The organism is Flavobacterium urumqiense, assembly GCF_900108015.1.
Classification (GTDB): Bacteria; Bacteroidota; Bacteroidia; order Flavobacteriales; family Flavobacteriaceae; genus Flavobacterium; species Flavobacterium urumqiense.
Genome location: NZ_FNVP01000009.1, coordinates 96019 through 153689, shown reverse-complemented (window position 1 = coordinate 153689; position 57671 = coordinate 96019). Strand labels below are relative to the sequence as shown.

The 57671-nt window shown below is 33.5% G+C and carries 54 protein-coding genes, 1 tRNA gene, 1 other RNA gene and 2 pseudogenes; 16 read left to right on the top strand and 42 right to left on the bottom strand.

The features are described from left to right. The first annotated feature begins 328 nt into the window (after nt 1–328). Complete coding sequence (locus C4S35_RS11920) at nt 329–1990, top strand: MFS transporter (protein WP_104000380.1); 1662 nt, start codon at nt 329–331, stop codon at nt 1988–1990. Nucleotides 1991–2097: 107 nt separating this feature from the next. Here C4S35_RS11920 and fsa read toward each other — a convergent pair whose 3' ends face one another. From fsa to ffs, 3 genes are all read right to left on the bottom strand, one after another. After that, the gene (fsa, locus tag C4S35_RS11915; RefSeq protein WP_104000379.1) at nt 2098–2754 is read right to left on the bottom strand and encodes a fructose-6-phosphate aldolase; all 657 of its coding nucleotides are present in this window, start codon (nt 2752–2754) and stop codon (nt 2098–2100) included. A gap of 138 nt (nt 2755–2892) precedes the next feature. Next, nucleotides 2893–3696 (bottom strand): SDR family oxidoreductase, encoded by an 804-nt coding sequence (locus tag C4S35_RS11910; RefSeq protein WP_104000378.1) that lies wholly within the window; start codon nt 3694–3696, stop codon nt 2893–2895. A 161-nt stretch (nt 3697–3857) separates the two neighbouring features. Beyond that, an RNA gene (ffs, locus tag C4S35_RS11905) (signal recognition particle sRNA small type) lies at nt 3858–3955 on the bottom strand. Between the two features lie 88 nt (nt 3956–4043). Here ffs and C4S35_RS11900 point away from each other — a divergent pair. After that, nucleotides 4044–5093, top strand: coding sequence for a glutaminyl-peptide cyclotransferase (locus tag C4S35_RS11900; RefSeq protein WP_104000377.1), 1050 nt, complete (start codon nt 4044–4046; stop codon nt 5091–5093). 10 nt (nt 5094–5103) lie between these two features. Next, nucleotides 5104–6342 carry an imidazolonepropionase gene (gene hutI, locus C4S35_RS11895; protein WP_104000376.1) on the top strand — a complete coding sequence of 413 codons (1239 nt, stop codon included), beginning with the start codon at nt 5104–5106 and terminating at the stop codon, nt 6340–6342. A 49-nt stretch (nt 6343–6391) separates the two neighbouring features. Here the strand turns inward: hutI and C4S35_RS11890 are convergent, their stop codons facing one another. Continuing rightward, nucleotides 6392–7276, bottom strand: coding sequence for a hypothetical protein (locus tag C4S35_RS11890; protein WP_104000375.1), 885 nt, complete (start codon nt 7274–7276; stop codon nt 6392–6394). A 99-nt stretch (nt 7277–7375) separates the two neighbouring features. Between C4S35_RS11890 and C4S35_RS11885 the strand changes: the two genes are divergently transcribed. Continuing rightward, a complete protein-coding gene (locus tag C4S35_RS11885) occupies nt 7376–8407 on the top strand; it encodes a formimidoylglutamase (protein ID WP_104000374.1) in 1032 nt (343 codons plus the stop codon). A gap of 138 nt (nt 8408–8545) precedes the next feature. Then, a complete protein-coding gene (locus tag C4S35_RS11880; protein WP_104000373.1) occupies nt 8546–9799 on the top strand; it encodes a DEAD/DEAH box helicase in 1254 nt (417 codons plus the stop codon). A 152-nt stretch (nt 9800–9951) separates the two neighbouring features. On the opposite strand, the gene C4S35_RS11875 is transcribed toward C4S35_RS11880, so the two are convergent. The 3 genes from C4S35_RS11875 to aroC form a co-directional block, all read right to left on the bottom strand. Beyond that, entirely contained in the window at nt 9952–11919 is a 1968-nt protein-coding gene (locus C4S35_RS11875; RefSeq protein ID WP_104000372.1) for a response regulator, read from the bottom strand. 235 nt (nt 11920–12154) lie between these two features. Continuing rightward, the gene (locus tag C4S35_RS11870; RefSeq protein ID WP_104000371.1) at nt 12155–13441 is read right to left on the bottom strand and encodes a dicarboxylate/amino acid:cation symporter; all 1287 of its coding nucleotides are present in this window, start codon (nt 13439–13441) and stop codon (nt 12155–12157) included. Between the two features lie 68 nt (nt 13442–13509). Further along, nucleotides 13510–14574: a chorismate synthase gene (gene aroC, locus C4S35_RS11865; RefSeq protein WP_104000370.1), complete on the bottom strand. Its 1065-nt coding sequence runs from the start codon at nt 14572–14574 to the stop codon at nt 13510–13512. Between the two features lie 194 nt (nt 14575–14768). Between aroC and C4S35_RS11860 the strand changes: the two are divergent. The 5 genes and pseudogenes from C4S35_RS11860 (at nt 14769) to C4S35_RS11840 (ending at nt 21468) form a co-directional block, all read left to right on the top strand. Further along, nucleotides 14769–15594 (top strand): annotated as a pseudogene (locus C4S35_RS11860) (UDP-2,3-diacylglucosamine diphosphatase). Between the two features lie 131 nt (nt 15595–15725). Beyond that, nucleotides 15726–16229, top strand: a complete 504-nt coding sequence (locus tag C4S35_RS11855) for a hypothetical protein (protein WP_104000369.1) — start codon at nt 15726–15728, stop codon at nt 16227–16229. 164 nt (nt 16230–16393) lie between these two features. Further along, the gene (locus C4S35_RS11850) at nt 16394–16924 is read left to right on the top strand and encodes a hypothetical protein (protein WP_104000368.1); all 531 of its coding nucleotides are present in this window, start codon (nt 16394–16396) and stop codon (nt 16922–16924) included. Nucleotides 16925–17092: 168 nt separating this feature from the next. Continuing rightward, on the top strand, nt 17093–19624 hold the full coding sequence (locus C4S35_RS11845) for a PIG-L family deacetylase (RefSeq protein ID WP_104000367.1): 2532 nt from the start codon (nt 17093–17095) through the stop codon (nt 19622–19624). A gap of 122 nt (nt 19625–19746) precedes the next feature. Next, on the top strand, nt 19747–21468 hold the full coding sequence (locus C4S35_RS11840; protein ID WP_104000366.1) for a sodium:solute symporter family protein: 1722 nt from the start codon (nt 19747–19749) through the stop codon (nt 21466–21468). A 116-nt stretch (nt 21469–21584) separates the two neighbouring features. Here the strand turns inward: C4S35_RS11840 and C4S35_RS11835 are convergent, their stop codons facing one another. From C4S35_RS11835 to C4S35_RS11815, 5 genes are all read right to left on the bottom strand, one after another. Continuing rightward, a complete protein-coding gene (locus C4S35_RS11835; protein WP_104000365.1) occupies nt 21585–22430 on the bottom strand; it encodes a DUF2911 domain-containing protein in 846 nt (281 codons plus the stop codon). Between the two features lie 51 nt (nt 22431–22481). Next, the gene (locus C4S35_RS11830) at nt 22482–23156 is read right to left on the bottom strand and encodes an HAD family hydrolase (RefSeq protein WP_104000364.1); all 675 of its coding nucleotides are present in this window, start codon (nt 23154–23156) and stop codon (nt 22482–22484) included. Nucleotides 23157–23256: 100 nt separating this feature from the next. Then, nucleotides 23257–23973: a tRNA threonylcarbamoyladenosine dehydratase gene (locus tag C4S35_RS11825; protein WP_104000363.1), complete on the bottom strand. Its 717-nt coding sequence runs from the start codon at nt 23971–23973 to the stop codon at nt 23257–23259. 109 nt (nt 23974–24082) lie between these two features. After that, complete coding sequence (locus C4S35_RS11820) at nt 24083–24736, bottom strand: TatD family hydrolase (protein ID WP_104000362.1); 654 nt, start codon at nt 24734–24736, stop codon at nt 24083–24085. Further along, nucleotides 24736–25338, bottom strand: a complete 603-nt coding sequence (locus C4S35_RS11815; RefSeq protein WP_104000361.1) for a DUF1684 domain-containing protein — start codon at nt 25336–25338, stop codon at nt 24736–24738. Before C4S35_RS11815 ends, C4S35_RS11820 begins: the two co-directional genes overlap by 1 nt. Before the next feature lie 96 nt (nt 25339–25434). Between C4S35_RS11815 and C4S35_RS11810 the strand changes: the two genes are divergently transcribed. The 4 genes from C4S35_RS11810 (at nt 25435) to C4S35_RS11795 (ending at nt 29464) form a co-directional block, all read left to right on the top strand. Beyond that, nucleotides 25435–26652 (top strand): MFS transporter, encoded by a 1218-nt coding sequence (locus tag C4S35_RS11810; RefSeq protein WP_104000360.1) that lies wholly within the window; start codon nt 25435–25437, stop codon nt 26650–26652. 331 nt (nt 26653–26983) lie between these two features. Beyond that, nucleotides 26984–27352 carry a BlaI/MecI/CopY family transcriptional regulator gene (locus tag C4S35_RS11805; protein WP_104000359.1) on the top strand — a complete coding sequence of 123 codons (369 nt, stop codon included), beginning with the start codon at nt 26984–26986 and terminating at the stop codon, nt 27350–27352. 23 nt (nt 27353–27375) lie between these two features. After that, nucleotides 27376–29055, top strand: a complete 1680-nt coding sequence (locus C4S35_RS11800) for a M56 family metallopeptidase (RefSeq protein ID WP_104000358.1) — start codon at nt 27376–27378, stop codon at nt 29053–29055. A gap of 262 nt (nt 29056–29317) precedes the next feature. Next, nucleotides 29318–29464, top strand: a complete 147-nt coding sequence (locus C4S35_RS11795) for an SsrA-binding protein (RefSeq protein WP_104000357.1) — start codon at nt 29318–29320, stop codon at nt 29462–29464. Here the strand turns inward: C4S35_RS11795 and C4S35_RS11790 are convergent. After that, nucleotides 29454–29852: pseudogene (locus C4S35_RS11790) on the bottom strand (adenine phosphoribosyltransferase). The gene C4S35_RS11795 and the pseudogene C4S35_RS11790 overlap by 11 nt on opposite strands. Before the next feature lie 214 nt (nt 29853–30066). Between C4S35_RS11790 and C4S35_RS11785 the strand changes: the two are divergent. Further along, nucleotides 30067–30140: transfer RNA gene (locus tag C4S35_RS11785), tRNA-Arg, on the top strand. 94 nt (nt 30141–30234) lie between these two features. Then, nucleotides 30235–31446: a site-specific integrase gene (locus C4S35_RS11780; RefSeq protein WP_104000356.1), complete on the top strand. Its 1212-nt coding sequence runs from the start codon at nt 30235–30237 to the stop codon at nt 31444–31446. Nucleotides 31447–31457: 11 nt separating this feature from the next. On the opposite strand, the gene C4S35_RS11775 is transcribed toward C4S35_RS11780, so the two are convergent. The 29 genes from C4S35_RS11775 to C4S35_RS11625 all read right to left on the bottom strand — a co-directional run bounded on the left by C4S35_RS11775 (nt 31458) and on the right by C4S35_RS11625 (nt 57417). Then, entirely contained in the window at nt 31458–33362 is a 1905-nt protein-coding gene (locus tag C4S35_RS11775) for a hypothetical protein (protein WP_104000355.1), read from the bottom strand. Further along, nucleotides 33359–34414: a hypothetical protein gene (locus C4S35_RS11770; protein WP_104000354.1), complete on the bottom strand. Its 1056-nt coding sequence runs from the start codon at nt 34412–34414 to the stop codon at nt 33359–33361. The genes C4S35_RS11775 and C4S35_RS11770 overlap by 4 nt, the downstream gene beginning before the upstream one ends. Next, entirely contained in the window at nt 34411–37461 is a 3051-nt protein-coding gene (locus C4S35_RS11765; RefSeq protein ID WP_104000353.1) for a phage tail family protein, read from the bottom strand. The genes C4S35_RS11770 and C4S35_RS11765 overlap by 4 nt, the downstream gene beginning before the upstream one ends. Then, nucleotides 37461–37838: a hypothetical protein gene (locus C4S35_RS11760; RefSeq protein WP_104000352.1), complete on the bottom strand. Its 378-nt coding sequence runs from the start codon at nt 37836–37838 to the stop codon at nt 37461–37463. Before C4S35_RS11760 ends, C4S35_RS11765 begins: the two co-directional genes overlap by 1 nt. A 508-nt stretch (nt 37839–38346) precedes the next feature. Then, nucleotides 38347–38835: a hypothetical protein gene (locus tag C4S35_RS11750; protein ID WP_104000350.1), complete on the bottom strand. Its 489-nt coding sequence runs from the start codon at nt 38833–38835 to the stop codon at nt 38347–38349. Continuing rightward, a complete protein-coding gene (locus C4S35_RS11745; protein WP_104000349.1) occupies nt 38832–39569 on the bottom strand; it encodes a hypothetical protein in 738 nt (245 codons plus the stop codon). The genes C4S35_RS11750 and C4S35_RS11745 overlap by 4 nt, the downstream gene beginning before the upstream one ends. Beyond that, on the bottom strand, nt 39556–39735 hold the full coding sequence (locus tag C4S35_RS11740; RefSeq protein ID WP_104000348.1) for a hypothetical protein: 180 nt from the start codon (nt 39733–39735) through the stop codon (nt 39556–39558). Before C4S35_RS11740 ends, C4S35_RS11745 begins: the two co-directional genes overlap by 14 nt. Then, on the bottom strand, nt 39735–40268 hold the full coding sequence (locus C4S35_RS11735) for a hypothetical protein (protein ID WP_104000347.1): 534 nt from the start codon (nt 40266–40268) through the stop codon (nt 39735–39737). The genes C4S35_RS11740 and C4S35_RS11735 overlap by 1 nt, the downstream gene beginning before the upstream one ends. Next, nucleotides 40265–40807: an N-acetylmuramidase domain-containing protein gene (locus C4S35_RS11730; RefSeq protein WP_104000346.1), complete on the bottom strand. Its 543-nt coding sequence runs from the start codon at nt 40805–40807 to the stop codon at nt 40265–40267. The genes C4S35_RS11735 and C4S35_RS11730 overlap by 4 nt, the downstream gene beginning before the upstream one ends. A 1-nt stretch (nt 40808) precedes the next feature. Further along, complete coding sequence (locus C4S35_RS11725) at nt 40809–41249, bottom strand: phage holin family protein (RefSeq protein ID WP_159916730.1); 441 nt, start codon at nt 41247–41249, stop codon at nt 40809–40811. Between the two features lie 30 nt (nt 41250–41279). Further along, nucleotides 41280–43661: an SGNH/GDSL hydrolase family protein gene (locus tag C4S35_RS11720; protein ID WP_104000344.1), complete on the bottom strand. Its 2382-nt coding sequence runs from the start codon at nt 43659–43661 to the stop codon at nt 41280–41282. A gap of 66 nt (nt 43662–43727) precedes the next feature. Further along, on the bottom strand, nt 43728–44693 hold the full coding sequence (locus C4S35_RS11715; protein ID WP_104000343.1) for a DUF6712 family protein: 966 nt from the start codon (nt 44691–44693) through the stop codon (nt 43728–43730). Next, nucleotides 44690–46057, bottom strand: a complete 1368-nt coding sequence (locus C4S35_RS11710) for a hypothetical protein (RefSeq protein ID WP_104000342.1) — start codon at nt 46055–46057, stop codon at nt 44690–44692. The genes C4S35_RS11715 and C4S35_RS11710 overlap by 4 nt, the downstream gene beginning before the upstream one ends. Next, nucleotides 46057–46401 (bottom strand): hypothetical protein, encoded by a 345-nt coding sequence (locus tag C4S35_RS11705; protein ID WP_104000341.1) that lies wholly within the window; start codon nt 46399–46401, stop codon nt 46057–46059. Before C4S35_RS11705 ends, C4S35_RS11710 begins: the two co-directional genes overlap by 1 nt. A 234-nt stretch (nt 46402–46635) precedes the next feature. Next, nucleotides 46636–48078, bottom strand: coding sequence for a hypothetical protein (locus tag C4S35_RS11695; RefSeq protein ID WP_244175265.1), 1443 nt, complete (start codon nt 48076–48078; stop codon nt 46636–46638). 43 nt (nt 48079–48121) lie between these two features. Next, nucleotides 48122–48694, bottom strand: coding sequence for a hypothetical protein (locus C4S35_RS11690; protein ID WP_146059540.1), 573 nt, complete (start codon nt 48692–48694; stop codon nt 48122–48124). Nucleotides 48695–48704: 10 nt separating this feature from the next. Beyond that, entirely contained in the window at nt 48705–49436 is a 732-nt protein-coding gene (locus C4S35_RS11685) for a hypothetical protein (RefSeq protein WP_104000338.1), read from the bottom strand. Nucleotides 49437–49525: 89 nt separating this feature from the next. Then, nucleotides 49526–49738 carry a hypothetical protein gene (locus C4S35_RS11680; RefSeq protein ID WP_146059539.1) on the bottom strand — a complete coding sequence of 71 codons (213 nt, stop codon included), beginning with the start codon at nt 49736–49738 and terminating at the stop codon, nt 49526–49528. 28 nt (nt 49739–49766) lie between these two features. Further along, nucleotides 49767–50090 (bottom strand): hypothetical protein, encoded by a 324-nt coding sequence (locus tag C4S35_RS11675; RefSeq protein WP_104000336.1) that lies wholly within the window; start codon nt 50088–50090, stop codon nt 49767–49769. A 16-nt stretch (nt 50091–50106) separates the two neighbouring features. Beyond that, a complete protein-coding gene (locus C4S35_RS11670; RefSeq protein ID WP_104000335.1) occupies nt 50107–50664 on the bottom strand; it encodes a DUF4468 domain-containing protein in 558 nt (185 codons plus the stop codon). A gap of 104 nt (nt 50665–50768) precedes the next feature. Beyond that, nucleotides 50769–51335 (bottom strand): hypothetical protein, encoded by a 567-nt coding sequence (locus C4S35_RS11665; RefSeq protein WP_104000334.1) that lies wholly within the window; start codon nt 51333–51335, stop codon nt 50769–50771. Nucleotide 51336: 1 nt separating this feature from the next. Then, on the bottom strand, nt 51337–51732 hold the full coding sequence (locus tag C4S35_RS11660) for a hypothetical protein (protein WP_104000333.1): 396 nt from the start codon (nt 51730–51732) through the stop codon (nt 51337–51339). Between the two features lie 10 nt (nt 51733–51742). Continuing rightward, complete coding sequence (locus tag C4S35_RS11655) at nt 51743–52702, bottom strand: hypothetical protein (protein ID WP_104000332.1); 960 nt, start codon at nt 52700–52702, stop codon at nt 51743–51745. Between the two features lie 19 nt (nt 52703–52721). Then, nucleotides 52722–54041: a S49 family peptidase gene (locus C4S35_RS11650; protein WP_104000331.1), complete on the bottom strand. Its 1320-nt coding sequence runs from the start codon at nt 54039–54041 to the stop codon at nt 52722–52724. A 97-nt stretch (nt 54042–54138) separates the two neighbouring features. Beyond that, nucleotides 54139–54525 (bottom strand): hypothetical protein, encoded by a 387-nt coding sequence (locus C4S35_RS11645; protein ID WP_104000330.1) that lies wholly within the window; start codon nt 54523–54525, stop codon nt 54139–54141. 56 nt (nt 54526–54581) lie between these two features. Continuing rightward, the gene (locus C4S35_RS11640) at nt 54582–55046 is read right to left on the bottom strand and encodes a hypothetical protein (protein WP_104000329.1); all 465 of its coding nucleotides are present in this window, start codon (nt 55044–55046) and stop codon (nt 54582–54584) included. Between the two features lie 76 nt (nt 55047–55122). Beyond that, entirely contained in the window at nt 55123–55587 is a 465-nt protein-coding gene (locus tag C4S35_RS11635; protein WP_104000328.1) for a hypothetical protein, read from the bottom strand. A 661-nt stretch (nt 55588–56248) separates the two neighbouring features. Then, nucleotides 56249–57052: a tyrosine-type recombinase/integrase gene (locus tag C4S35_RS11630; protein WP_104000327.1), complete on the bottom strand. Its 804-nt coding sequence runs from the start codon at nt 57050–57052 to the stop codon at nt 56249–56251. A 65-nt stretch (nt 57053–57117) separates the two neighbouring features. Further along, complete coding sequence (locus tag C4S35_RS11625) at nt 57118–57417, bottom strand: hypothetical protein (protein ID WP_104000326.1); 300 nt, start codon at nt 57415–57417, stop codon at nt 57118–57120. Between the last annotated feature and the right edge of the window lie 254 nt (nt 57418–57671).

Below are 57671 nucleotides of genomic sequence, written 5' to 3'. Positions count from 1 at the left end.
TCAGAATAGACAATAGTGGCAATTATTGGTAAAAACATTATAAAAAAACAATTAACTTCTTTATCGAATGTATTGCAGGATACAATTTTCTAATGCATAAATATTTTACTATTACTAGTCCTATAGCAAAATTTCAAAATAAATCCTTTACAAATAATTTACTTAAAATTAGAAAAAGTTCAAAAAAAAGTCTTTTTCTTAATAAATAATGGGGATTTTATAATTCTCACAAAAATTAGTCAATTTTATTTTTTTTTAATTTACTTAACAAATATATTTACGCCGTTGTATTAAAATTAGCCAAAATAAATTTAAACATTTTAAAATTATGAATACAGAACAAACGAAGTCGAATAATTCGGCTCTTTATACACTGATAACGGTATTTTTCTTTTGGGGATTTATAGGAGCATCAAATGGTGTTTTTATCCCTTTTTGTAAAGCCAAATTTGGTTTAGATCAATTCCAAAGTCAACTAATTGATTTTGCTTTTTATGGTGCTTATTACATCGGAGCGTTACTCCTTTTTATATTTAGCAGTTTAGCAAAAAAAGATATTTTAAATGCTTGGGGATTTAAAAAAGGAATTGTAAACGGATTATTAGTGAGTACTTTTGGAGCTTTATTAATGATTTTAGCTGTTTCTCAAGGGAGTTACTTATTCATTCTGGGTGCTTTATTTATAGTAGCTTTAGGTTTTTCTTTACAACAAACTTCTGCACAACCATTTGCCGCTTCATTAGGAGAACCGCATACTGCATCAAATAGATTGAACTTAGCTGGAGGAATCAATTCACTTGGAACTACAATTGGGCCAATAGTTGTTTCTTTTGCTTTATTTGGTGTTATTTCTGGTGTAAGTATTGAAGAATTTGCTCAAAAAGAAAACTCATTAGATTCCATGCGAATACTTTATGTATTTGTTGGAGGTTTATTCTTGTTGGCTGCCGCTTTATTTTATTTTTCAAAAAAACTACCTTCTGGCAAAAGTGATTCTACTTTTGAACCTGCAAGCAAAGCAATGAAAACGCTTATAGCAATTACAGTAATTTTAGTAGCGATATTTGCTTATATTTTCTCTCGTTACGAAGATTCTGAATTTATTACTCGTTTTATCGAAAATAAAGAAAAGGATTATTTAGGTTTAGGATTGACAGTTGCAACTTTATTAGTTGTAATTATCGGGTTATTATTCGCTAATACTACCGCACAAAAAAATTCTGAGGGATGGGGAGCAATGAAATACCCGCAATTAGTTTTGGGGATGTTAGCACTGTTTACTTATGTAGGAGTTGAAGTAACCATTGGTAGTAATCTTGGATCATTATTAGAATCTGATGCTTTTGGTAAAATTGCAGGTCCTGCTTTAGCACCATACATGTCAATGTATTGGGGAAGTTTAATGATTGGTCGTTGGGCCGGAGCAATTTCTGTATTCAATCCATCTTCACAATTAAAGAAAATTTTACTTATCGTCATCCCTTACGTAGCTTTTGGAGTTGTTTTGAGCGCTAACGCTATATCAGGACAAGATATTACACCTTTGTACGGGTACGCATTCGTAATCTTGTTCCAAATCGCTGGTTTCTTTTTAGGAAAAGATCACCCATCAAGAACATTAATGATTTTTGGTTTAATGGGAATGACAGCCATGCTGATTGGTTTATTCACTACCGGAACAATAGCAATCTATGCTTTTATGAGTGGTGGTTTATTTTTAAGTATCATGTGGCCATCTATTTTCTCCTTGGCAATTGCAGGTTTAGGAAAATACACCTCACAAGGTTCTGCGTTTTTAGTAATGATGATTTTAGGAGGTGGAATTATCCCACCATTACAAGGAAAAATATCTGATATTATTGGGATTCACGATTCTTATTTCATTCCTGTTTTATGTTTCGCTTTTATAGCATTCTATGGTTGGAAAGTGATTGGAATACTAGAAAAACAAGGAATTGGACACGAAATAGAAGTTGGTGGAGGACACTAATTTTCAAATAGAATAACAAACCAAAAAACCAAACCAAATAAAAAATCCCATTTCAATTGAAATGGGATTTTTTTATACATTTTATTCACGGAAAACTGAAAACTTTTTTATTTATTTCCTTTTTCGAAATCAGCAACAAATTGAGCCAATCCAATATCAGTTAATGGATGTTTCAATAATCCGTAAATTGCAGAAAGAGGTCCGGTCATAACATCAGCACCAATTTTAGCACAATTTACAATATGCATGGTGTGACGAACTGAAGCAGCAAGAATTTGAGTTTCGTAACCGTAGTTATCATAAATCAATCTGATTTCTTCAATCAAAGCCAAACCATCAGTAGATACATCATCTAAACGACCAATAAACGGAGAAACATAAGTGGCGCCCGCTTTAGCAGCTAATAAAGCCTGGCCTGCCGAGAATACTAAAGTTACATTCGTTTTTATTCCTTTATCCGAAAAATATTTAGCAGCCATAACTCCTTCTTTAGTCATAGGTAATTTTACTACGATTTGATCGTGCAAATCAGCTAATTCTTCTCCCTCTTTAATCATTCCGTCGTAATCCAAAGCATTCACTTCAGCACTTACATCACCATCAACTACATTACAAATATCTACATAATGCTTCAAAATACTGTTTTTTCCAGTAATCCCTTCTTTTGCCATCAATGATGGATTTGTAGTAACTCCATCCAAAACGCCTAATGCTTGTGCTTCCTTAATTTGAGCTAAATTAGCCGTGTCAATAAAAAATTTCATAGTATTTATAATTTAATTGTGTGTTTCTAATTCTTTGGGCGTGACCCTTCGTAAAAACTTCGGGTCAGGCTTTCCGCTGTATCCTCGCTAAAAAGCGAGGGATGCCGCTTCAATCCTTCACGCAAATCCCGTGCAAAATTACAACTTATAATGGTTCATCAGCATTTTTTCATATACTTTATCGGGTAAAATTCTCTTCAAAACAATTGATATTTTTTGCATAAATACACCCACTTTGTAATGAATTTTAGGTTCCGGAGTTTGGATTATTTTATACACCGCTTCTGCCATTTCATTCGGATTACTTCCACTATCCACATGTTCATCCATTGTTTTTAATGTATTTCCATAAGGACCTTCGTAAGCAGAGCCTTTTATAACTGGAGCATGAAAACGTCCTGAAGCAATATTTGTGGCAAAATCACCTGGGGCTACATTCGTAATATGAACGCCAAAACACTTCACTTCCATTCGCAAAGCTTCTGTAATTATTTCAAGAGCCCCTTTTGAAGCTGAATAAATACTTCTGTAAGGCAAACCCATATATCCCGCAATAGAAGTTACATTAATGATTAAACCCGATTTTTGTGCACGCATTTGTGGCAGAACAGCTTTCATCACTTCAATTGGCCCAAAGAAATTGGTCTCAAAATTATTCTTGATTTCGTGCATTGGAATTTCTTCCAATGGTCCGGTAATTCCAACACCGGCATTATTTATTACAACATCCAGTCTTCCTGAAATCGCAATTACTTTGGCTACAGCCGCATGAATCGAATTCGTATCCCTAACATCTAAAGCGACCAAAGGAAAAACCGGATTTAAGATTCGTTCCGGATTTCTGCTGGTGCCATAAACAATAAAACCTTTATGATGCAAAAATTCACCAATAGATTTCCCTATTCCCGATGAACCTCCTGTAATTAGAACTACTTTACTCATTGTTTTTTGTATAAGGTTAAAAGTATATCCCAAAAAAATGTGTAATATCAAATATTTAACTTTTTTGGGAATGGTTCAAAAATAAAAAAATCCTCCCGAAGGAAGACTACTTTTTTACAAAATAATTCAAAAAAAAATCTTCCGAAATGGAAGATTATAAAAAATGGCAAGCGACCTACATCGCACCGCTCAACCACGTACCCTTGCTATGTTCCCATCCTGGGGGAGTCTGCAGGAGCTGGTCGTGTAGGACTTGCCGGTGCAAATATACAATACTTTTTATATTTTTGCAATACCTTTGCACCTATTAAATAACGTCGTATATTGGCTTATTAAAATTTTAAACTATGAAAAATTATAACTTCCTATCTATCATTTTATTAGGAATTTCGTTAGCAAGTTGCGGCGATACAAAAAAAGGCGAAAATTCTATATTTACCATCGATAATACTAATTTTAATGCACAATATCAGCCTCAAGAGTCGTTACAAATTGGAATTTTAAACCCAAATGACAAGGCTGTAGATAGTATTATTTATTATGTCAATGATAAAAAAATTTCTTCAAAAAAAGGTCTTGATAAAGTAGCTTTTGAATTGAAAGATCAAAAACTAGGCTATCAAAACCTAAAAGCTTTAGTTTATTTTGGAGGCGAAAACTCAGAAGCTACCGCCAGAATCGAATTAGTTTCCAATGTCGCACCAAAATTATTGAAGTACCAAATTGTAAATACTTTTCCGCACGATACAACCTCTTTCACAGAAGGATTAGAATTTTACAAAGATACTTTATACGAAAGCACCGGATTAAAAGGCAATTCATACTTTAGAAAATACGATTATAGAACAGGAAAAGTTTATAAACAAATTAATCTTGATGCAAAATATTTTGGAGAAGGAATTACTTTTATAAATGATAAAATGTACCAACTGACTTGGCAAGAAAAAACAGGTTTTATTTACAATGCAAAAACATTAAAACTAGAAAAAACCTTTACTTATGATAAAGATATTGAAGGTTGGGGAATGACAAATGACGGGAAATACATTTATCAAACAGACAAAACGGAGAAAATTTGGAAAATGGATCCAAACACTCAAAAAATGATTGATTACATCAACGTGTATTCTGGAGATTCTAAAATAAAATCTATCAATGAATTAGAGTGGATTAACGGAAAAATTTATACGAATGTTTGGCAAAAAGATGCAATTGCGGTTGTAAATCCTAACAATGGTGCAGTAGAAGGAATTTTAAACCTCTCAGGTTTGAGAAAATCAATCAATGCAACTGCAGATGATTATTTAAACGGTATCGCTTACAACCCAAAAACTAAAACCATTTTTGTTACTGGAAAAAACTGGGACAAAATGTTTGAAATAACTGTTTCCGAATAATTCTTTAGAAATGACAACACTAATCATCAATATCAAGGAATTACTTCAGGTTAGAGACTCTTCAATTTTGAAAGTTTCCGGTGCCGAAATGGCAATTCTTCCAACAATCAAAAATGCCTATTTAGTAATTGAAAATGGGCTTATTTCTGATTTTGGTTTAATGGATGTTTTACCTAATATAAATCCAGAAAAGTGTATCGATGCAAACGGAAAAATGGTTTTACCCTCGTGGTGCGACAGTCATACGCATATTGTATACGCAGGGAACAGGGAGCAGGAATTTGTTGATCGAATAAATGGTCTGACTTATGAAGAGGTTGCCAACCGTGGAGGTGGAATTTTAAATTCGGCAAAAAAACTGAATGAAGCCAGTGAAGACGAGATTTATGACCAATCTAAAAATCGACTGCAAGAAGTCATGCTTTTAGGAACTGGTGCTGTCGAAATAAAGTCAGGATATGGATTATCAGTTGATGGAGAGTTGAAAATGCTTCGCGTTATTCAACGTCTAGCACAAAACTATCCAATCACTATAAAAGCAACATTTTTGGGTGCTCATGCTTTCCCAGTAGAATACAAAGAAAACCATGACGGTTATATTGATCTAATTATCAATGAAATGCTACCTGAAATTGCCAAAAATAAATTGGCTCATTATATCGATGCTTTTTGCGAAACTGGTTATTTTACCGTTGCAGAAACGGAACAGATAATGGAAGCAGGGATTCTCTTTGGCTTAAAGCCAAAAATTCATGTCAATCAATTCAACTCTATTGGAGGAATTCAGGCTGCAGTAAAATACAATGCTCTTTCTGTAGATCATCTAGAAATCATGAAACCCGAAGATATTGAAGCTTTAAAAAACACAGAGATAATGCCGGTTGCGTTGCCTTCCTGTTCCTATTTTTTAAGTATTCCTTATACTCCAGCTCGGGAGATGATTGCTGCAGGACTTCCATTAGCGCTAGCAACAGATTATAATCCGGGTTCTACTCCATCAGGAAATATGAATTTTGTAGTGGCAACTGCTTGTATAAAAATGAAAATGACTCCGGAGGAAGCCATCAATGCGGCCACACTTAATGGTGCCTATGCAATGGGTATTTCTGAAACCAATGGTAGCATCACGGTTGGTAAAAAAGCCAATTTGATTATTACAAAACCTATTCCCTCCTATTATCAGTTACCTTACGCTTTTGGTAGTAATCTCATTGACACCGTAGTTCTAGAAGGAGAAGTATTCGCATAAAAAAAGAGGAATCGAAGTTCCTCTTTTTTTATGCGAATACTTTAGAATATTATTTTAAAGTAAAACTTGTTTTAGAAACCGATTGATCTTTATCAAAAATATTTACAAAATAAGTTCCTTTTGGAAAATCTTTTCCACGTAAATTTTCTGTAACATCAACTGTTTTATTTTCATAATTAACATTAGATACAAAACTATATGTCAAAGTATTATCGCCAAAAGTTTCTGTTTTCTTGTCTCCCAAAACATTATTTTTGCTGTCAATTACTTGAACATAATACGATTTAGAGCCTGATTGCGCTACTTGATTTTCAGCAATAGTAAAACTAATCTTAAGAACATCCGCTCTACTTGCTTTGTCTGTGGCAACTTCTTTTCCAGAACTTTTTAATTTATAAGCTGAACCTCTAGTGTTCAAAACTGTTAATTTTGCAGCTTTTTCAACTACTTTCGATAATTCTTCATTTTGTCCAGCTAATGCCTCATTGGATTTTTTAGCTTCACCTAATACCACCACTGTACTATCACGTTGCGTGGTTAAGGTTGTATTTTGTTTTTTCAACCCTTCATTTTCAGCCATCAAAACTTTCATTTTTGACTGTAAAGCAAGTGATTGTGTTTTGTATTTTGCTAATGAAGCTACATCACCTTTTGATTTACTCAGATCACTCATTAAGTTCACCACTTTATCTCTTTCTTGAGTCAACTCGTCAGACATTGAAGTGTTTTCTGAAATTGCAGCATCATAAGTAGATTTCAACTCCTGCAAATCTTTCATAACAGACTCTTTTTCAGTTAATGTTGTTTTTAATTCTGTCTTAACAACATCAGTATCAGAAGTCATTTTAAATATATATACTAAACTTCCCACTAATAAAACTGCTAAAACAATTATAACCGCTTTTAGACTTGAACTGCTTTTTTGATTTTCCATATTCTATTTAATTTATTTTTTACAAATTTAACAATATCTAAGTATGTTATAACGTAAGTTAACACAATTATAGTATTTTTGAAAAAAATATTTTCTTTAATGGAAAAGATTACCCCTTTTACAATCAATGATCTTGCTAAAATTACAAACCACAGAAGTGGTGAAATAAAATTTGGCGAGAAAATGATAACAGTACCAAAAGACATTGATACACTAGCATTTATTAAAACGTGCGAAGCCAAATATGTATTATTTGGAATTCCTGAAGATATTGGTATTCGAGCTAATTTTGGAAGGCCCGGAGCAGCATCTGCATGGGAAAGTGCCATTAAAAGTATAGCCAACATTCAGCACAACCGTTTTTGTAAAGGCAATCAACTAATTGTTTTGGGTCAATTAGAGGTTCATAAAGAAATGAAGGAAGTTGAAGATTTAGATTTCAATGACATCGACGATCGAGCTAAACTTAGTCAATTAGTAGAACAAATAGATAAAGATGTTTCTCATATTATTTTTAATATCGTGAAATTAGGGAAAATACCAATAATCATTGGTGGTGGACACAATAATTCTTATGGTAATATTAAAGGATCGGCTCTTGCCAAAGGAAAACCTGTAAATGCTATCAATTTTGATGCCCACTCCGATTTTAGAATTTTAGAAGGACGACACAGCGGTAATGGTTTTTCCTATGCCTTTGAAGAAGGCTTTCTTAAAAAATATTTCATTTTTGGTTTACACGAAAATTACACCTCTAAAAGTGTTTTGGACATAATTAAAAAAATTGAAGATCGTGTTCGTTACAATACTTATGACAGTATTAATATCAGAAAAGAAAAAGAGTTTAATCAAGAGATGGAACAAGCTTTAGAATTCATAAATGACGACTTCTATGGCATCGAAATTGACTTGGATGCTATTCCCAATATACCTTGCAGCGCAATGACGTTAAGTGGTTTTTCTGTGGAACAACTTCGCCAATTTATTTCCTTTTTTGCCAAATTTAGAAATGCTACTTATTTACATATTTGTGAAGGTGCACCAGATTTAGGAGAAGATAAAAACGATCATTTAATTGGTAAACTTATTGGTTATCTCGTTACTGATTTTATGAAATCTAATAATCAATAATCTTATTACTGATTAAATAGTATTAACCTTTCCAAAAAATTCATATCCAAAATAACCTGCAAAATTTGATCAAAAATATTAATACTATCTTTGCAGCACTATCTATGTACTTAATACAAGATATTTAATATTAAAAATATGTTATTCGAAGATTTTTCACTTTCAAAAAGTATACAAAGAGCCGTATTTGAACAAGGCTATTTAGAAGCAACTCCAATACAAGAACAAGCTATTCCAATCGTTTTATCAGGTAGAGATATGATTGGTTGTGCGCAAACCGGTACTGGAAAAACTGCTGCCTTTGCCATTCCTATAATTCATCAATTACATAGAATAGTAGGATCCTCTAAAAAAGCAAGCCCAATTCGTGCCTTAATTATTACGCCTACAAGAGAATTAGCCGTTCAAATTGGACAAAACTTTGACCAATATGGAAAATATACAAACTTAGTACAACTTACCATTTTTGGAGGAGTTTCTCAAGTGCCTCAAGTGGATACACTAAGAAAAGGTGTTGACGTCTTGATTGCTACTCCGGGACGTTTACTGGATTTAGTAAAACAAGGTTTTATTGATTTAGATCATTTGCATACTTTGGTCCTTGATGAAGCTGATCAAATGCTTGATATGGGATTTGTAAATGATGTCAAAAAAATTGTAAAATTGACACCTAATAATAGACAAACACTTTTTTTCTCTGCAACAATGCCGATTGCCATCCGAGAATTAGCCGAAATGTTTCTAAAAGACCCCGCTACTGTTACCGTTTCTCCAGTTTCTTCTACTGCTGAAAATGTAGAGCAAAGAGTTTATTTTGTAGAAAAAACAGAAAAAAGAAACTTATTATACCATTTAATTAAAAACGAAAATTTATCTGATGTATTGGTTTTTTCAAGAACCAAACACGGGGCAGATAATGTTGTTAAGGCACTTCGAAAAAATAATATTGCTGCCGAAGCCATTCATGGTGATAAATCTCAAAATGCAAGACAACGTGTTTTAGATGCTTTCAAAAATAAAGAAATTGGCGTTTTAGTAGCAACCGATATTGCTGCCAGAGGAATTGATATTGACCAATTACCATTTGTTATCAATTTCGATTTACCAAATATTCCTGAAACTTATGTTCATAGAATTGGTAGGACTGGCCGCGCTGGGAATGGCGGAGTTGCGATTTCTTTTTGTAGTAAAGACGAGCATACCTACTGGAAAGACATTCAAAAACTGACAAAGGTAGATGTAAAAATAGTAAGTGACCATCCTTATTCTTGGCATTCAGGAAATCCAGAAACTGCTCCTGGAGCAAAACAAAACAACTCTAATCGAAGTGGCGGTGCTCATAAGTCAAGAAAATCCGACGTTTCAAAACAAAATAAAAAACGTTGGTATTAATCAGTTTTTAAGATTAATAAATCGAATATTTATTTTATTCGTACAATTAAAAATCGTTAAATCTATGGAACTTTTCTATTTTGATTTAACGTTTTTTTATATTTTATTGGAATTTAAAAATTAACAGTGAGATAATTAGCTGAAAATAAAATCTAAAATAGTACCTTTTTTAAGTTTTTAGAACCCAGATTATCAATACATTTAAACAATGTATTTGAATCAAAAGGTTTTACTATAATATCATTTATTCCTGCCGAAATAGCTTCTTCAATTATTTCTTCTTTATCAAAAGCGGTAAGGGCTACAATGGGGGTTTTTATCCCTAAATTTCGAATTCTTTTTGAAGTTTCAAATCCGTTCATTAATGGCATATTAATGTCCATGAATATAATATCAAAATCTTCTTCTTCCAATACTTTTAAAGCTTGAAATCCATCATCAACAATGGTGCAGGTGTAATTGTTTTTCTTGAGGATTTTTTCAGTTACAATTTGGTTAATCTTATTGTCTTCAACAACTAAAACCTTCAATAATTTATTTAAGGATAAATCTACTTGTATATTTTTAATTATTTCGTTAATCTTATTAGTATCCGATTCAAAGGCTATAGTGAAGTTAAACTCTGTTCCTACACCTACTGTACTTTCAATAGAAATAGCACTGCCAAACAATTTTAAGAGACTCTTTACAATAGTAAGCCCTAAACCAGTTCCTTGATAATCATCTGCTTTTCTTCCTACTTGCACAAATTTTTCAAATATTTTACTCTGATCCTCAATGGCTATGCCCACTCCATTATCCTTAATCTTGAATTCAATAAAATGGAATTTATTAGTTATTTTTAATAAATTTACTTCAATTAATACTTCACCATTCGTAGTAAATTTCAAAGCATTACCGATAAGATTTATAAGAATTTGAGAAAGTCTTAATTTATCACCAATCAAATTTTCAGGAATTTTAGATCCTATTTTCAAAATCATCGTATTATGATTATTTTTTGCTAAAAACAAAAGGGAGTTTTTAATCATATTTAATTCATCCGAAATATTGAATGTTAAATTTTCAAGAATAACTCTATTCTCCTCAATTTTATTGATTTGCAGAACATCATTAACCAGAGATAATAAATATCTCGCTGAAAATTTTAAAGATTTCAAATGTGGACTCTCCGCTAATTCTTTATGTTCATCCAAAAGCATATTGGTAATCCCAATCACACCATACAACGGGGTTCTCAATTCATGAGTTATTGTTGAGACAAATTGTGATTTTAATATTGATGCTTCTTCCGCTTTATTTTTTGCTAGAATTAATTTGTCATTAGCATATGAAAGTTCCGTATTTATTTTTTTCTTAAAATTATTATTTTTAATTAAGGTGTAAATGAGGAGCAATAAAACACTCACAACACTAATAAACAAAAGGACAATAATTTTGGACTTCTTTATACTTTGCGATTGCAATTCTTTTTCTATTCCAATTTTTTTTATTTCTCTTTTATATTCGTCGAACTCCAAATTAGTCCCTGATATTTCAACCTTGTCATCTATCTTTTTGTTCAAAAGATCAATCGTTATTTTATTGTAATTAGCTAAGTTTTTATAAGCATTTTTATCATTCCCATTTTTAAATAAATACTTTGAATATTCATGATGTGTACTGGATAAATCGAATTTTTCTTTTCCTTCTTTTCCTAACTTAATTCCTTTTAAAAAAGAAGAGGTATCTTTTTTATATTCCTTTTTTTCAAAACAACATATGTTTCCTAAATTGTTATTTATTTCATATTTGATGCTGCCATTATCAATGATATTACCGTACGAAAGTCCTTTATTATAAAAAAAAATAGCTTTATCGAATTTTGATAATTCCTCGAAATTTGTAATAATAACTTGATAACACTTTACTATAAGATTATCATTTTTAATTTTAATTGCTTGATGCATAACAAGTCTTGCTGTCAAAAATGATTTTTCAAAATTAGAACTGGAATAATAGATTGATGCTTGGGTTAATCTGTTAATTTCTTTATTGGAAGATGGTACGCTTAATGAACAACTGTTAACACTATTGAAGTTTAGTGTCATTATCAATAAAAAAATTCTAATTTGGAACATAAATAGTTTTTTATTGATTCAAATATACAATATAATAATAAAAAAGTAATATTATTTGTAAACATATTCTTAAAAATATTTCATAACACTCAACAAATAAGCGTAATATTAAATCATAACTTTTGTTTAAGCTAAAAAGATTAGCGGAACGAATTTAAATTTAATAAAAAGACACAAAAAAAAACCCATTTGAAAAACAAATGGGTTAAAAAGCACTTCTAATGAGAAAATATTTTTAAATTATTTCGGTAGTTTCAATTTCATTTTCATCACCAGCTTCCCATTGACCTACAACTGAAGTAGCTAATGCATTTCCTAAAACATTAGTTGCACTTCGAAACATGTCACAAAAATGGTCTATCGGTAAAATTAGCGCAATTCCTTCTATAGGTATTTTAAACATCCCACAGGTAGCGGCAACAACAACTAAACTAGCTCTTGGTACTCCGGCTATACCTTTACTAGTAAGCATTAAGACTAATAACATAGTCATTTGCGTTCCTAAATCTAAATGAACACCGTACGCTTGTGCAATAAAAATACTGGCAAATGTCATATACATCATACTACCATCTAAATTAAAAGAATAGCCCAATGGTAACATAAAAGAAACAATACGATCTTTAACCCCAAAACGCTCTAATTCTTCGGTAAGCTTTGGAAAAACAGCTTCGCTACTTGTTGTTCCAAAAGCAATAATTAAAGGACCCACAATACGTTTAAGTAGTACAGTCATTCTGCTTTTAAGGAAAATATACCCAACAAGTATTAAAACAACCCATAAAGACGATATTCCAATTAAGAAAGATCCAAAGAATTTAAAATAAGTAATTGCTAATTCCTGAAAATCTCTTACTGCAAATACTCCGGCAATAGCACCAAAAACACCTATTGGAGCAAACTTCATAACATAGTTTACCATCTTTAAAACGATGTGAGAGGTTTTATCTAAAGCATTTATAACGGGCTTTACATAAGTGCCTAATGAAGCTGCTGCTAAACCAAAGAAAATAGAAAAAATAACAATTTGCAATATTTCATTGGTTGCCATTGCCTCAAAAATACTTTTAGGTACAATATGTTCTATAAAATTTTCGAAAGTTAAACTCTGCGTTTTAGCTGTAACTTCAGTAGCTGATGCTAAATCAATATTAGATAAATTAAGTCCAACTCCCGGTTCCAATATATTTACAAAAAACATCCCTAATAATAAAGATATAAAGGAAGCTGTAAAAAACCAGCCCAATGCTTTACCGCCAATTCTTCCGACTGCTTTGATATCTCCTAATTTAGCAATTCCCACAACAAGTGTGGTAAACACTAAAGGAGATATGATCATTTGGACCAACCTAATAAAAACGGTTGCCAACATTTTTATTTTACCACTAAAAGATTGGGCTGCTTCCGCATCAGTTGAATTGTGAATGATTATTCCTAAAACAGCACCTAAAAGCATTGCAATTAGGATTTGACCTGTCAGGCCTTTAAAAAAAGATGGTTTCTTAGTTGTAATTGTATTCATTAATGTAACAAATTGATTTCAAGGTTATGGTTCAGGATTTAGCTCGTCAAAATACTGAGTATGCAATGCTATTTTAAATACGTTTTGTTTATCAAATAAAAATCTGCCAGAACAATTGCTGCCATGGCTTCAACAATAGGAACTGCACGCGGAACAACACAAGGATCGTGACGTCCTTTACCAGTCATTTCAGTAATATTTCCTTTATTATCCAATAATTCCTGTTTTTGCATAATAGTAGCAACAGGTTTGAAAGCGACACGAAAATAAATATCCATTCCATTACTTATGCCACCTTGGATTCCACCTGAAAGATTGGTTTTAGTTGTTCCGTCTGCATTGTATAAATCGTTGTGTTCGCTACCTTTCATTTTAACACCTTCAAATCCGCTTCCAAATTCAAATCCTTTTACAGCATTTATCGAAAGCATGGCTTTACCCAACTCAGCATGAAGTTTGTCAAAAACAGGTTCTCCTAAACCAATAGGCACATTTTGAATTACACATGATACGGTCCCTCCAACAGTATCACCTTGTTTTCGGATGTCCCGAATGTAATCTTCCATTACTATCGCCATTGCTTCATCTGGACAGCGCACCGGATTATTCTCCGTTTTAGAAAAATCCAGTTCTTGGTATGGTTTTTCTAAAAAAATTGGCCCCACAGATGATACGTATGCATTTATTTTAATTTCAGGTAATATTTGCTTTGCTATTGCACCCGCGACAACTCTACTGGCTGTTTCACGAGCAGAGCTCCGTCCTCCGCCACGATAATCACGAACTCCATATTTTTTTTCATACACATAATCGGCATGACTTGGTCTGTAATTATCTTTTATATGAGAATAATCGTCTGATTTTTGATTGGTGTTAGGAATAATGAAACCGATAGGAGTACCTGTGGTTTTCCCTTCAAAAATTCCCGATAAAAATTGTACATCATCTGGTTCTTTTCTTTGAGTAACAATTGCTGATTGACCAGGCTTACGTCTAGACATTTCAAGTTGTATTGCTTCAAGATCAATTGTTATTCCCGAAGGACAACCATCTATAATTCCGCCTAAAGCTTCTCCATGTGATTCTCCAAAAGTTGTAATTCTAAATAGGGTTCCATAGCTATTTCCTGCCATTGTAGTTAGTTTTGAACAAATGTATGATTTTAGTTTAAAGTTCAAAAGTTTATGCCGGGATTTCGGGATAAACTTTTAAGAAACTTTTAAGAATTATTACATGTAAATTAATCCTTGGCTAAATTTCTTAACCTTTAATTAAATTTCAAGTAATAATAACACCATTAATTTGTTAGAATTCAAAAAAGAATCAATTGAAAAAAAGAAAAGTTGAAGTGGTTGTGATTTCTGATGTGCATCTTGGGACTTATGGAAGCCATGCCAGAGAGCTTTATAATTATCTATCCTCCATAAAGCCAAAAATTTTAGTATTAAACGGCGATATTATAGACATCTGGCAATTTAGGAAATCTTATTTTCCAAAAGCGCATTTAAAAGTTATTCAAAAGATTATAAGTTTAGCAACAAAGGGAACTAAGGTCTACTACATCACAGGAAATCATGATGAAATGCTGCGGAAATTTAGCGATATGAATATGGGCAATCTTACATTAGTAGATAAATTAATACTTGATTTAGATGACAAAAAAGCTTGGATTTTTCATGGAGATGTTTTTGACACTTCCGTTCAAACATGCTAAATGGATTGCAAAACTAGGTGGTTTGGGATACGACTATTTAATTCTCTTGAACAGATTTGTAAATTGGTGTTTATTAAAAATAGGAAAAGAACCTTACTCTTTTTCCAAAAAAATTAAGGCAAGTGTAAAAAAAGCAGTAAAACATATTTCTGATTTTGAAAAAACGGCAACCGATTTGTCCATTGAAAAGAAATACGATTATGTTATTTGTGGTCACATTCACGAGCCCAAAATGGTGCTGAAAGAAAATAAAAATGGCGCTACTATGTATTTAAATTCAGGTGATTGGGTAGAAAATTTAACATCCTTAGAATACAACAAAAAACGATGGAAATTATATCGTTACGCTGAAGCTAATTATCCTGTAGAAGAAAACCTGCTTGAAATGGAGGATATTTTGAGCAACCAATTAATTTCTTCAATACTATTTTCCAAGTAAAATGTATTATTTAGGTTTAGTTATTAAAATCTTAAAGATCGTAAAAAGTGGGAATTATATAACAATTAACAAAAATTTTGTAAATACATTCTTCAGCTTTAATACTATCTTTGTACAACAAAAAATCACTTATGAAAAAAATTATTTTATCAGTAATAATGTTAGTTGGATTAGCATTTACTGCACAGGCTCAAGATATTTCGAAAAACGCTTTAGGTTTGCGTTTAGGAGGTAATAATGGTTTTGGTGGAGAACTTTCTTACCAAAGAGGATTATCTAAAAACAACAGACTTGAATTAGATTTAGGTTGGAGAAACAGAAATAACTATAACAACAGTGGTTACGATGATAATGCTATCAAATTAGCAGCATTGTACCAATGGGTTTGGAACATTGATGGTGGATTCAACTGGTATGCAGGTGTTGGTGGTGGTTTAGGAAGCTACAGTTATGATAATAACAACACACATTATAACGATACTTTTGCTTTTGCAGCTGGAGATATAGGTATTGAATATAACTTCGACATTCCATTATTGATCTCTTTGGATTTCAGACCTGAATTTGGTGGAAACGGTTACTATGAAAATAATTATGGATCTGATGTAGCTTTGGGTTTAAGATACCAATTCTAATATTTAGAAAATATGTTATAAAAGAGAGCTTCATTTTGGAGCTCTCTTTTTTTATAATTAGAATTCGCCTAATTAAAATAGATTGGCATAGTTCTTGGATTTACAGAAAAAGTATTGCCATAAAAAGTTAATATAAAATAATTACAAATATAATATTTGAAAAGATGAAAACATTAAAACTACTCGCCTTAGGAATAATCCTTTTTGCCTCAAGTGCAATACATGCACAAGTCTCTGTAAGTGTAAATATCGGAACAGCTCCATCATGGGGACCTGTAGGATATTCTGACGTAGACTATTATTATTTACCTGATGTTGAAGCCTACTACGACATTAGAGCTACACAATTTATTTATTTCAATGGAGGAAGATGGACAAGATCTAGATATCTGCCAGGCCAATATAGAAACTATGATTTATACAATGGATATAAAGTTGTATTGAATGATTACCATGGTTCAAGACCCTATATGAACTACCGAAATGATAGAGTTAAATATTACAGAGGGTATCAAGGTAAACCACAAAGAAATATAGGCAACAATGACCGCAGAGAATATGAAAATCGTGGCAGATATGTAAATCAAGAACGTGATAATCATGGAAACGAAGGTCGTGGGAACGAAGGTCGTGGAAATGAAGGTCGTGGAAACAAACATGGTAATGGACACGGAGGAGGTCATGGTAAAGACTAATTAATTTAATCGTCCAAAATTAAAACACTATAAAAAGAGAGAACTTTAATTGGTTCTCTCTTTTTTTGTTAAAGACTCTTTTTATTTTTATTAAAGAAAAACAAAAACGTTTCAAAAAAAATTAATTAATTCCTACATTTGAAGTTATTGCAAATTAAATTCTAGAAAATGCAAAATAAATATATACAGACCTTTATACTTTTTCTTTTTTGTTTTCAAATAACAATCGCGCAACAGCCACAAAAATTAAATTCAGTTGAAATTTATAACCAAATTCAAAAACTTAATTTTTTAGGATCAGTACTTTATATAGCAGCTCATCCTGATGATGAAAATACCCGATTGATTTCTTATTTGTCAAACGAAAAAAAAGCAAGGACCGGATACTTGTCTTTAACACGAGGCGACGGTGGACAAAATTTAATAGGTCCGCAGTTGCGGGAATTATTAGGAGTAATCCGTACGCAAGAACTTATCCAAGCCAGAAAAATTGATGGCGGAGAACAGTTTTTTTCACGTGCCAATGATTTTGGTTATTCTAAAAATCCACAGGAAACATTAGATATTTGGGATAAACAAAAAGTTCTTTCTGATATTATTTGGGCCATTAGAAAATTTCAGCCTGATGTAATTATCAATCGATTTGACCATCGCTCATCCGGAACAACACATGGGCATCACACAGCATCAGCAATGCTAAGTGTAGAAAGCTTCAATCTGACCAATAATCCAACCGTTTTTCCTGAACAATTAAAATTAGTGGAGCCGTGGCAACCCAAACGCCTTTTTTTCAACACTTCCTGGTGGTTTTACGGAAGTAAAGAAAAATTCGATGCTGCAGATAAATCTAATTTAATGGAGATGCAAACCGGTGTTTATTATCCCGCAATAGGTAAATCAAATCAAGAAATTGCAGCGCTAAGCCGAAGCCGACATCAATCACAAGGTTTTGGAAGCACTGGAAGTCGCGGGGAAGACATAGAATATTTAGAGTTTATAAATGGAGAAGCACTTCAAAAAAAAGCTTCAATTTTTGAAGGTATTGACACGAGTTGGAATCGGGTAAAAGGTGGTAAACCAATTGGTGAATTATTGACAACTATTGTTTCCCAATTCGATCACAATAATCCTGCGGCCAGTATTCCAAATTTGGCGAAAGCCTATACCATGATGCAATCTTTACAAGATAAACATTGGACAATTATAAAATCTTTTGCGATAAAAGAAATTATTGCTGCTTGTTCCGGATTGTATCTTGAAGCAGTATCCCAAAATCAGGAAGCAACTCCTGGAAGCAGCGTCAAATTAAAACTTGAAGCTATAAATAGAAGTACTATTCCCATGCAACTAATAAGTGTAACCACTTTGCCTGAACAAAAAACTATGCTTCAAAATAAAGTATTAAATACTAATATTTTAAAATCGGTAAACCTTGATTTACAACTACCTTCAACTTTAGAATATACACAGCCGTATTGGTTAAAAGAAAAAGGAACAATTGGAATGTACACCGTTACCGAACAAAAAAACATAGGAATTCCAGATATAATTCGAGAAGTAAAAGTGGTATTTAACCTGCTAATTAATGATATAGAAATTCCATTTGAACGCACAGTTGTCTATAAATACAACGATGATGTAAAAGGCGAAATGTATAATTATTTAGATATTGTTCCTGAAGTAACTACAAGTATTCTTGATAAAGTATCTCTTTTTAAAAATGGAAAAAATAAAGAAATAGCTGTAAAAATAAAATCTGGAAAAGATGCTGTAAAAGGAGATTTAATGCTGGAATTACCAAGTAACTGGTTTGTTTCACCAAAGTCAATTCCTTTTAATTTAGAAAAAAAAGGAACAGAACAAATCCTTTATTTTCAAGTAACACCGCCTAGTCAAATAGAAGATGCAATCGCAAAAAGCATTGCCATTGTTGACAACAAACGATACGATAAAGACCAAATCAGTATTGATTACAGTCACATTACAAAACAACAAGTGCTGAAACCTACTGAAGCAAAATTTATCAAATTAGATTTAAAAACTGATGAAGAAAGAATTGGTTACATAATGGGCGCTGGAGATGAAGTTCCCAAGAGTTTATCACAAATGGGTTATAAAGTTACACTTCTTAAACCCGAAGAAATAACTCATGAAAAGCTTGCGAATCTTGATGTTGTAATGACTGGAGTTAGAGCTTATAATACGGTACAAGAATTAGCAAATAAACAATCGATACTTTTTGATTTTATCAAAGAAGGTAAAACAATGATAGTTCAATACAATAATCCTAATGACTTAGTAACTAAAAATTTAGCACCTATCACTTTGAAAATTTCAGGAGAAAGAGTAACTGAGGAAAATGCCGAAGTTCGCTTTCTAGCACCTAATCACCCTATACTGAATTTCCCAAATAAGATCACAACTAAGGATTTTGAAGGATGGAAACAGGAACAAGGACTGTATTATCCTAATGAATTTGATAAAGACTTCACTCCTATTCTATCATCAAATGACAAAGGAGAAACGCCTAAAAATGGTGCGTTATTAGTAGCTCCTTACGGAAAAGGATACTATATTTATACCGGTTTAAGTTTATTCAGGGAATTGCCTGAAGGAGTGCCAGGCGCTTTTAGATTATTGTCAAATATGATTTCGCTAAAATCACCGATAAACATTCCTGCACAAAAAATCAAGAATTAAAACAATCCAAAATGGAAACAAAAAAAATAAAAACTTGGAAAAAAAACTATACTTGGGTTCTGGTAGTCAATGCCATCTATATTTTGGTTTTTTATCTGATAATGCACTTATACTCTTAACTTATGCAACTATTTGATTGGATTGTACTTATAGTCACACTATTATTTATTGTTATTTATGGCGCTTGGAAAACTAAAGGAAGTAAAAATGTAGAAGATTTTATTCTTGGCAACAACGAAACCCCTTGGCATGTTGTTGGACTTTCGGTTATGGCTACTCAGGCCAGTGCGATCACTTTTCTATCGACACCGGGACAGGCCTATCACGACGGAATGGGATTTGTACAATTCTATTTTGGACTGCCTATTGCCATGGTCGTTATCTGTGTTACTTTCATTCCAATCTATCATAAATACAAAGTTTATACAGCTTATGAATACCTTGAAAAAAGGTTTGATCTTAAAACCCGTTCTCTTGCTGCCCTCCTTTTTCTTTTTCAACGAGGATTAGGAACCGGACTTACCATTTATGCACCCGCCATCATTTTATCTGCATTATTAGGTTGGAATCTTACCATTATGAATATTATTATTGGTGTGTTAGTAATCATCTATACCTTCTCTGGTGGAACAAAAGCAGTAAACGTGACTCAGAAACAGCAAATGTTTGTAATCATGTCAGGAATGTTAATCACGTTTTTTCTGATTTTACATTATTTACCAAATGATATGACTTTTACTAACGCTTTGCATATTGCTGGTGCAAATGATAAAATGAATATTGTTAGTTTTTCAACAGATCCGGAAGAAAAATATACTTTTTGGAGTGGTATTACGGGAGGTTTTTTCCTCGCCTTAGCTTATTTTGGTACTGATCAATCTCAGGTTGGACGCTATTTATCTGGAAGATCCGTTCGGGAAAGCCAAATGGGATTGATCATGAACGGTCTTTTAAAAGTTCCTATGCAGTTCTTTATTTTACTTACCGGAGTCATGGTTTTTGTTTTTTTTCAATTCAATCCAGTTCCATTAAATTTTAATCCAAACAATAAAATAATAGTAGAGAAATCCGCCTTTAAGGGAGAATATCATGCTCTGGAAAAAAAATTGGATGATTTATCCGAAGATAAAAAAGTAATTAATCTTTTGTACATCGACCAATTGAATCAAGATTATGACAATCCAATTCTTCGAAAAGAATTAATTACTTTATCTAATAAGGAAAAAGATTTAAGAGATCGAGCTAAAGAAATTATTCTAAAAGCGGACAGTGGCAGTGAAACTAACGATAAGGATTACGTTTTTTTCCACTTTATCTTGCATTATTTACCTAAAGGACTCATTGGATTATTACTTGCGGTAATCATTTCCGCTGCTATGTCGTCTACGGCGTCCGGACTGAATGCATTGGCATCAACCACTGCAATTGACATCTACAAACGCAACTTAAAAGAAGAAAAATCAGAAAAGCATTACTTATATGCTACTAAGTTTTTTACGCTGCTTTGGGGTATTATCGCGATTCTTTTTGCTTGTATTGGTACTTTATTCGAAAATCTGATTCAGTTAGTAAATATCATTGGATCAATATTTTATGGAACAGTTCTCGGAATTTTTCTTGTCGGATTTTATATAAAACAGGTTCAGTCTAAAGCTATATTTTGTAGCGCCGTACTCAGCCAAATTACAATTTTTATTATTTACTATTATGCCATTTATATTTTCCCAAGCGGAGAAGAAAAACTGGGTTATCTATGGCTGAATTTCATTGGAGCAATATTAACAATTATAATCTCGTTACTGTTACAATGCTCTATTTTTAGAAAAGAAAAACAATTAGTCTAATATTTTTAAATTTAATCTAACCGTAATCAGTTTTAAAAGCGGATTATATATTTCAACAAAAAAATCCCGTCTCGAAATTAACGAGACGGGATTTTTTGATTTAAAAAAACAAAGTTTTAATTCTTACTCCATTCTGTTATGCTTTCCTTATTCATTTGTACATAATCTTGATTTTTAGCTTTTTCAGCTGCTGCTAATGATATTTTTGCCGTTTCAATAGCTCCTTTTTTATCACCAATTTTTGCTTGTATCAATGATTTTAAACGGTAGTAAAAAAATGGTTTATCCTTATTCATTTCTAAAGCTTTATTTACATAAACTAATGCCTTAGCGGTATCTCCATTAGATTGTAATAAAAATTGTGCCGCAGAAAAATAATCGCCGGCAGTTGGTCCAGCCAAAGCTTTTTCAATACTGGCCATTGCCGTTTTTTGTGTAGGCACTTCAAATTTTAAAGCAACATAAGAACTCTCCCAATACATTTCTAAATAGGCAAAATTATTATCTAACCCGCTTATTCCGATAGTAAAAGTTTCAACTGGTTTTGGCAAAGTCTCTTCCTTCGAAGTAGCTCTTAATACTACATTAGCTTCGTTCCAAACTTCTGGATTTCCCCAATTATCAGTCGTGGAATAAAATATTATGTCCCAACTTTCTATTTTAGGAACAGTATACAAAGCGTATTTTCCTTTTTTTAAAGTTTTTCCATCAATAACTACATCATCACTAAATGATATTGTTGTGTTTTCATTAGCTCCCGTTCTCCATACTTTTCCAAAAGGGATTAAATTACCAAAAACAGCTCTTCCTTTAGCACTTGGTCTGGAATAATTAATTTCAACTTGGGTTAAACCAACGGTTTGATTGATTATAGCTTTAGGACTGGCTTGTGGTGTTTTCACTTGGGCCTCAATGGTAAAATTTGCAATAATAATAGCAAATGCAATTAGAATGTTTTTCATAGTATCTATTTTTATGTTGTCCAAATTTACAAATTCGGGTATTCTTAAATGTTAATTATTCCTTAATTTGGAATCTAAATTCTTTACGACATCAAAATTTAACTCATTAAAATGATTAACAACGATATCAGCTTCCGATAAATCTTGGTCTTTTGAATGAATACTATTGTAACCCAAACAGAAAATCCCAGCAGCTTTTGAAGCTTTTACACCATTAGTACTGTCTTCAATTACGATGCAATTTTCTTTTGGGACAATCGATAAACTCGCTGCGTGTTCAAAAATGGCCGGGTGTGGTTTCGATTTAGGAAAATCTTCTCCACTTACCACGTGCGTAAAATATTGATGCAACTTAAAGCGACTAAAAACACGTTCAATCGTTACTTTTGAAGCGGAGGAAGCTAAAATTAATTGTATTCCGTTTTGGTGTAATTCTTTTATTAAATTTTCAACACCTTCTAATAATTCCAAATCTTCTTTGCTATCAAAAGCATCATTGAAAATAGCTCTTTTTCTTTGAATTAAATCCTCAACATCATGATTTAACTGAAAGACTTCCTTCAATGTCTGAAATGTATTTCTAGTTGAAAACCCTGTAAATGAGGTGTACATTTCTTCCGTAACACCAATATTTAATTCTTCAAATTGCTTAAAATAAGCATAACGGTGCACTGGCTCTGTGTCGACAATTACACCATCCATGTCGAAAATTACGGTTTGTATCATTTTTTATATTATTAGACATTTAGACTTTTTAGAGTCGATAATTCAGGAGTATTCCTTTTTAGAACAACAATTGAGAACCGTGAGTGAAAACTAAAAAAAATTACTCTTTCTTAAGTAAATACCGAATTACAGTTTCCGCAGTATACAAACCAAATAATCCTGGCATATAGCTATTCGTTCCGTAAAATGATTTTTTAAAATTAGAACCATCGGTCATTTTTAAACTCATTTCATCTTGAATTTCAGAAGAAAAAACAACTTTCAATTTATCAATTTTAAATTCTTTTAATCGTCTTCTGATTGTTTTTGCAAAAAAGCAATTGACAGTGTTTGTAATATCAGTCACTTTTACTTTCGAAGCTTCCATCTTTCCGCCAGCACCCATACTGCTTATGATTTTTACTCTTTTTCGTTTTGCGGCTATAATCAAATTCAGTTTTGGAGTCACACTGTCAATACAATCCAAAACATAATCATATTCCTCCGAAACAATCTCAAAAGCGCGCTCCGGTGAAAGAAATTCCTGTATGCGAGTCAATTTCAACTCTGGATTGATGTCCATTAATCGATCTCCAACAACAGTTATTTTCGGTTGTCCCACAGTAGAATGTAAAGCAGGCAATTGTCGGTTTATATTAGTAATATCAACTACGTCACCATCAACAATAGTAATATTTCCTACTCCTGCTCTTGCCAAAAATTCAGCCGCAAAAGAACCAACGCCGCCCAATCCTACAACCAATACATTTGCATTTTTCAAATTATCTAAACCTTCTTTTTTAAATAAAAGTTCGGATCTTTCAGTCCACTCTGCCATTTTTCTTTAATTTATTGTTTATAGTTTGTTGCTCACAAAAATCTTAAATCAACAATCGTTACCGAAAGCTCTGCTCAAACTGGCGAAGCAATCTTAATTCTTAAATCAATTATAGTTCAATTTTGAATACCTCTAAAAAATTCTTGTTTACCTGTTTTTGCATCTCTTCAATCGTCATCTTCTTATAATTTGCTGCCAACCCGTAAACAGCCTCAATCCCTTCTTCAACCGTATCGGTTTCTAAGAAAAATCGATCATTCGGCATGTTTTTAAAAACCAATTCCAGTTCAGGATTTAATAATAAATATTTCCCAAACGAAATGTAAAATCCATTATCCAATAACTGTTTCGCTAGCTGTTCGCTTTTGGAAAATCCATGAATTAGTATTGGAACCGTAATATATAATTTTTTTATAATTTCAATCAATTCCTGAAAAGCGGCAACACAATGAATCACAACTGGTTTTTGATATTTCTGTGCCAAAAGCAATTGTTTTTCGAAAACCAACTGTTGCAATTCCAGTGGAACTTCTATTCGTTTGTCCAGTCCGCATTCACCTATAGCTCGGCAACTTGGTTCTTGCAATTTACTTTCTAATATTTCAAAATCAGATTCTAATCGTTCTTCCACAATAAACCAAGGATGAATTCCAATAGAATAAAATGGAATTGTACCATCAAATTCCCATGGATATTGATTGACGAGTTCCAAAACATCAGGCTGATTCGTGAATTTATGGGTATGTAAATTGAAGAACTGCATCAATCGTGAAATTTTTTAACTCCTGCTTTTATTTCGATATTTAAATCGTTTTCTAAAGGTACTTTTGGACAAGAATATTTATGGCTATAAGCACAATACGGATTGTACGATGTATTAAAATCGATGGCAATTGTTTCGCAGTGAGGCACTTTGATATCAATGTATTTTCCGCCAATATAACTTTCATTACCACAAGTCAAATCTGAAAACGGTAAAAACAAATAGTCTTTGTATTCTTCTTTTTTTGAAAGTTCAATATTCTTATAGATATTCAGTTTAAAATCTTTTCCTTCTAAAATAAAATAAGCTTCACCGTATTTCACATACATTGGTTTTCTTTCCCCTGTAGTCTTCATTTCAAACGGCTTTTCATTTTTTGTTCTGACAAATTTGGCTGTCACAAAGAACTTTTCATTTATGGGATAAAAATCCAACGTTTTGAAAACCGCTAAATCTTCCGCAGACAAAGGACTTGTCATAACATCAGCATATTCAGAGTTGATCACTTTTTGAAATTTGGCAACAGCCGATGCATCAAATTTTTGTTGGCCAAAGCCAAAATTCAATTGCACTAAAAAAACGAATAAAAGAATTGTTCTCATTTATATAATTTTAAGCAAAAATAGTTTAAAAGTTACAATGCTACAAAGACACATCGGTACAAAGTTTTCTACCTTTGCAAAATTAGAACTTTATATATGATCCAAACCGCTTTCCAACGTTACATTAATAATTTTAGAGGATTCACAAGAGAAGTATGGATTCTTACCGTGATTACGTTTATCAATCGCGCCGGGACGATGGTTTTGCCTTTTCTATCCAAATATTTGAAAGAAGATTTACAATTTTCCTATGCTCAAGTAGGATGGATCATGGTTGCTTTTGGTTTTGGATCCATGTTAGGTTCTTGGCTTGGAGGGAAATTATCTGATAAAATTGGATTTTATAAAATCATGGTTTTCAGTTTATTTACCAGTGGAATTCTATTATTCTTCGTCCAATACATTCGTACTTTTTGGGGATTGTGTATTGGGATGTTTGTCATCATGACCGTGGCCGATATGTTTCGTCCCGCCATGTTTGTTTCCCTTGGCACGTATGCAAAACCTGAAAATCGCACCAGAGCATTGACTTTAGTTCGACTTGCGGTAAATTTAGGTTTTACCGCTGGACCTGCTTTGGGAGGTTTAATCATCATGAATTTAGGATACAGTGGCCTTTTTTGGGTGGATGGAAGTTCTTGTATCGTTTCCATTTTGATTTTTGCATTATTGGTAAAAGAACGCAAAAAACCTGCTGATTTGAACACAATTAATAGTGAAACTGAAATCCCTGCTTCGGTTTTCAAAGACAAAATATTCTGGATCTTCCTGTTTGTATGTTTTGCAACAGCGATGTTATTCTTCCAACTTTTCACCACTTTACCATTGTATCACAATGAGAAATTTGGCTTGACCGAATTTCAAAGCGGCCTTTTATTATCCCTGAACGGATTATTAATTTTCTTTTTGGAAATGCCTATCGTCAGTTTCAGCCAAAGAAAAGGTATTGATAAACTCAAAATTATTCTTTGGGGCTGCGTACTTATGTCCATTAGTTTTTACCTGCTTTTGATCAATACTTGGGCGGGAATATTGGTAATCAGCATCATTATAATCACTTTTGGGGAAATGTTCATCTTTCCTTTCTCTAATTCTTTTGCTTTAAGCAGAGCTCCAAAAGGACATGAAGGACGCTACATGGCTTTGTTTACCATGAGTTTCAGCCTAGCACATATTGCGAGTTCCAAGACTGGACTGGAACTCATTGGACATTTTGGTTACCAAACCAACTGGTTTTTCATGGGTACCTTAGGACTTCTTTCTGTGTTAGGTTGTATTTGGCTGCAAAAACTCGTTCAAATAGAACAAAAATAATCCTACTTTAATGCTGTGGGCGTGACCGCCTTGATAAAAGGGGCAAACTATCTAGTTGCTTATACTGCCCCTTTTATCAAGGCGGTCGGGCTCTACGCGCTACTTTGGTAGCTAGCTCCTATCCCTCACGCAGCCTCGTTTTCAAAACAACACATCTGAAACAAAGAGCTTCTATCTTTCCAAATTAAATTCATAAACAATAAAAAACGAGCAACATAAATCCTTAATTTAAAAGTCAAAATATATTAAAACTAAAAAATTAGTTAAATAACTATAAAAACAGTTTGTAAACTAGAAATATAGTTGTACGTTTGATTCAAATAAAAAAATCATGCAAAAGTTAACCAATAAAGAAGAAGAAATCATGCACATTTTATGGAAGCTAAAAAAAGCATTCGTAAAAGAAGTCATGGCAGAAATCACTAAAGACCAACCTCATTACAACACACTTTCTACCATAGTACGCAACTTAGAAGAAAAAGGATTTGTGTCACACAATGCCTATGGAAACACGCATCAGTACTTCCCAATAGTAAGTATTGAAGACTACAGAAAACGCTTCATGAACACAGCAATTGATAATTATTTCAATAGTTCCTATAAAAATATGGTGTCTTTTTTTGCCAAAGAAGAAAAAATTTCTGCAACAGAATTGCGTGAGATTTTGGCAATGATTGAAAGTCAAAAAGAGGAAATATAAACTTTACAGTAACAATATTAATTATGGAAGCATTCTCTATTTATCTTATCAAATCCAGTGGATTAATTGCTCTGTTTTATTTAGCTTATCATTTTATGTTGCGAAAAGAAACCTTTTTTACGAGCAATCGTTGGTTTCTATTATTGGGTTTATTTACTTCAATTGTTTTGCCAATAGTAGTTTATACGAAAATAATCTGGGTAGAACCTACTCCTGTAAATTATGATTGGTCATCATTGCCCATAAACACAATTGTTGATGAAGATCATACGGAAGAGTATTTTTATCTGGGATTAGCAATAATGTACTGTATTGGCACTTTGTATCTATTAACTAAATTTGGTTTTGATTTTTACAGTTTGAATACAGTTCTAAAAGGAAAATCCATTCAACAACAAGCCGATTTTAAATTTATAGATACCAAAGAAAATGTAGCACCATTCTCCTATTTTAATACCATCGTTTACAATTCGGCTTTATACACCACTTCCGAATTAGAAAATATTATAGAACACGAGAAAGTACACAGCGAACAAAATCATACCGTTGATGTATTGATTTCGAGATTGTTTTGTATAGTATTTTGGTTTAATCCCTTCATTTGGTGGTATAAAAAAGCAATTCTACAGAATCTTGAATTCATTGCAGATAATGAAGCCACGAAAAAAATATCCGACAAAAAAGCGTATCAGTTCACGCTTTTAAAAATAACAACACATGAGAATTGTGTTGCCATTACTAATCATTTTTATCAATCATTAATCAAAAAACGAATCGTTATGTTAAACAAAAATCAGTCAAAAAAGTGGAATTCATGGAAGTATGCTTTAGTTCTTCCCGCCTTAATCGCTTTTGTTCTATTATTTCAAATTAAAACAATTGCCCAGGAAAAAGTATCTGATAAAAGTGCAAAAGAGCTTATAAAATCGGATGAAAAATCGGTACAGATTTACAAAGTAAATAAAAACACAACTGATGAAGAACTAAAAGAAAAATCCAGCAATTTAAAAGAAAATTATGCCATAATCGCTACTTTTTCCGGAATTAAAAGAAATTCCAAAAATGAATTAACAGCGATAAAAGTTGATTTGAAAAAGGGAAAAGAAATGGCCGAAAAAATAGAAATCAAGGGCAATCAGGCAATAAAAGAATTTGGAATTATTATTTCTAAAAATGAAAATGGAATGCTGACCGCTAATTTTGGTACGGACGAAACAATTCATGATCAAAAAAGCGCTATCGTTTCGCCTAATGCACCTCTAACTGAAAAAGAAACCTTTATAAATGGCAAGAAAGCAAGTCAAAAAGATTTAGATACATTAAATTCCGACAAAATTAAAACTATAGATGTAAAAAAAAAGGATAATACAATTTCAGTTTGGGATAAAAACAAAGTGACTGATATTCCTGATGACTCCAAATTGATGATATCCGGAGTAAATATGACCGAATTAAACTTAGAAAAAATTGATCCGAAAAACATCAACAATTTACAAACTAGTAAAACAACTAGAACTATTAAAATAATTGCAAAAAAAACAGACGGAATTCCCGATGAAACTGAAATTTATATTGATGGTATAAAATCAAACAAAACGGAATTGGATAAAATAAATCCCGGCATGATAGAACAAATGATTGTAAATAAATCTACTACAGATAAGAACATTATCAAAGTAATTACTAAAAAAGAAAAACAGTAAGTCAATAAATGTCAAAAAGACGTTCTCCTCTAAGTAGGGCACTGAAAAACTAACTATAAATAAAAAGGCTTAAACTTTAAATTAGTTTAAGCCTTTCTCTTTTTTATATTTTTGAATCAAACGTTTTGAATCTCAATAAAGTGATTCTCAGAGCGTTTATTTCATTTTTTCATCATGATTTTATCTCTATTTTTTATATGAGGACTTTTTCAGTGGCCTCCCTCTAAGACCGTCTTTTTTTATATCTTTGAAAAAAAATAACATGTATAAAATCCTTGCAAAAATCAATAAAATACTGTTGCCTAGTTTCACTAAACAACGATTGGATTTGGCTAAAGCCAAGAAATGGCAAATGGCAATTATTGGGTATAAATATTATGTGACCACCCGTGCTTTAACTAATAAGTAATCGCAGCAAAAATCTCGTTTCCTTTAATTTTTGCTCTTCCATTAAGGAAAGCCAGTTCCATCAAGAAATTGCATTGCACGATTTCGGCACCCAATCGTTCCACTAATTCGCAAACTGCTTTCGCCGTTGCTCCGATTGCCAAAACATCACCGTGAATCAGAATTCGGTCTCCTTTTTGAATCGCATCAATTTGAATTTTTAAAGAATCCCTTTCTTATTCCAAATCATACGTTGCAGAAATAGTTTTATAAGGCAGTTTATTAAGCTTTCAAACCGGAATAAAACCAACATCTAATTCCTGTGCGATAAGCATCTCAAAGAAAAACCCCCGACTCTCCACTCCCATTACCTTGTCTATTTTTTTATATTTAAGTGTTGAAACCAATATTTCAAGTCATTTATTCCTCGCTTCGGGATCAATTATCAAAGGAGTGATGTCTTTAAACAAAATTTCTTATTTATGAAGTTACTGAAGATCAAGTATGTAATTCTTAAGGGGCATATTTTTTTATTTTTTTATAAATTTAGACTTGCAAATCACACAACTATCCCTATATTTGCACCCGCTAAGACGCTCAATGAGCACATGTCTTACTAAAAATGGCCTTGTGGCGCAACTGAATAGCGCACTTGATTACGGCTCAAGAGGTTACTGGTTTGAATCCAGTCAAGGTCACAAAATATGAAAACGCTTAGGCGAGATACTTCCAGTAAAATGGTTAAGTATCTCGCCTTTCGCTATTTACGGCTAATCGAAAAAACATTAATGTATGTTACAAATTCAAAAAAACTTCCAAAACTTCCCAACAAACTACCCAATGAATTTTAATGGGAAGTTAACAGCGAAAATAGTGATCAAAGATGATTACGTTCGTGCAGATGGCACCAGTGCTTTATACTTACAGATTTTCCTGAATAAGGAAAAGAAAAAAATTCCTTGTAACATTTCTGTAAAAACTGTTGAGTTTGATAAAATAAAGCAACGTGTGAAAGCTAAAAATCCAATGTATAGGGATTTCAATCTCATAATTGAAAAGATGCTTGGTGATCTCAATAAAATTGAGGTGAATTATCGTCTTTCGAATCTGACTCTTAATTTAAGCAGTCTATTAAATGAATTTGATAATCCTACCTCCAGAATTGACTTCATTAAATTTTGGGAAGATGAAATGATTCGACAAAAGGAAATCTTAAAAACGGATACGTATCGCCAACAAATGACAATGCTTAATAAAACAAAGGCTTTTAAAAGCCCTCTGTTTTTTTATGAGATTAATGAAAATTACATTCAAGATTTAAAAGTGCATTGTAAAAAAATTCTAAAGAATAATGACAATACTATTTCATCCTTACTAAAATCCTTCAAAAAGTACCTACACATTGCTAATAAAAAAGGCATTGTAACTCCTGTTTCATTTGATGATATAAAAAACAAAAGCTTCAAAGGAAACAGAACTTTTTTATCTCCTGATGAGATTCGAAGCTTAAATAAATATTGGGAATCAGAATTTGTAAATGATACTCATAAGAATATTTTATCGATGTTCTTATTTTCTTGTTTTACCGGACTGCGAATTTCTGATGTAACGAACTTGACAAATGATAATATTATAGAAAATACACTGGCTTTTACAGCCGTGAAAACAAGTAAATTCCAAAGAATAAGTTTAAATGATTCAGCCAAAAAATACCTAGATCCTAAATTAATTTTCAAATCAGCTTATACAGGAGAATATATTAACCGGGAATTAAAAAACATTGCTAAAATATGTGGAATTAGGAAAGTAATCACTTATCACGTTGCCCGCCATACATTTGCAACTAATTTTCTTATTTGTGGTGGTCGTGTAGAAAATTTACAAAAAATACTAGGCCATAGTAAAATAACAGATACGATGATTTATGTACACATCGTTGAAAGTATTACTGATATCCAAATTCACAACATGGATGAAATTTTAACAAAAAAGCCTCTTAATTAGAGGCTTTTTTGTTAAAATGTAACACTGACTAAATTAAATTTAACTTCATAATTATTCTGGTCTGTTTCCCTAGATTCTGTGCTGGCAATAAGATATTCCTGATTATCAATAAAAATCCGTTTTAGTAATATAATTTCGTTTAATTCTTTTTCAGTAAATGGCCCTGACATTTCTACTGCAGAACCGTTCAATAAAAACTTGATACATTTTCGCCAAAAAACTTCATAAATACCTTTTGAACCTTCAATTTTCAAAGTTTGCCCTAGATAATTATCGGAGGTATAAGGACTAGAAAAAGTATCGTAAATCATTAACCCAACTCCGTTTTTAGAGTCTAATTTTTCGGATAATTCAGCCGTTCCAAGAGAAGGTACAAACTTAAATTTATTATCTAATCGCTCCACGAAATTTGAGGTCTGAATGTCGTAATTTTCTACACGGTCTTTTGTAATCCATAATGCTACATCGTCGCTGTTTTCATATTTCAATAAAAAAGCGTCAGAAGCAGATTGCTCGTAGGAGTTTGAATCTAACGATTTTGTTAATACTGACTTATCGCCAATAGATATTGTTTCTTCATTAAAATCAATTGTCATTTGTTTTTTTAAATCATCAAAATTAATTTCAAGATTAAACATGTTTTGCAATGCGTTTAAATAAGTGCCAAAAGTCCAGTCTGGGACATATCTTGCTAATTGAATTGTTGGGTGCATTTGATAATACACTACAGGGTAAGTTACTTTTTTAACAATAGAATAAGAAGAAATTGAATTTACTGGTGTGTAGTATCTTACAAAAATATTCATTCCCACTTGCGCTGCTGAAACATCAACCTTTACTGTTCCTTTGTAAGTTTGCGCTCCAGAAGTAGGGTAATGGGTAAAAACAGTGTAAATTGGTTCGTTAAATAAAAATATCTGAAACATTTTTCTATCTATCATCCCATCTACTGCAGTGTAAGCAGGTTCTGTAAATTCGTAGTCAAAATAATACATCCCAGCAACAGTTGTTGCAATTGCTGTAATTGCAAAATTAAAAATATATGATAAGTCATTATTATTATTTTCGTAAACAGATCCTTGCTGTAGCGTACCAAAAGTAAAATTTCCAGATTCTTTTAAAGGGAAACTTTCCGAAATGTTGTTTTTACTGCTATACATGAGCAATCTCTTTATAAAGGCAGAATTAATAAAACTCCCCTTAACAGACCATCCGATATTTTCCAGAGCAAATGATAAAGGACTCACTAAAAATACCTGTGGAGAAGGAACATTTCTATTTTCTACCGTACAGACATTTGAAGCAATAACATAGCTATTATTGATTAATCCTATGTCATCAAACTTATTTATACTATTTTCAAACTTGCGCCATGGATCGTCAATAGCTAAGTCTGCTCCGTATTTATTAGCATATTTCATTGTTGGAAACTGCCATTTTACTTCTGGAAAAATCTTTCCGACAAATGATTTTGCATAGGCAACCCAATTGTCTGAACCAGCTACAGGAAGTTTTGAGTTTTCCGTGAAAGCAACTGGATTTGTTTCACCAGGAATCACCGAAACAATTGGCATAAATTCGCTGATTTTTTTATTCATTATCGAAAGCAACGATGACGCATATTTCAAATTGCATTTTCTGAAACCGTTCAGATAAGACAAAATTTGTAATTCACCGCTGTATTTCTTACCCCCTTCAAAAACAACAACATCAATTGTTTTTATCTTTTTTACAGAAGATAAATCACGGGTCCCAAGGGCTTTTTTAGTATTTGCATTTTCGATGATCAAAAACGGAATGCTCGAATAGGAAACTTTGAAGTCTCTATTTAAGGCGTTGTTTTCTTTTTTTATCGAAAGTGTTTCTTTGACAAAATCTAACTCGATATTATTGGCGATTATTTTTATAAGGCTCATACGTTTGCTATTTTGCTGTTTTTCACAAATGAGAATTGTAAATCTGTGGCGTAACTGTGTTTTTTATCACGGAACTCCAATTCCTTTTTAGTTTTAGTATTAATCTTGGTCCATACGTTGTTGACTTTAAAGTAAACTTCGTATGAATTAATGATTTGGTTCACTATTCCGCGTTCATCCGCCAGTAAAGAACCTGTATTTATAGTGTAAGTTGCTTCCTCATTTATTTCAAAAATTACGGAGGTTCCATCGGCCTGATTGTAATCATCAATTTTTAAACTATTTTCTATTTCTAGTTCGCCATCAAAATAAGCGGGAAGGAAATAGCCAAAATTATTTTTATAATAAATTTCTTTGACCGGGAAGTCTGGTAAGCGTAGCAATCTGTATCGCAAAGTAATCGTGGTCGTGCCACAAGTGATAGTTGTCTCAAAATAGATTGTATTGCTTGCCAAAGTAATACCCGATAAGTCAAAGGAATAGATATAGTTTTTTTTGCCAGTGAATGCAGCAATTGTTTGTGTATTCAGCGTTGCTCCAAAATTGTTTTTTGTAATCACAGTAACCGTTTCATTATTGGCGTTTACAAAAATAGGAATGATCATCTTTCCGGTTGCAGGAATCAATACGGCATCCGGTCGCTTGCTTAGTACCTGAATTTTCGCGGCATCAGTAAACGAAATCGGAGTGCGGTTGTATATAATATAGAACACTGGTAAATTAACCATTTCAACGACTGCATCAGTTGTTAATAAACGCTCTTCAATGGTGATGCTGACTTTCTTTTTTAGGTTAGTTTTCTCTACCAAACCATTTGAAGTGAAAGCAGCGAAAGAAGTTTCGAAATAAGCGTTGTATAATTTTACTAAGTCTTTAACAGCCAAAAATTCTGTTTTGCGGGACCAACCCTGTTCATCAAACAAGCTATCATCAATGTAAATTAAGGCTCTGAAATAGTACCCGTTCCCGTTCGTGGACGATATGGAGATCTCTGTGTTATTAGCGTCAAGTAAAGCTCGATTGAGTGCCGGAGATTTTATTATTGTTATCATTCGCTTATTATTCCGTTAGATATTGATTGATTGCGTTCGTCGTTCAAGTTTTGAACTTCCTTTGCGTCTTGATATCCAAAATTAATTTTTGGAGGAATTGGGTTTTCTAATCTAAATAGCACTGCACGCAATAATGATTTCATTTCACTATCGTTTTCAGTCATTACTGGATCAGGAATAGTATTTGTAGAAACGTCACCCCCTTGCGCAAACTTTCTTGTTCTTTTACCGGTTCTTTCACTTTCTAACCAAGCAATAGTGTTGGCATACCGCGGGTTTTGCCTCATCGCTTTTGGCACTACATATTCACCATCGTGAACTATTCCTGTCATAGGTCCGTATTCGTCATAACCAAGCGCGGCATAATTCCCCGTATCACCACCATGAAAGAATTTAGGTTTTGCGGGGGCTTTTGCGCTTGTTATTTTGGCAATAGCGGCAACTGTACTAATTGCAGATGCGGCAATCAATGCATAAGTAGAGAAACCAAAGTCAACTTTTGGAGTGGTTGCGAAAATGTTAGTAATTGCCAACGCTCCGTTGATTCCAGCCTGAACAATTGCCAAAGCTTTCGACTGTCCAAACATTTCACCAAGCGCACCGGCAACAGAGCCTAAAGCTTGTAAATTTTGGCTTAAATGTGCGGCTCTACTCATTCGGTCAACATCATCCTGTTTTACTTTGGCGGCTGCAATAAAACGGTCATACTGATCTTGAGTAATTGCCTTGTCAGTTAATAGCTTTTTATACCCGTCCAATTCTTTTTGATTCGCAAATTGTCTTTTTAATGCATCAGCTTCTTCCTTAGTATCTGCTTCCGCAAGAGCCAAATCATTTGCCGCAAGGAGCTGTTCTGCAGCTAATACTTTTTGCTCTTCTGTATATTGTTTTTTTAGGGCATCGGTTGCTGACAGAAATCCAAGTTCTAAATTTTGGCGGTTGGTTTCATAATCATAATCAATTGTTTGTTTCAACGCAACTAATTCTTGAGCCGATTTTGCATCCGCTTGTGCTTTTTCGACTTTAGATAAACGTTCCTCAGCCAGTGCCATAAGTTGCTTGTCTTTTATTGTATCCAGACGGGAAGTTTCCTCTGCAATAAGTTCTGGAGTAAGTTTCTTGGTTAAATCAAGTTTACTTGCATTATTTGAAATAAAATAAGCTAGTTCCGCTTTGGCTAAATCTCCCTTTGCTTTTGCTAATGCTAAAAATTTGTCAAGTTCCAGTTTATCTGCTTTATCTTGTTCCGCTTTCTTTTTATCAGCAGCAGTTTTACGGGCGTCCGCTTCTTTTTGTCGTGCTGCATCGCGTAACGCTTTTTGCTTTGCGAGTTCTTCCGCGAGAATTTTTGTGTTACCAGGTTCCGGATTATTCCCATCAGATCCTGATTGTGTCTTTGTTTTTACTATAATTTCTTTAGACTTGAATGACTCTAATCTCTTTTGTAATTTTTCGACATCAATACCAAGAGCGGATAATACAGGCGAAATATTTGAAACAATTCCCTGAATGGCATTGATGATGTTATTCTTGATTTTAGCGAAGATATTCCCAACAGAATCACCAAGGCTAATGAAATAGTTTTTTAATAAATTGATTGCTCCTTTGAAATCACCTGTAATGATTGCTTTTATAAAATTGAAACTGAACTTTAGATAATCAAAGAATCCCTTTACAACGGCTCCAATAACATCAAAAGAACTTACAACGATGAATTTTAAATTAATCCAAGCGCCAACTAAAACAACTCCAATAATATCAATAAGGGGTTGAATATCCGCTTTTAAATCAGCTATATAAGTTATGACAGATGCCAGTGCATCAATTGCATTCGCTTTTATTTTAGTCCATAATTCACCAAAATCCCTAACTCTCAATAATTCTGATTGTGCTTTCTGAAGCTTTTCATTTGCATTTGAAAGTTCTAATAATGCCTTTTGATTCCCGTTTAGTTCTTCCTTTTGCTTTTTCAGTCCACCCGTAACCGTATCTACAATAACGGCAAAACCTCCAGCAGCTAGACCTGCTTTCCCAAAAAGTTCCGTGCTAAGTTTAGCCTGTTCAGTCTGGTTTAATCCTACTTCTTTGGATTTTTTACCAATTAAATCGAGTGCCTGAACTGTTGTTAATTGACCCGTTTTTATTTTGGCTAAAACATCATCTGTGAAGCTTGCACCAAATGCATTCGTTAAGCTAGTACGTAAAGAATCAGATTGTAACGCTAGTTTTTGACTCGCTTTTTGTAATGCTCCAAAAGTAGCTTCTGGATCTACTCCCTTTTCTTCAATTTGTTTTTTGAGTGCAATTACTTCTTCCAGTGATAAACCAACTTGTTTCGCCGTAAGCGCTGAGGATTCAAGACTAGCAATAAATTCATTTTTATCTGGAGCCGTGAGTAATCCGTTTTTAATTCGTTCTAAAGCTTCGAGTTCATCTTTAGCAACGCCTGTATCAACAAGATTGTCAACCGCACCGGCCAACTGATCAAAGCCAATCTCGAAGGTGTCCGTCATGGCTTGCATTTTTATACGGATATCCTCGACAACTTGACCTGTTTTCCCTGATAAATTCTCTATTAAAACTGCTGATTTCTCGGCTTGCTGATTAAAATCGAATATAGCTTTTGCGCCTGCAGCGAATCCAGCCAAAACAGCAATGGCTGCACCAATAGGAGTGGCAATAAAGGCCAATGATGTTTTAACCAGTCCTGTTAGTTCCGCTTTGATTCCAGAAAGCCCTTCCTTAGCGCTTTCTAAATCCCCAGAAAGTAATCCGTCACGGAATTTTGCGAAGCTTCCAGACGAATCGTCCATGGCTTCTGAAGTATTTCTGATTTCGTTTCTAAATTCAGATTGTCGTTCCGTAAGATTAGCTAAATTTCCACGCAATTGTGCCATGTCTTCAGTGTAAGTCGCTGAATTACGGTTTAAATTTCGCATTTCATTATTAGTACGGCTAATTTCACCAGTAATACCCCGTAATGAATTGACAACTGCTTTGTCATTAATGTAAATCGATAATTCTCTAGGGATTTCTTTTCTAGCCATTATTTTTTAAATTTAATTAATGCAGTTACTTGGTCTAACCTTATTTCTGAAATTTCATCTGCCAAATTTTCAAGAATATTTGATGAATCAATTGCTTTTGCAAATACATCGGTTGCTTTTAATCGCTGATTGACTCCATTTGATTTTTTACCCTCAAAACCATAATTCTGCATAAACGTGTAGTAAGGGGCTTTCAATGTAATTCTTTGCAAACGCCCAAACTTAAAACGGCTTCCTGCATTTGCTATTTTTAAAGCTTCGCCAGTTCTTGATTGGGAAGTTGTAGCAACTGCCTGACGAACGGCAGCACGAAGTTTTTTTACTGCTTGTGAAGTGATTTCTTTTTCTCTTTGAGCAATATCAATGGCACCAGTCATATGTTTGATTTTTAGCTAAATTATAGGGATTTGAACCGACTAAATAGGACATAAAAAAACCACCCGTTATGAGTGGTTTTGTTTGTCTTACTTTTATTTTACTTAATTTTTTTTATCTGGCAAATTATCTAGTAAAAAATTGTTTGGTAATTTATTTTTTAAGAATTGAAAATCATTCAGTACATAATTTACTTTTTTCCTAAATTTAAAATTACTGTCTTTATCAGTTTCAGAAAAAGGGAAGATCGGGATTATTGCCCTCGAACGAATGCAAATATCCTGTTTTTGAATGTTTCCAATACAAACAACTGAACTCACTTCGGGTTGCTTATTGAAAATGGATTCTGTTTTATGGACAGAATAACAAGGCATTGCCTTGACGGGAATCATGAAGACAAATAAAAATAGTGTCAACAGCAAAAATTTTAAATTTTTCATAAATTTAATTTTGATTAATATTAAAGAGATTCAAATCTACAAATTGACACTTTCCATAAATAGGACAGTTTTAAAACGCCCATTTTTCAGGGCTAAAGGTTAAATCTTCGTGATTTTTCAAGGTGTACAAAACATTCCAACCGTACATGTTGTCAAAAATAGGCCCTACTTTTTCATAACTGAAACTGCTTGTATCAAATTTTCCAAAAAGCCATGAATTGCGATCTCCATTTAGTTTTTTTAGATAGGATGCAATATCAATTGTAACATTTTCCAATGCATCCAGAACCTGGTCCTGTTTGTCATAGGAATCGGCTTTTCCTGTAAAATCCAACAACAAAAAAGAAATACTGCGACCGTTGAATGTTGCTGTATTATTTGAATTTGTATTTAAGGCTGCCGAATGACTTTCCAGTAATAAAGCGGGTGTCGCGATACCGGAGCGAAATTTACCGTTGATTTCATTCCAATTGAATCGGTAAAATCCGTTCAGCTGCTTGTGAGCCACTTGAATTCCTTTGTGAAAATCAACTATAGGTTTGTGAGTTATTTGTCTCATTTTTTGTCTGGAGTTAAATCTTCCTCGAATTGCTCAAGGAAGGTATAAATATTTACTTTTTTTATCAGGTCTAGTTTGGATAGGTCACCTTTGGCCATGCTTAAAATGACTTTAGAAAATCCGTATTTCTTTTTGGGTTTGGATTCACCTGGCTTCTGTTTTGGAAAGGCTTTCGGGAATCGTTTCACCAAATTATTTTTGCAACCAAAATAAGCGAGTTCGATGGCCAGTAATTTCTTGATTGACAATTTAGAAAATGGCTTTGCTTTGTCATGCAATTCATTTTTATCAAATAATCCTCTTTTATCTGAAGCATAATACAAAACGGCTGCCATGTATTGCAGATATTCTACATTTTTAGTTTCGCGCCATTTTATATGCAAATCATCGACAATTGCGAATTCATCGGCCGTGAAATTTGAGATTCTATTTTGTGGAGGAAAGTATTTTGTTTTCCCAATTTTGATATTATCTGGAAATATGGTCCTGTTATTATCCTTGAAAATAAAGTCATAGGTTTTGTGAAGATCAGATAACGGCAATGTTCTTAAAACAATTCTCATTTTAGCTTTCTTGGAAAACTGCCACCATTTTACATTGGTTAACAGGAAAAACAGCTTGATATAAAACTTGACATTAGTCTCTGAGGTATTGAAATGAAATGCAATCTTTTCAAATTGCTTTTCACTCATTTCGTCCCATGATTTAGGAATATTGAATTTAATTGTTTTCATCTAATGGGTTTTCAGATTGACGAACGATTTCTTTCTCCAACTTCATGATTTCGGCTTGGGTTTTTCCAAATTGTAAATAAGTCGAATCATTGACTTCTGCAAGTGATTCGATATCTGACCAAAGACGTGCTTTTTTTAGTTTGAGTATTCTTAATTTTTCTTGCATTAGATCCACCATATCTTCCCTCTGTATTTAAAAAAAATAGCAAACAGAGAAACGGGAATCAATAACCAAAGCAAATTCCATAAACTCCATGCTTGGCGATCTACTAATATTTTTTTAGCATCTTTAGAATTATATTGTTTGTCAAGTTCTTTTAAATCTTTTAATATCTCGGATTTATCCGTGACCTCGTTATTTGCTTTTTCAGTAATAACAGTGTTGTTTTTCTTAGTGATACGCTCTTTTTTGTAGCTAGAATTATTTAACGAGTGCGTTTTACCGTTTTCGTCTGTAATTATAGCGGGTTTCGTAGCGTCTATTGGCGTGTAAATGATTGTCTCAGTTACTGTCTCGTCTTTATTGTCCATTGTTTTGACAACTTCTTGTTTTACGTTAAGCTCTGCCGTTTTTTTCGTTTTATCCGTTGTAGATAATTCTATTTTTGCGGTCGTTTTATCTCTGTTTTTTTGTGTTTTGCGAGTTCCGCAAGAACAAAAAATGAGTAATAGAACTATTGTTAAGATTGATTTTTTCATAAGTATAATTTTTCGGCATTAGCCAGTTTAATATCGTATAATAATTTCCAATATTCTTCTCCATTGTAGTAATATGCCACCACTTTCCAGTTTCCGGCAACCAAAGCCTTGAACATTTTCTTGTTTGATTTAATGAAAAGCAAACTGATGCGCAATTGATTATATTCTGATTCTTTAGCGTAATCCCACATCGAGCCAACAGACTTGAATCCTAATAATTTCCAATGAAAACCCATTACTTGCATTATTCCAATCGAAGTGGATTCCATTGCTGCATTAGGATCTTTAGAGAAAGCATCATTGAAAGCCAGCCATTCTTCAGCTTGACGTTCTACTTTATTCAATGACCATTTTCCAGAAGGCGTATACGGTGATTTTCTTTTAAACCATAAAGGCTCAAACTGGATGATAATTTTACCAGTTTTTTTATCAAAGCCAATTCCTCCACTCTCCACATGTTTAATAGCCTGTATTCTTGAAACCGGGACGCCAAATTCTAAGGCAAGAGATTGAACTTCTTGAAGTGTTATTGATTTCATTTTATTTTTCGATTAGATCCGTTACGCTGTCTTTTACTTCTTTGGCTCTGCCTAATGCTTTTTTGATTAAAGCCCATACGTCATATCCTGTGGCTTTTTCAAAATTTTCCTTAATGGAAACGCCTTCTATAAAAATTAAGATAATTGCACACATTTTGGTTGACATGAATTCGATTGAAAACAACTTAAAGGTTAGATCACTCAAAAAATAGAAATCCATTACGTAAAGGCAAATAATACACAATTCATAAAGAAGCATTTTTGATATGATCTCGCTTAATCTTCGGCTGGTGATAAATACCCAGCCCTTGACTTTTACTGATCTGTATATTCCGAAAAATGTATCTAAAATTATAGCCATCCCCACCGCAATCATAAGTCCCTGCATGGGCGCAAGAAAAAGAAAGATGGTGGTTAGGAAGTAAATAAGGTGTTGTTTCATGACGATGGCTATTATAGTTGAGATTTTCATTTATTCAAATAAATAAGGAGCGTCTAACTTTACCCTTTTATACATTTCTAAATGCCCTGATTGATTTGGATGAACTGTGTCTGCAAAAAGAGAAGTATTACATCCGTTAACAGGATCATTAGATATTGCCGTAGCTATATCAAATCTAACACAACCGATGTTTTCATTAGCTACTACTTGTAGAATAGTAGTATTTATTGAGGATTGTGATGTATCTGTCGTTTTTAGCGGGATAGTATTTAAAATAGGCGTTATCCCTTTTGCTTTTAGATTTCTAACTAAATTAGTTAAATTTGTTAATGTATTACTTCCATTAGTTCCTATTGTAATCATTTGGTATTGAGGTAATAATATATTTGACTCCGTGTTAACTTTTTCAGTTACTCCATTTATATTTCCACCGTGTCTGCCGCTTATCAAGACTTTTCCAACTAAATCATCTTTTATAAAATCCACAAATCTTTTACTAATTCCATTTGAAAATGTAAGCACATCGCCCTCTGTGATAGAATCGCCAACTATTAATAATGGCTGTACTGTTGAGCTTACAATTATATCACTGACTGATAGTGAAGTACCGCTATTCATATAAAGTCCAAAGGTATCTTTATCGGTAAAATCTGTATCTGTTAAAGAAGCTAATGTGATAGAATACTCCGTTGCATTAGATAAGTTTTTTAACATCACATAAAATATTTCTCTAACTCTTTTTATTTCTATTTGATAATAATGTGATGAATTATAGATAAATGATTGCTTTGAAGCTCCAGTTTTTAAAGTGCCATTCCCTCCTTTATTACCTAAATAAAATTGAGAATTTAAATTGTCTACAACAATTTCACTAAAAAATGTGCCTACACTTGATTCTTTTCCGTTGTATCGAAACGTAATAATTGCGTCTGATGAACCTTTAAATTTTACAATGGTCTTTCTTCCCTCTACATTTATTTGTTTATTCAAAATCAAATAATTTGCCATACCTAATGATCCTGTAGTATAAATACCTGAAGATAAAGACCAATTTACAGCCGAAATACTATCTAACAATCCTCTATGCAATATAGAGCTAGATATTTTATTTAATGGCTGTTTTATTAACGGTATATAAGTTGACTTACTTAACCCAGCTAAAGCAAAAGTTTGAGAAGTAATAGATGTTCCATCTGCTATCTTACTCCAATCTACTGTTATATACCCATAAATACCTTGAAGTATATTAGATAGCGTTAAAGTCTCAATATCTTTAGTTTTTATGTAATTAGGCTGGTTAAATGAGCATACTTCATCCCCAAAAGAATTGTTAATAATTTCATATATTTTAATTTCGTAAGCCCCTGAAACATTTTTTCTAAATACACCTATGGAAAATTTTTGAGAATCTAAACAATTTATTAAGGTTAAATCAAGAACAGTAGCCTTCATTATTATATTGACATTTGCTGAATTATCAAAAATATTAGGTGAAATTATCGATGGAGGCAAAGGATAAGTAGTATAAATAGATTTATTTAATCCTGCTAAAGCAAAAGTCTGAGAAGCAATAGATGTTCCGTCTGGTATTTTAGACCAATCTAAAGTGATGTACCCATAAATACCTTGCGTAATAGTGGAAAGTTTTAAAGTCTCAATATCTTTTATTTTTACATAATTTGGTTGAATAAAAGAACAAACCTCGTCTGTGAAAGTACCGCCTTTCCATTCATATATTTTTATTTCATAAGCAGTAGAGGCATTTTTTCTAAAAACCCCTATTGTGAACTGTTGAGAGTCTAAGCAGTTAATTAAAGACAAATCAAGTACTCCGTTGTTTATAATGGCATTTACATTCGCTGAATTATCAAAAATATTACTTTTACCGATTGCATAACCACTCAATCGCTCCACCCATTTACTTGATGTTCCTGGAACATCACCTGCAACAGCAGCAGCATTAGAAACCCAATCTTTGCCTAAATAATTGACTTGATCTCCTAATGGATAAGCTTTAGCTATCCAAGTGTTTATTTTATTAGTATCAACTGTTTTCGCATAAGCTGTTAAATCTAAAGCAGTCTGAGAAATACTAAAAACCCCCGCATCATTTCTTGAAAACACCGCAAAGGAATTGGCATTTACAACCAAACCTCCAAAATTCGTGTATGTCCCGTTTTGAGTTGCGCGCCAAAAAGCTGGGCCCGTTCCTGTAGGTGTAGAAGTAGGTGTAATTGACCCTAAATCAGTTGAACCCTTAAATGACTCTATCAATGCTTTCGCTTCGGATAAATTAGTGTTTATTTTTTCGTCAAGATTTTGTGCTGTTCCTATGTAGCCGCCACGGTCTAATTTCGTTGGTGCTGCGTCTGGATCTGTAGGATATGGATTATTCGTTGCTGTTATACTCATTATGCTAAATTATAGTGATTGTAGTTTTTTAAATAGGACACTTCTGCCGTGCTAAGTGCAGGCTTTTTATATTGACAATACTCCTGGTGTATCATAAGGTGTATATCCGGAACCTAAAGATGTGGATTTTTTTAGCGGTGATTCACACTGATTGAATGTGATTAAATTAGCTTGGATTAATTCTCTGGCCACAGTTAAATATTGCGAACCGTTATTGGATTGTTCTTCCACTAACTTTGATGTTTGATCAGCGGTTTTTCCATAACTCACACTTTCTTTTCGACCATCGATTAAGGTTTCAAAATTGACACGCAAACCATTTTCATCTAAAATAAACAACCCTACGTTTGCGACTTTTGCCACTGTAAAAGCTACAATTGCTTTTTGAAGTTCGGTTTTTACTTCCAGCGAAACTCCTGTAACATCTGTTTTTAGATGCTCAATGAGTTCTGGGCAAAGCATCGTTCGGATATATTGATCTTCAACTTGACGAATTGACGGCTGTAAGGCTAGGAATGTTTGGCGGGAATTGAAAATATGATACCATTCATTGAATGTGGTGGTGTTATGGACCAGTAAATTTTTGTTTATGGTACCAAATTCTGTGGTCCAATCAACAAAAACAGTTGGGTTTTTCTCTAAAATTTCCAATAGGTAATCCATTGCTTCATGACCGGAGCGCAAAAGTTCTCGACGAATGTCTTTTATTTGCCACCATTCTGCTGATTTTCTTTGATCGCTTTGTACTACAGTTATTCCGGAACTATCAGCCATTACCGCTGAAAAAGGTAAATAAATGAAATAACCAAAATTGGCAATTACATTGCGTAAATGTTCGCGCGCTTCGTTTTTGATTTCGAAATTAATGTCTGGAGTCGCAAATTCATCTTTAAGATAAACATGAAGGTTTCCAAGATACTTTTTGGTAAAAGCATTCACGGCTTTGGTGATGTATGGTTCGAAATCAGTAAACACAAATGATTGTGCCAACGATACGTATTTTTTTAAGTCATCGGTTGTGTTTAGTATCATGCTGTAGCTTTTTGCATTCCTGTTGGGTTCTTATCTAGTGTGGTCAATATGGTATCTTCTAATCCTGGAATAATTGTTTCATCCCATGAATTATAATCCTGAATGAATTCGAAAACTTCTAAGGTTGTTTCTCTATTGGTTTTGTAAAGTGCCTGAAGAATTAGAAATGCTTCGCGCTTGTCAGAACCGGAACCGGCACCTAACGCCCCGCCCGGTATTCCTGCACCACCAACTAGAGTGGCATCGACCCCAATTGCAACAAGTATTTCAGAATTGGCCGCTGAAGCTTCTGGCAAATAGATTCCATCTTTCAATTTATCATCAATAGCAGTAATTTTAAGTGCAGAAACTTGTTTTCCAGTTGAATCCGTATACATCATTGACTGGATGGATTTACCTGCGTTTTCATTCCCAACCAATCCAGTATTAATGGAATCAATAAGATCCTGACGTATCTTTTTGCGCTCTTCCACTTTCATTTTTGCCCATTCTTCAGCATAAATCTTTTGATAGTATTGTTCGTCAATTTCAATCAAAAATTTAATTGTCATTTGTTTTTCAAACATGGCTTTTTTAAGTGCCGGAACTGAATTGGCAACGTCTAACCACCCCGATTTTAATATAGCATGCCATTCTGATTCAGGATAATAAGCTTCGTCAAGTAAAGGATAGAATATAGGACGGATGAACTTAGTTATTTTATTGATTTTGCAGTATTCACGAACTTCATCCGCGGACCAGTAACTGTCAATCAAAGGTATTTTTTCGACAAATTTGCTGGTAATATCTACAGCACTTCCTTTTCCGAATTTTTCAGAAATGTAAACGTGCTCAACCAATCCGTTTTCTTCATTCATCATTTCGAAACGACACCAAGCCGCCTTTTGACGTTTTACACGGTTGATTTTGGTAAAGTTTTCAGAAAGGATGTATTCAGGGAATGCGATAGAGAACCATTCTAAATCAGCAATAGTTTCTTTCCAAAAACGTTTCATTTGTGATTTTCGGAAAAAGGCATTGATTTCTGGAAGTGCAGTAAGTGGAACAACTTTAGTGTCTTTTTTTCCAGCATCAGAAACTTCATTTCTCAATAACACCAATCCGTTGCCGTAATGTGCCTTTCTTAAAAATCTGATACCAGATGAAACTGATCCGTTCTTTTTGGATTCTTTTATGACTTGCTGTGGATAATCATTGTTTTTGCCCCATGAAGCTATTTCGCCCTGCTTATCTTTCACATCTACTTTTACAGCGGTTACAGTGCTATCCATTTTATCGATGGAGTTCTTAAACGAAACCATTGCAGGAGAACCTTTGTATTGGGTGATGGCTATAGTAGGACTTAAAAATTCGCTATTTAACATTAGTAGATGATTTCTTTATTGTTAATACTGATGATAAAATCTATGCAAATTGTGACAACAGTCTCATCGGATAATTCAATATTTCTGGTCCTGTTCTCAAAATGCTTTGCGTTTTTGGTTTTTTTGATAGGAACTAAAATGTTTTCGATAGTATCGCGATGAATTGCGTTTGGGTTTTTTTCCAAAAGAAGTCTGGCACCGGAGTAGGTTTTTAGTTTACCGCCTCTTTTTGATGTAGCATTAAAAGTTCTATAAGTCAAATCAAAAGGGATAAGAGTCCCTTTTATGTCTTTTTGATTTAGAATGGTTAAACCTTCTTTTAATGAAATTATTTCCTTTTGCATAGTCCAAATTTCATTATTTGACTGGTTTTAAAATAGGACAGACTTTTTAATTGCTTTTCTGATATTATTTGATGGGTGTATTCTACTATTTTAAAGTTTACTATATTGAAAATCAATTTTTTGACCTCTAAAAAAATATTATTTTTTATATTATCAAACAGAAAAGCACGCCTGTCCCTATAAATTTTTACACTTTCCATCTCCAAAATATATGGATATATGAAAATGCATGGATTATGTAGTTTGAATACGGCTTTCGGAGAGTAGTAGGCTCGAACCTTTGAAGATGTCATTGAACATTGTCATGATCGGGATATCGAACGCATCCGTTAAGTGGGGTGCGTGTTGTTGTGGGAATAGCTTATTGCGCTCATCTTTCTTTTCCTTTTCAATACCACCTTTCAAAGCTTCCTTTGCCTCGGTGCGTTCCAGTGCAATGATTAGATCCGGATTGTTATGCTCATTGATACGCATCTTAGGTAATCGCATCTGATGTTCTTTGAGCATAGCATTGATAAGTAAATACTTATCAGTGTGTGTTGGTGCTGCACCATGAGTCATCAGGTAGACGGTCCAGCCATGCTTAGTAAGTACCTCAATGATCTGTTGAAAGTACGTGCGCTCATCGTTTGGCAATCTGTTGTTACCATCATGACCACCATATAAGTACACAAATTTTTCCTGATGTGGCCTGTAGTATGGTATCACTTGTTCAATGAATAGATCATCCAATAGCTTAGGAGATTTTACAAAAAAAGACTTTAACACCTTGTAGGTATCATCCTGTACCTGAGACACAACACAACAGTTGAACACACCAAAGTCAACCGACATAATAAGCGGTTCATTGACCCGGACATCATTGTCCTGGTTAGAATTAAAATGTTCTGATCTGGCCACAACACCTATTGTTTCCAGATAACTATTGTTGTAATCCGTATAGTAATGTTTGGCAGGTATAAGATTGCCATAAAACCCGTCAACAATTTCCTTTGGTCTTATGTTTAGTATTTCAGCATTATATAGTATCTCGGATACTGCCTGATCCCGCATCTTTTTAAACCATGCAGGATTCAAGTAAGGATTCGATAATGCTGAAGCTTTAATGAATGCATACTCCTTTGGGTTCTTTTTAGCCACTTCTTCCATTTCCGTGAACCATTTCCCTTTTTTATTGATAGGGGTTGACGAAACATAGAATTCAGAACCCAAAAGGCTACAGTCCTTAAATACTTCCTTTTTGGCTCTATTAGTAGTTTTTACATTGGTAAATAGTTTCTCTGGATCTAGTAATGCAGCTTCATCGCCTAATTCAGCATAGGAATTCAAACCACGCCCTGAATTAGCATTATCAAGCGAAACCAACTGAAAAATGGCACCATTTGGAAAATGTATAATATTGTTCCATTGATTTGGTGGCTGATATGGCATTTCGTAACCGTGTTTTTTTCCACATCTACCAACAACAAAATCAATATCCTGATGTAAATTAAACATTTCTAATCCCTCAATGGCTGAAGGCAATGTTCTTGCCAAAATCTGCGAATAAGTCGAACCCACCAACGCAAAAGAGGCCTTTGGCATTTGCCGTACTAATTCACGCATTTGATAGCCAAAAATGGTGGTTTTTCCACCACCACGACCCATCTCAATATATTTATGCCTTTGTTGTGCCATGACACAACACAATTGCGGAATAGTAAGTTCTACAAACTTTTTTTTACTGATCATCATCTTCGTATTCGTCAGTTTTCAGTTCTTCAAAATCAATATCAGTAACATTCAAATTATTCAAATCCACGGAACCACCTGAAAGCATTTCAAGAAGTTTAGCCTGGACTTGTTTATCCACATTCACATGAATTTCCATATTTTCGAATTTCTCAGCATTAAACTCTGGATTATCTTCATTAGCAAAACCTCCATAATCAGCCATCATTTTCAATGCTTTAGCCTCATTATTTTTATCTCCTTTTTGCTTACAGCGCTTCAAAAAGTCTCTAGTGTATTCTAACCAAACAACCCGAGAACCTTCGACATCTGCTTTTAAAACATTACCAAAAAGTTTCTCCGAATTTCTAATATCAATATAAGCCTGAGCCTGCGAAATTCCTTTTTCGTTTACCCATTTATTTACAATTTGTTGGGACGAAAAATGGTTTAACCGCAATGCAAAAACCTCATTCAATCGATTCAGAATGTCGGTATTGGTTTCAGTCAAAGGAAAATGTTCCGGATTGATGTAATGCGCCAAAATCTTATCAAACGTGCTATCACCACGCTTTATAAGCATATTTCTTTTTTTAGTTCCCATCAATCAAATTGCTTATAATGATTAATTTTTCGTTTTGCTGGATCAGGTTTTCTTCCTGTTTTGAAATCTGACGTTCAATTTTGGAACGAATCGCTAAAACAGTCACTTTTTCAATCTGTTCACGATTGCCTTTTAACCTGGTGTTTAATTTAGAAATCGAAGCATACAACAATTGTTGCTGTCTCAATAATCCAGCTGGTGTCAACTCTTCAAAACCATGTTTAGGCGATTCCGGAACAATTCGTTTCTCTATAAACAAATCAATCTTTTGCCAGCACAATTGGTTTTTCCTGATATTACTATGAATCTTAATTTGGATGGCAATAGCGGCTTTTTCAGCATGTGCCGGCAATTCATTCAAATTGACTTTTAGCAAACAATTTTCTTTAAATAATTGGTTTGCTTCAAGTAATATAGGTCGCATGGATTCAGGAAGTTGATGAAATAAAACTGCCTGTTTTTTTTCGCTTTCAGTTACTTTGTTAATAGCAGGAATAACAACTGCAGCAACTTCTTTTTGAATTTCAGCAATAAATACGTTTTGGTCGTATTTATCAATGTATTTCTTCAATTCATTTTTCAATTTTTCAGTATTGAATGAATTGTTTTTCCTTTTTAAGTTATTCAGCAAAGTGGGATTATGCTTTGGTAAATTGCCATAAATAACAATTCCAACAGCATAATCGCATCCTTGATCAAACCAGTTTTTTATCATTTCCATAGTACAAATATGGAAAGTGTGAAAGTGTTAGAATAGGACATAAAAAAACCACTCTATTGAGTGGTTTTGCTTTTGATATAAAATATTTATTAAAAATTCTTATTATAAAATTCCCAACTTTTATTTTTGAAATTTTTTATAAAAGTAATTATATTTAATTTTTCTATTTCTGATGGATAAACAGACCTATTAATGATTAAACTGGGTTTCTCAATAATAGGAATTTGCACCATATCATTCTCATAAGTATCAAAATCTGGACACAAAGTAAATGCAAAATTTATTTTTTCTTCTGAAGTCATTTTCATAAATCAAATATACAAAAAACATTTACTTTTTCTCCAATTCTTCAGTATGCAAATCAAACGGACTTTTCAAGCACCAACCCACCTCTAAACTTTTCTTGACTTCAATCCTGGCATCTTTCTTTTTGCCCACTTCAGTAAAATACTCTACAACATAATTGTGCCTCATATATCCTAATGAACTAAGGATTTCATTCAAGTCATAATCAGATACACAATCTACAGGAAAGGTCCTGAAAAGAAAAGAAAGCAGCTGTTCCGTGTTAAGCTTCACATTCGCATTCTCAGGAGTACTGGGAATAAAGTTTTCTTTTATGAAAGTAAAAATTTGTTCGTAATAGTCATGCATAATAAATTATTTAATATTACCAATCACTTTTTTTGCTAGGAATAGAATCACTCATGAAAAAATCTTTCATTTGCTTATTTAAATTATTAAAATAGTTAGTAAGCGCTTCTGGCATTTGCTTGTAACTGCCTCTTATAAGACCTTTTTTATTATAATATTCGGTAGTTTCTTTTATCCCAAAATCATACCATCCACCCGCTCCATATTTACTTGGTGCTATGTAATATTTTATTTCAGTAACGTCAAATTTATATTTACCCTCTTTAAAGGAAACTTCTATCTGATAAGTAGTAGGATAATTAAATGTCATCAAATTAGTGATCGTGACTAACCCTGGAGCTGAACCTTCAAACCTGATATAATCATTTTCAATTTGCGCTTTCAAAACTTCTTTAGGGTTTTTATAAGTAACTGCCAACCAGTCAATCGATTTTTTATACAATTCATTTTGAGTTTTACCAGGACATTCCGTGACTACAAAATCCGTAAAACCATCCTTAGAAAATGTAAAATCAGTTTCCTGACCAAAACTCACTCCACAAACAAAAATCAATAACCAAAATAATTTCTTCATAACTCAATTTTTTAAAATTAGTCTTACAAACCTACAAAAAAAAGCGTTCTAATTAAAGAACGCTTTTCTACCAAACCAAAAACTATTTAAAAATAAAAAAAAGCCTAAACCATAGGAGTTAATAAAATCGCTCCTTTATAAATTGGAGCGGGTCCAAAGTTTTTATCGGTAAACGTGATTGTGGCGGCGTTTTTACCTTCCAAAGTTGGTTCGATTGCATGCTCCACTTTTACAGTAGCCTGCAATCTTGCAGAACCTAATTGTCTCACATTTCCTGTTCCGAATTCTTCTGACAAAACTACTAATTTCTGATTCTTTACCCAACGGCAAAAACCAAGTACTGCGGCTTCGGATCCAGCAATCTCAATTACTAATTCGTTTTGAAACAAACTTCTGCCATTCTCCCCAATTTGGGTTGATTTTATGGTCCCTGTTTCTGTCACGAAATCTACCTTAAAGAATTTCTTTCCGGTTTTAAAAACATGTGCCGTGGCAATAGTCGCCAATTCCGCAAAAGTAGAAGCTACATTTGCTGGCGTATTTGCATCACATATTTTCTTTGGGTCAATAATCGTCAAAAAATCAGAATGCAGTGCATAATATATTTTGTTGACTAATCCTGAAACTGGTTCACAGCTTTCGCCACCGATATCTTCTAATGCTACTGCCATACTATACTTTTTTTAAGATGAATGATTGTACAGAAATCAGATGCTCTAAAACATCCGCATGATCGCTCAAAGCTTCTTCTTTCGTGTAGACTTTCCCTTTGAAGGTAAACTGACTAACAGCAAACTCAAATGAATTACCATTTTCAGCAACAAATATTCCCGAAGGAATTAATTGCGCTTCATGCGATTGTTCAGTTGCTGCTAAATCTGCTGCTGCCTTATCCGCTGCTGCTTTTTCCGCTTCCGCTTTATTTGCTGCAACTTTGTCCGCTTCCGCTTTATCCGCTGCTGCTTTTTCCGCTTCCGCTTTTTCATTTTGTTCAGATGATAAATTCTGAACTGTATTAACACCAGCAGCCGCTTCGACTACTGGTGTTGTTGTTTTATCTTTTGACATATCCTAAGGATTAAACTGGTTTAAATGCATAAACCAATTGGTTATAATCAAACCCGATACCTTCATACCAGTCAAGCATCAAAGCAACCTCACGTTTTGCTTCTTCTACTTTAGGATCTTTCATTCCGTTTTGCTTGCGCAAATGAACATAATTCTCTACCGGAGTAGCCCAGATGTATCCAGAACCCGCCATTGATGGTAATGCAACCAATTCAATATTTGGGGAGAAATCAACCGTATTTTGACCAGCAACATAATTCACATCGTTTCCGTGTGTATTACGTTTGTCTCTAAAATAGTTTTTCAAAAACTTTGGTTCCACATAAACTCTCATTTTCACACTTTCCAATACTGGATTGTGTGCAAAAATATCATCCGTAAACTCTTCAATGCTTTCAAACATTGTTGTCGGTGTAGGCAATGCAGCCAATGCAATTGCATTCATGCTACCAGCTAGCAAACCTGCATCAATCTGTTTTTTTAAACCGTCAAGCGTTCCCGCTGTTGTTCCTGGAGTACCTGCAGTAGGTGCAACATAAGAACCGCCCCAATACGCTTTGGTTTCCATGTCATGCGGAATTTGTGGCACAACGTGTTTTTCCAGCATATAACGAACAATAGGCCATTCGGCTCTAGCTGTTTTGTCTAATGAGGCTAAAAATCCAAGCCATTTCCCTTTTACATCATCCGGATACAATGAAATATCAATTTTTGCATTACGCAAAACAATTTCATTTGGTGTAAAAGTCAAATCTCCTTTGGCAGTAAATGCTTTTTGGAAACCTTGAACAATCTCACCTAACGAAGCATTAGACGAACGGTACACATCATTTTCAGTAATGATGGGTACGGCATAAGATGGCGTTACAGATGGCTGACGGATTTGTTCCTTCAAGCTATCCATATTTTGCCCTTCATTGATGTAGCGCGCGCCAAAGGCCGTAACTATATCTGTAGAAATTATTGACATATATAAAAAATTTAGTTAATTAATTATTCATTGCTCCAGAGATGTCAACACCACCAACCACATTAGCTGCAGCTGCTTCATTGTTTACATCAACTTTAGGATTAGTATGGTTTGAACCATCCTTACCACCCATTTCGGCAACTTTTGCACTTAATGCAGTTGCTTTCTCGGTTAGCGTTCCTGTAACATCCAAGCCCGCAGATGTTAGCATACCATCAATAGAAGCTTCAATTCCAGTAACAACACCTTGTGAAGCTGTTAACTGTTCCTGTGCTTCAGTATTTGCTAAAGCAGCATCTAATTCTGTTTGTAATGCTGAATTGGAAGCATCCAATTCAACCAAACGATTTTCTACCGTTTCCAGTTGTTCCGCATTCAAATAGCTGCCATTATCTTCTGTTGAAGCCAACGGTGCATCTAAACCCAAAACAGCCTGTACGTTTACAAGTTGTTTAGACATATCTGTATTTAAATTTTGATTACTTGATTTTTTTGACAATTCGAAAACCTTATCGATTGCCGTTTGCAGTGTTCCAATTTCATCCACCAATCCCATTGTAATGGAGTCAGCAGCTGAATAGGTTTTACCAGTAAAAACTTCTTCGTTTACTGTTGATCTTACTTTTTTGATGTCATTAATGAAATCTTCGGTAATTGGATCTAATTGATTTTTGATATAAGGCTCAGGATTGCCTTTAATAAGTTCCTCATAATCCCTGTTTTTCTCAGTAGATTTTGTGGCATATTCAGTAATAACTTTTGCACCTTCTTTTTCGTACCAACCAGTAAAATCAATGAAATAAATCATTGTACCGATGCTACCAATGTGATCAGCACGTTTATTTGCTACAATATAAGCGGATGCCGAACCAATATAATAAGCAGCAGAACACATCAAACCATCAGTATAAGCTACAACTGGTTTAGTATATTCTCTGATATAATCGTAAAATTCAGGAGTTCCGGCAACTTGACCACCACCGCTATCAATATCTAAAACAATCCCTTTACAGTAAGGATCAGTTTTGTATCGCTCTAAAATATTGATTTTAGATTTAGTCCCTTGTGGACCACATTCTTGGGAGTATTTGTAAATAGGATTTTTTAAATCCATTACCAAAACATAATCATTGTTATTGTCACTGTTACTAAAAGTAGACGCAACAACAGGAGATTTGCCCAGTTGAACAACAAATGATTCAGGTTTCTTATCTTCTTTTTCTATCTTAAGTGAATTTCCCTTTAAGATGTTGTTCAGCGAAGGCAAAAGAGAATGCCCGTATGATTCATGAATGAACCATCGGCCATTAAGTAGAGAATGTAAATTATTTATACTCATTTGTAAAATGCTTTTTGCACTTTACAAATTTTCATTTATTCAACCTCTTAAAATAGGACAGCGATTTTAAGGCGTATAATACAAAGGCCTTTTGCGGTTAGACTATGGATGTGCCTATGTCATTGATAAGTTTTTTCACGTAATCTTCAACTTCCTTATGAAGTTCTTCTAAAGTTGGATAATCAAATTTCTTTTCTTTTATCTTTTTATCCATAAAATAAACGCTCACGGTTCCGTCCCATGTTTCACCATAATGAGTTTTTGGAGGATAAAAGCGACTGCTAATTTTTATAATAGAACTATCATAATCAAGCTTAAAACCACAATCAAATTTCCATTGCGGTTCTTCTTCTTCTTTATTTTCATTTAGTTTTTCTTCAATTAACTTTGCTTCATCCCAATCTTTTGGACAACCCTGAAGCGGATTCCCTCCATTTATAACAATTGTGCCATATGAATGTTCAATCAGATTATTACTTTCCATTTTTTGCTCTTTTTTAGGTTTATAAAGTTAATATTAATTAAAACAAAATAATAATTTTAAGGCGTATAATACACGGGGCGTTTGCGGGTTTCGCCTTTTATTCGAACTTCAGTAAAAGCCGTACCGTCTACCTTTGTACCTTCGTTTAGCTCATAATTCATATAGAGTGGTTCACGATCAGTACCGTATAATTTTTTAAATTCATTATTCAATTTTCCAATTCCCACTCCGGGCTTATTCGCATATTGTTCCAGTAATTGTTCCAGGGCTTCACTTCGAGTAATTAACCTAAAAACAATCGAAATTTGCTGCACGGTCCCTTCAGCGGATTGTTTTGGATTTACATTTACATCAATACTATCCGGTTCAATCAATGCTTCTACATCATTTACGTAAGGAGTGAATGTAATTTGTGCCGAATTTACATCGGTAACTACAAAGGGCCAATTACCCGTTTCTTCCAGCAAATAAAAATCAAATTCAGCAAAACCGGGTAATTTTTCATCAGAAGTAAAAGTCATAATTTCTTTATATTTATTATTATAAAACTGTCGTATTTTCCCACCATATCAGCAGTGGTTTAAGGCGGTTTTCACACTACGAACGTACTATGGTATTTAATTTTTTTTCAGTTATTTTTTCTCCGCAGTGCCTTTGATAGTTGCGATACATGCTTTCTAGCTTCATGTCATTTTCATCAATTTTGTATAAAAACAAAAACAATTTTACACTTTGCCAGGCGTTTGCTTTTCCTTTGGCCAATTCCACATCTACAAAACTGTAAAAATCTTCAAAAAAGAGCCTTTCAAGGCAAAGACCTAGGAATTTTAGCTTTTTCCTGTTCACAGAAAACCCTTTGGTATTAAAATACAGTTCTGGGATCTCCATTTTGTACTTATCATGGTCCCTAAAATCAATATCCGAAGTGTCTGCTTCATTACTGATCAACTCCAGCAGCAACAAACCTAAAAATGTTTTTTTACTAATGGTATGAATTTCACCATATTTCTTGATTAAGTATTTTTTGACGTGTTTTTTTACAGGAATAGAAATTTGAATCATCTAAATTTTTTTTAAGGCTTGACTAATTTACAACAAAACAGTGAAAAAAAAGTGTTTTTAATTACAAAACCATGCAAAAACAGAAAAAAAAGTTCCACAATTCCACAAAACTGACTTTCAGCACTTTAAGTGTAAAACAGTATACAGAACCTGTGGAACTATAGGTTGATTTGTGGGAACCCTAAAAAATAGTTCCACAAGTTCCACAAGAATTCCACATAGTTCCACAAATAAAAACAATACTTATTTAGACTTAATATACTATAAATCAAATAGATAATATCTATTATAAAAAGTATATTTTTATTTGTGGAACTGTGGAACTTTTTTACTCTCTTTTTTACAGCAAATGAAAAATTTGTAAAATTTTTTAAAATTAGGGGGTTCGGGGGGGTTCCAAAATTTGGAATTTTTGAGGTGTATCGATATTCATAGTATAGTTAGGTGTATTTAATTACCGTCCCAGGGCGGCATATAGTACTATTTTAGCATCTATAATTTAATTACCGGCCCATTGTGGCATGTAGGAAGGAAGCGTAACCAAAAAACCCACCAGTTACTGTTGTTCACTGGTGGGTTTATAGCGATTTCGTCTACAGAAAGCATAAAATTATTTATACCATCGCTTGAGGGGTTTTTTGTTATTTCATGGGGTTTGGTTTTAAATAGGTAATGCCATTTTTGACAAAACATTTGTACTTACGTGGGTGTATATTTCAGTCGTTTTGCTACTTGCATGTCCAAGATGCTTCTGAATGATTCTCAAGTCAGTTCCTGCTTCTAATAATGCTGTAGCGTTTGAATGTCGCAATAAATGAAAGTGATATTCTTTGCCTAGATATTTCTTTACAATCTGGTTGCAGCTTGTGTGCGAATATTGCAAATCGAATTGTCCGTTAAACAGAAATTCTTTTGGTTGATATTCTGTAAAATAAATTCTTAAAATTTCTAAAATTTTATCCGACAGTCCTACAATTCTATCTTTCCTACCTTTGCTTTGGCGAATGATAATAATCATTCTTTTACTGTCAATATCGGATATTTTAAGGTTGCAAACTTCCGAAACTCGCATTCCTGTTGAATAAGCCAGTGCTATAATTGCTTTATGTTTTGCATTTGTAATTTTAGAGATCGCATCCAGCAAAAATTCCTTTTCGATAATTTGAGGAAGTTTTCTCTCGGATCTTGGGTATTCGATATGCTTGAATTTTAATGGCTGTTTACCTGTGAGCTTATAAAACAACTTCACGGCAGAAATTCGATGTTTCCTACCGTTGATTGAGTTGGCCAACAGTAACCATTGCTTGATCTGTTTCTCTGAAATTTCAGAAGGCTTGCTAGCTACTTTGTTAAAATATTCCAAAAACAATTTTACCTGATTACTATAATTAGAGATAGTATTGTCAGAATAGTTTTTCAGCTTTAAATCTTCGGAATACAATTCCACATACTTTCCGATGTTCATAGTCTTAGGTGTTATTTTTATTAGTACTTACAGATGGTATTTATATATAGTAGTTACCGTATATACTACGGGCTACAACGAATGAAGTCCATATAATTATTGAAATCTTCCATAAATAATTTAAGAGCGTCTTCAAATTCTTCTTTACTAATTTCATCAAATAAATCCTGATAATAAGTGTATTTATTTGTATCAACTGAACCTGCGAAAGGCGTTGCTAATCCTGCAACAAATTCATTTTCTCTTGAAGTTCTTTGAAACTCAAAAACTTGACAAGTATCTTCATCATTGTGTTTTATGATTTTTGCATAAAGCCACCAAACTCCATTTTCTGGCTGATAAGAATTTTTACATTTGAAATACATAATTTAATATTTTGAATTAATAATTGCCGTACATCCGGTAACACGTGCTTGTGGTAATGGCTACATCATTTTTTCCTTCGGAAAAAACTCTGACGGGTTTAATTAGGATTTATCGGTTGGTACTTGTCTTGAATTTTAGCCACTGCCACAAGCACAATTCGTTAGAAGAGAATTCCTCACGTCATTCTCTTCTAACGACCGTGGATAAAATCCGAAGAGACTGCCAAAAGGCACTCTCTCTAACAATGGCTAAA

Excerpts from the sequence above, each read along its gene's own strand:
- C4S35_RS11920 (WP_104000380.1), top strand. The coding sequence starts at position 329 with ATGAATACAGAACAAACGAAGTCGAATAATTCGGCTCTTTATACACTG.
- fsa (WP_104000379.1), bottom strand. The coding sequence starts at position 2,754 with ATGAAATTTTTTATTGACACGGCTAATTTAGCTCAAATTAAGGAAGCA.
- C4S35_RS11910 (WP_104000378.1), bottom strand. The coding sequence starts at position 3,696 with ATGAGTAAAGTAGTTCTAATTACAGGAGGTTCATCGGGAATAGGGAAA.
- C4S35_RS11900 (WP_104000377.1), top strand. The coding sequence starts at position 4,044 with ATGAAAAATTATAACTTCCTATCTATCATTTTATTAGGAATTTCGTTA.
- hutI (WP_104000376.1), top strand. The coding sequence starts at position 5,104 with ATGACAACACTAATCATCAATATCAAGGAATTACTTCAGGTTAGAGAC.
- C4S35_RS11890 (WP_104000375.1), bottom strand. The coding sequence starts at position 7,276 with ATGGAAAATCAAAAAAGCAGTTCAAGTCTAAAAGCGGTTATAATTGTT.
- C4S35_RS11885 (WP_104000374.1), top strand. The coding sequence starts at position 7,376 with ATGGAAAAGATTACCCCTTTTACAATCAATGATCTTGCTAAAATTACA.
- C4S35_RS11880 (WP_104000373.1), top strand. The coding sequence starts at position 8,546 with ATGTTATTCGAAGATTTTTCACTTTCAAAAAGTATACAAAGAGCCGTA.
- C4S35_RS11875 (WP_104000372.1), bottom strand. The coding sequence starts at position 11,919 with ATGTTCCAAATTAGAATTTTTTTATTGATAATGACACTAAACTTCAAT.
- C4S35_RS11870 (WP_104000371.1), bottom strand. The coding sequence starts at position 13,441 with ATGAATACAATTACAACTAAGAAACCATCTTTTTTTAAAGGCCTGACA.
- aroC (WP_104000370.1), bottom strand. The coding sequence starts at position 14,574 with ATGGCAGGAAATAGCTATGGAACCCTATTTAGAATTACAACTTTTGGA.
- C4S35_RS11855 (WP_104000369.1), top strand. The coding sequence starts at position 15,726 with ATGAAAAAAATTATTTTATCAGTAATAATGTTAGTTGGATTAGCATTT.
- C4S35_RS11850 (WP_104000368.1), top strand. The coding sequence starts at position 16,394 with ATGAAAACATTAAAACTACTCGCCTTAGGAATAATCCTTTTTGCCTCA.
- C4S35_RS11845 (WP_104000367.1), top strand. The coding sequence starts at position 17,093 with ATGCAAAATAAATATATACAGACCTTTATACTTTTTCTTTTTTGTTTT.
- C4S35_RS11840 (WP_104000366.1), top strand. The coding sequence starts at position 19,747 with ATGCAACTATTTGATTGGATTGTACTTATAGTCACACTATTATTTATT.
- C4S35_RS11835 (WP_104000365.1), bottom strand. The coding sequence starts at position 22,430 with ATGAAAAACATTCTAATTGCATTTGCTATTATTATTGCAAATTTTACC.
- C4S35_RS11830 (WP_104000364.1), bottom strand. The coding sequence starts at position 23,156 with ATGATACAAACCGTAATTTTCGACATGGATGGTGTAATTGTCGACACA.
- C4S35_RS11825 (WP_104000363.1), bottom strand. The coding sequence starts at position 23,973 with ATGGCAGAGTGGACTGAAAGATCCGAACTTTTATTTAAAAAAGAAGGT.
- C4S35_RS11820 (WP_104000362.1), bottom strand. The coding sequence starts at position 24,736 with ATGCAGTTCTTCAATTTACATACCCATAAATTCACGAATCAGCCTGAT.
- C4S35_RS11815 (WP_104000361.1), bottom strand. The coding sequence starts at position 25,338 with ATGAGAACAATTCTTTTATTCGTTTTTTTAGTGCAATTGAATTTTGGC.
- C4S35_RS11810 (WP_104000360.1), top strand. The coding sequence starts at position 25,435 with ATGATCCAAACCGCTTTCCAACGTTACATTAATAATTTTAGAGGATTC.
- C4S35_RS11805 (WP_104000359.1), top strand. The coding sequence starts at position 26,984 with ATGCAAAAGTTAACCAATAAAGAAGAAGAAATCATGCACATTTTATGG.
- C4S35_RS11800 (WP_104000358.1), top strand. The coding sequence starts at position 27,376 with ATGGAAGCATTCTCTATTTATCTTATCAAATCCAGTGGATTAATTGCT.
- C4S35_RS11795 (WP_104000357.1), top strand. The coding sequence starts at position 29,318 with ATGTATAAAATCCTTGCAAAAATCAATAAAATACTGTTGCCTAGTTTC.
- C4S35_RS11780 (WP_104000356.1), top strand. The coding sequence starts at position 30,235 with ATGTTACAAATTCAAAAAAACTTCCAAAACTTCCCAACAAACTACCCA.
- C4S35_RS11775 (WP_104000355.1), bottom strand. The coding sequence starts at position 33,362 with ATGAGCCTTATAAAAATAATCGCCAATAATATCGAGTTAGATTTTGTC.
- C4S35_RS11770 (WP_104000354.1), bottom strand. The coding sequence starts at position 34,414 with ATGATAACAATAATAAAATCTCCGGCACTCAATCGAGCTTTACTTGAC.
- C4S35_RS11765 (WP_104000353.1), bottom strand. The coding sequence starts at position 37,461 with ATGGCTAGAAAAGAAATCCCTAGAGAATTATCGATTTACATTAATGAC.
- C4S35_RS11760 (WP_104000352.1), bottom strand. The coding sequence starts at position 37,838 with ATGACTGGTGCCATTGATATTGCTCAAAGAGAAAAAGAAATCACTTCA.
- C4S35_RS11750 (WP_104000350.1), bottom strand. The coding sequence starts at position 38,835 with ATGAGACAAATAACTCACAAACCTATAGTTGATTTTCACAAAGGAATT.
- C4S35_RS11745 (WP_104000349.1), bottom strand. The coding sequence starts at position 39,569 with ATGAAAACAATTAAATTCAATATTCCTAAATCATGGGACGAAATGAGT.
- C4S35_RS11740 (WP_104000348.1), bottom strand. The coding sequence starts at position 39,735 with ATGCAAGAAAAATTAAGAATACTCAAACTAAAAAAAGCACGTCTTTGG.
- C4S35_RS11735 (WP_104000347.1), bottom strand. The coding sequence starts at position 40,268 with ATGAAAAAATCAATCTTAACAATAGTTCTATTACTCATTTTTTGTTCT.
- C4S35_RS11730 (WP_104000346.1), bottom strand. The coding sequence starts at position 40,807 with ATGAAATCAATAACACTTCAAGAAGTTCAATCTCTTGCCTTAGAATTT.
- C4S35_RS11725 (WP_159916730.1), bottom strand. The coding sequence starts at position 41,249 with ATGAAACAACACCTTATTTACTTCCTAACCACCATCTTTCTTTTTCTT.
- C4S35_RS11720 (WP_104000344.1), bottom strand. The coding sequence starts at position 43,661 with ATGAGTATAACAGCAACGAATAATCCATATCCTACAGATCCAGACGCA.
- C4S35_RS11715 (WP_104000343.1), bottom strand. The coding sequence starts at position 44,693 with ATGATACTAAACACAACCGATGACTTAAAAAAATACGTATCGTTGGCA.
- C4S35_RS11710 (WP_104000342.1), bottom strand. The coding sequence starts at position 46,057 with ATGTTAAATAGCGAATTTTTAAGTCCTACTATAGCCATCACCCAATAC.
- C4S35_RS11705 (WP_104000341.1), bottom strand. The coding sequence starts at position 46,401 with ATGCAAAAGGAAATAATTTCATTAAAAGAAGGTTTAACCATTCTAAAT.
- C4S35_RS11695 (WP_244175265.1), bottom strand. The coding sequence starts at position 48,078 with ATGGCACAACAAAGGCATAAATATATTGAGATGGGTCGTGGTGGTGGA.
- C4S35_RS11690 (WP_146059540.1), bottom strand. The coding sequence starts at position 48,694 with ATGCTTATAAAGCGTGGTGATAGCACGTTTGATAAGATTTTGGCGCAT.
- C4S35_RS11685 (WP_104000338.1), bottom strand. The coding sequence starts at position 49,436 with ATGGAAATGATAAAAAACTGGTTTGATCAAGGATGCGATTATGCTGTT.
- C4S35_RS11680 (WP_146059539.1), bottom strand. The coding sequence starts at position 49,738 with ATGACTTCAGAAGAAAAAATAAATTTTGCATTTACTTTGTGTCCAGAT.
- C4S35_RS11675 (WP_104000336.1), bottom strand. The coding sequence starts at position 50,090 with ATGCATGACTATTACGAACAAATTTTTACTTTCATAAAAGAAAACTTT.
- C4S35_RS11670 (WP_104000335.1), bottom strand. The coding sequence starts at position 50,664 with ATGAAGAAATTATTTTGGTTATTGATTTTTGTTTGTGGAGTGAGTTTT.
- C4S35_RS11665 (WP_104000334.1), bottom strand. The coding sequence starts at position 51,335 with ATGGCAGTAGCATTAGAAGATATCGGTGGCGAAAGCTGTGAACCAGTT.
- C4S35_RS11660 (WP_104000333.1), bottom strand. The coding sequence starts at position 51,732 with ATGTCAAAAGATAAAACAACAACACCAGTAGTCGAAGCGGCTGCTGGT.
- C4S35_RS11655 (WP_104000332.1), bottom strand. The coding sequence starts at position 52,702 with ATGTCAATAATTTCTACAGATATAGTTACGGCCTTTGGCGCGCGCTAC.
- C4S35_RS11650 (WP_104000331.1), bottom strand. The coding sequence starts at position 54,041 with ATGAGTATAAATAATTTACATTCTCTACTTAATGGCCGATGGTTCATT.
- C4S35_RS11645 (WP_104000330.1), bottom strand. The coding sequence starts at position 54,525 with ATGGAAAGTAATAATCTGATTGAACATTCATATGGCACAATTGTTATA.
- C4S35_RS11640 (WP_104000329.1), bottom strand. The coding sequence starts at position 55,046 with ATGACTTTTACTTCTGATGAAAAATTACCCGGTTTTGCTGAATTTGAT.
- C4S35_RS11635 (WP_104000328.1), bottom strand. The coding sequence starts at position 55,587 with ATGATTCAAATTTCTATTCCTGTAAAAAAACACGTCAAAAAATACTTA.
- C4S35_RS11630 (WP_104000327.1), bottom strand. The coding sequence starts at position 57,052 with ATGAACATCGGAAAGTATGTGGAATTGTATTCCGAAGATTTAAAGCTG.
- C4S35_RS11625 (WP_104000326.1), bottom strand. The coding sequence starts at position 57,417 with ATGTATTTCAAATGTAAAAATTCTTATCAGCCAGAAAATGGAGTTTGG.